Source organism: Arthrobacter sp. NPDC056691 (assembly GCF_042791415.1).
Lineage (GTDB): Bacteria > Actinomycetota > Actinomycetes > Actinomycetales > Micrococcaceae > Arthrobacter.
Genome location: NZ_JBHTXX010000020.1, coordinates 1 through 57,671, shown reverse-complemented (window position 1 = coordinate 57,671; position 57,671 = coordinate 1). Strand labels below are relative to the sequence as shown.

The 57,671-nt window shown below is 66.8% G+C and carries 46 protein-coding genes and 1 pseudogene; 36 read left to right on the top strand and 11 right to left on the bottom strand.

The features are described 5' to 3' along the window. Nucleotides 1-155: 155 nt before the first annotated feature. Nucleotides 156-977 carry a ParA family protein gene (locus tag ACFRAU_RS16010; RefSeq protein WP_377996109.1) on the bottom strand — a complete coding sequence of 274 codons (822 nt, stop codon included), beginning with the start codon at nucleotides 975-977 and terminating at the stop codon, nucleotides 156-158. Between the two features lie 390 nt (nucleotides 978-1,367). Between ACFRAU_RS16010 and ACFRAU_RS16005 the strand changes: the two genes are divergently transcribed. Further along, the gene (locus ACFRAU_RS16005) at nucleotides 1,368-4,763 is read left to right on the top strand and encodes a pyruvate carboxylase (RefSeq protein WP_378000656.1); all 3,396 of its coding nucleotides are present in this window, start codon (nucleotides 1,368-1,370) and stop codon (nucleotides 4,761-4,763) included. Nucleotides 4,764-4,957: 194 nt separating this feature from the next. Then, the gene (locus ACFRAU_RS16000; protein ID WP_378000655.1) at nucleotides 4,958-6,346 is read left to right on the top strand and encodes a hypothetical protein; all 1,389 of its coding nucleotides are present in this window, start codon (nucleotides 4,958-4,960) and stop codon (nucleotides 6,344-6,346) included. 99 nt (nucleotides 6,347-6,445) lie between these two features. Here the strand turns inward: ACFRAU_RS16000 and ACFRAU_RS15995 are convergent, their stop codons facing one another. Continuing rightward, on the bottom strand, nucleotides 6,446-8,266 hold the full coding sequence (locus ACFRAU_RS15995) for an AMP-dependent synthetase/ligase (RefSeq protein ID WP_378000654.1): 1,821 nt from the start codon (nucleotides 8,264-8,266) through the stop codon (nucleotides 6,446-6,448). Between the two features lie 194 nt (nucleotides 8,267-8,460). On the opposite strand from ACFRAU_RS15995, the gene ACFRAU_RS15990 reads away from it, so the two are divergent. Continuing rightward, nucleotides 8,461-9,606 carry an ROK family glucokinase gene (locus ACFRAU_RS15990; RefSeq protein ID WP_378000653.1) on the top strand — a complete coding sequence of 382 codons (1,146 nt, stop codon included), beginning with the start codon at nucleotides 8,461-8,463 and terminating at the stop codon, nucleotides 9,604-9,606. Between the two features lie 42 nt (nucleotides 9,607-9,648). On the opposite strand, the gene ACFRAU_RS15985 is transcribed toward ACFRAU_RS15990, so the two are convergent. The 3 genes from ACFRAU_RS15985 to ACFRAU_RS15975 are packed head-to-tail and all read right to left on the bottom strand — an operon-like array spanning nucleotide 9,649 to nucleotide 11,967. Continuing rightward, nucleotides 9,649-10,377, bottom strand: a complete 729-nt coding sequence (locus ACFRAU_RS15985; protein WP_378000652.1) for a hypothetical protein — start codon at nucleotides 10,375-10,377, stop codon at nucleotides 9,649-9,651. Then, entirely contained in the window at nucleotides 10,370-11,182 is an 813-nt protein-coding gene (locus ACFRAU_RS15980) for an alpha/beta hydrolase (protein ID WP_378000651.1), read from the bottom strand. The genes ACFRAU_RS15985 and ACFRAU_RS15980 overlap by 8 nt, the downstream gene beginning before the upstream one ends. Further along, nucleotides 11,179-11,967, bottom strand: coding sequence for an alpha/beta hydrolase (locus ACFRAU_RS15975; protein WP_378000650.1), 789 nt, complete (start codon nucleotides 11,965-11,967; stop codon nucleotides 11,179-11,181). Before ACFRAU_RS15975 ends, ACFRAU_RS15980 begins: the two co-directional genes overlap by 4 nt. A 111-nt stretch (nucleotides 11,968-12,078) precedes the next feature. Between ACFRAU_RS15975 and ACFRAU_RS15970 the strand changes: the two genes are divergently transcribed. Both ACFRAU_RS15970 and ACFRAU_RS15965 read left to right on the top strand, forming a co-directional pair. Beyond that, nucleotides 12,079-12,804 (top strand): lysophospholipid acyltransferase family protein, encoded by a 726-nt coding sequence (locus tag ACFRAU_RS15970; protein WP_378000649.1) that lies wholly within the window; start codon nucleotides 12,079-12,081, stop codon nucleotides 12,802-12,804. A gap of 92 nt (nucleotides 12,805-12,896) precedes the next feature. Then, the gene (locus ACFRAU_RS15965; protein WP_378000648.1) at nucleotides 12,897-14,288 is read left to right on the top strand and encodes a class II 3-deoxy-7-phosphoheptulonate synthase; all 1,392 of its coding nucleotides are present in this window, start codon (nucleotides 12,897-12,899) and stop codon (nucleotides 14,286-14,288) included. Between the two features lie 83 nt (nucleotides 14,289-14,371). Here ACFRAU_RS15965 and ACFRAU_RS15960 read toward each other — a convergent pair whose 3' ends face one another. Both ACFRAU_RS15960 and ACFRAU_RS15955 read right to left on the bottom strand, forming a co-directional pair. Continuing rightward, on the bottom strand, nucleotides 14,372-16,633 hold the full coding sequence (locus tag ACFRAU_RS15960) for a PASTA domain-containing protein (protein ID WP_378000647.1): 2,262 nt from the start codon (nucleotides 16,631-16,633) through the stop codon (nucleotides 14,372-14,374). A 112-nt stretch (nucleotides 16,634-16,745) separates the two neighbouring features. Beyond that, complete coding sequence (locus ACFRAU_RS15955) at nucleotides 16,746-18,065, bottom strand: LysM peptidoglycan-binding domain-containing protein (protein ID WP_378000646.1); 1,320 nt, start codon at nucleotides 18,063-18,065, stop codon at nucleotides 16,746-16,748. A gap of 250 nt (nucleotides 18,066-18,315) precedes the next feature. Between ACFRAU_RS15955 and ACFRAU_RS15950 the strand changes: the two genes are divergently transcribed. Next, the gene (locus tag ACFRAU_RS15950) at nucleotides 18,316-18,669 is read left to right on the top strand and encodes an Rv2175c family DNA-binding protein (RefSeq protein ID WP_236807971.1); all 354 of its coding nucleotides are present in this window, start codon (nucleotides 18,316-18,318) and stop codon (nucleotides 18,667-18,669) included. 84 nt (nucleotides 18,670-18,753) lie between these two features. Here ACFRAU_RS15950 and ACFRAU_RS15945 read toward each other — a convergent pair whose 3' ends face one another. Continuing rightward, on the bottom strand, nucleotides 18,754-19,848 hold the full coding sequence (locus tag ACFRAU_RS15945; protein ID WP_378000645.1) for a polyprenyl synthetase family protein: 1,095 nt from the start codon (nucleotides 19,846-19,848) through the stop codon (nucleotides 18,754-18,756). Further along, nucleotides 19,845-20,369 carry a hypothetical protein gene (locus tag ACFRAU_RS15940; RefSeq protein WP_378000644.1) on the bottom strand — a complete coding sequence of 175 codons (525 nt, stop codon included), beginning with the start codon at nucleotides 20,367-20,369 and terminating at the stop codon, nucleotides 19,845-19,847. The genes ACFRAU_RS15945 and ACFRAU_RS15940 overlap by 4 nt, the downstream gene beginning before the upstream one ends. A 96-nt stretch (nucleotides 20,370-20,465) precedes the next feature. Here ACFRAU_RS15940 and dinB point away from each other — a divergent pair, with 96 nt between their 5' ends. The 23 genes from dinB to dnaE all read left to right on the top strand — a co-directional run bounded on the left by dinB (nucleotide 20,466) and on the right by dnaE (nucleotide 47,931). After that, nucleotides 20,466-21,707, top strand: a complete 1,242-nt coding sequence (gene dinB / locus ACFRAU_RS15935) for a DNA polymerase IV (protein ID WP_378000643.1) — start codon at nucleotides 20,466-20,468, stop codon at nucleotides 21,705-21,707. Between the two features lie 317 nt (nucleotides 21,708-22,024). Next, complete coding sequence (locus ACFRAU_RS15930) at nucleotides 22,025-22,396, top strand: DUF3040 domain-containing protein (RefSeq protein ID WP_377996124.1); 372 nt, start codon at nucleotides 22,025-22,027, stop codon at nucleotides 22,394-22,396. Between the two features lie 378 nt (nucleotides 22,397-22,774). Then, complete coding sequence (gene mraZ, locus ACFRAU_RS15925) at nucleotides 22,775-23,203, top strand: division/cell wall cluster transcriptional repressor MraZ (RefSeq protein ID WP_377996125.1); 429 nt, start codon at nucleotides 22,775-22,777, stop codon at nucleotides 23,201-23,203. 176 nt (nucleotides 23,204-23,379) lie between these two features. Next, complete coding sequence (gene rsmH, locus ACFRAU_RS15920; protein ID WP_378000642.1) at nucleotides 23,380-24,378, top strand: 16S rRNA (cytosine(1402)-N(4))-methyltransferase RsmH; 999 nt, start codon at nucleotides 23,380-23,382, stop codon at nucleotides 24,376-24,378. Then, nucleotides 24,375-25,040 carry a hypothetical protein gene (locus ACFRAU_RS15915; RefSeq protein WP_378000641.1) on the top strand — a complete coding sequence of 222 codons (666 nt, stop codon included), beginning with the start codon at nucleotides 24,375-24,377 and terminating at the stop codon, nucleotides 25,038-25,040. Before rsmH ends, ACFRAU_RS15915 begins: the two co-directional genes overlap by 4 nt. A gap of 44 nt (nucleotides 25,041-25,084) precedes the next feature. Next, a complete protein-coding gene (locus tag ACFRAU_RS15910) occupies nucleotides 25,085-26,893 on the top strand; it encodes a peptidoglycan D,D-transpeptidase FtsI family protein (protein WP_377996128.1) in 1,809 nt (602 codons plus the stop codon). Nucleotides 26,894-27,028: 135 nt separating this feature from the next. After that, the gene (locus tag ACFRAU_RS15905; RefSeq protein ID WP_378000640.1) at nucleotides 27,029-28,705 is read left to right on the top strand and encodes a UDP-N-acetylmuramoyl-L-alanyl-D-glutamate--2,6-diaminopimelate ligase; all 1,677 of its coding nucleotides are present in this window, start codon (nucleotides 27,029-27,031) and stop codon (nucleotides 28,703-28,705) included. A 6-nt stretch (nucleotides 28,706-28,711) separates the two neighbouring features. Beyond that, nucleotides 28,712-30,184 (top strand): UDP-N-acetylmuramoyl-tripeptide--D-alanyl-D-alanine ligase, encoded by a 1,473-nt coding sequence (gene murF / locus ACFRAU_RS15900; RefSeq protein ID WP_378000639.1) that lies wholly within the window; start codon nucleotides 28,712-28,714, stop codon nucleotides 30,182-30,184. Then, nucleotides 30,181-31,290, top strand: a complete 1,110-nt coding sequence (mraY, locus tag ACFRAU_RS15895) for a phospho-N-acetylmuramoyl-pentapeptide-transferase (RefSeq protein ID WP_377996131.1) — start codon at nucleotides 30,181-30,183, stop codon at nucleotides 31,288-31,290. The genes murF and mraY overlap by 4 nt, the downstream gene beginning before the upstream one ends. After that, complete coding sequence (gene murD / locus ACFRAU_RS15890; RefSeq protein WP_378000638.1) at nucleotides 31,272-32,891, top strand: UDP-N-acetylmuramoyl-L-alanine--D-glutamate ligase; 1,620 nt, start codon at nucleotides 31,272-31,274, stop codon at nucleotides 32,889-32,891. The genes mraY and murD overlap by 19 nt, the downstream gene beginning before the upstream one ends. A 2-nt stretch (nucleotides 32,892-32,893) precedes the next feature. After that, nucleotides 32,894-34,222 (top strand): putative lipid II flippase FtsW, encoded by a 1,329-nt coding sequence (gene ftsW, locus ACFRAU_RS15885; RefSeq protein WP_378000637.1) that lies wholly within the window; start codon nucleotides 32,894-32,896, stop codon nucleotides 34,220-34,222. A 10-nt stretch (nucleotides 34,223-34,232) separates the two neighbouring features. Beyond that, nucleotides 34,233-35,333, top strand: a complete 1,101-nt coding sequence (gene murG / locus ACFRAU_RS15880; RefSeq protein WP_377996134.1) for an undecaprenyldiphospho-muramoylpentapeptide beta-N-acetylglucosaminyltransferase — start codon at nucleotides 34,233-34,235, stop codon at nucleotides 35,331-35,333. Further along, nucleotides 35,330-36,709 (top strand): UDP-N-acetylmuramate--L-alanine ligase, encoded by a 1,380-nt coding sequence (murC, locus tag ACFRAU_RS15875; protein ID WP_378000636.1) that lies wholly within the window; start codon nucleotides 35,330-35,332, stop codon nucleotides 36,707-36,709. The genes murG and murC overlap by 4 nt, the downstream gene beginning before the upstream one ends. Continuing rightward, nucleotides 36,702-37,880 (top strand): cell division protein FtsQ/DivIB, encoded by a 1,179-nt coding sequence (locus ACFRAU_RS15870; RefSeq protein WP_378000635.1) that lies wholly within the window; start codon nucleotides 36,702-36,704, stop codon nucleotides 37,878-37,880. Before murC ends, ACFRAU_RS15870 begins: the two co-directional genes overlap by 8 nt. A 189-nt stretch (nucleotides 37,881-38,069) precedes the next feature. After that, nucleotides 38,070-39,302 carry a cell division protein FtsZ gene (ftsZ, locus tag ACFRAU_RS15865; RefSeq protein ID WP_377996137.1) on the top strand — a complete coding sequence of 411 codons (1,233 nt, stop codon included), beginning with the start codon at nucleotides 38,070-38,072 and terminating at the stop codon, nucleotides 39,300-39,302. A gap of 68 nt (nucleotides 39,303-39,370) precedes the next feature. After that, nucleotides 39,371-40,117 carry a laccase domain-containing protein gene (locus tag ACFRAU_RS15860; RefSeq protein ID WP_378000634.1) on the top strand — a complete coding sequence of 249 codons (747 nt, stop codon included), beginning with the start codon at nucleotides 39,371-39,373 and terminating at the stop codon, nucleotides 40,115-40,117. Beyond that, on the top strand, nucleotides 40,110-40,847 hold the full coding sequence (locus ACFRAU_RS15855) for a YggS family pyridoxal phosphate-dependent enzyme (RefSeq protein ID WP_378000633.1): 738 nt from the start codon (nucleotides 40,110-40,112) through the stop codon (nucleotides 40,845-40,847). The genes ACFRAU_RS15860 and ACFRAU_RS15855 overlap by 8 nt, the downstream gene beginning before the upstream one ends. Before the next feature lie 89 nt (nucleotides 40,848-40,936). After that, nucleotides 40,937-41,467: a cell division protein SepF gene (locus tag ACFRAU_RS15850; RefSeq protein ID WP_306922314.1), complete on the top strand. Its 531-nt coding sequence runs from the start codon at nucleotides 40,937-40,939 to the stop codon at nucleotides 41,465-41,467. A gap of 134 nt (nucleotides 41,468-41,601) precedes the next feature. Continuing rightward, nucleotides 41,602-41,889, top strand: coding sequence for a YggT family protein (locus tag ACFRAU_RS15845; protein ID WP_377996140.1), 288 nt, complete (start codon nucleotides 41,602-41,604; stop codon nucleotides 41,887-41,889). A gap of 166 nt (nucleotides 41,890-42,055) precedes the next feature. After that, entirely contained in the window at nucleotides 42,056-42,748 is a 693-nt protein-coding gene (locus ACFRAU_RS15840; RefSeq protein ID WP_377996141.1) for a DivIVA domain-containing protein, read from the top strand. 81 nt (nucleotides 42,749-42,829) lie between these two features. Next, complete coding sequence (lspA, locus tag ACFRAU_RS15835) at nucleotides 42,830-43,402, top strand: signal peptidase II (RefSeq protein ID WP_377996142.1); 573 nt, start codon at nucleotides 42,830-42,832, stop codon at nucleotides 43,400-43,402. Further along, a complete protein-coding gene (locus tag ACFRAU_RS15830; RefSeq protein WP_378000632.1) occupies nucleotides 43,395-44,321 on the top strand; it encodes an RluA family pseudouridine synthase in 927 nt (308 codons plus the stop codon). Before lspA ends, ACFRAU_RS15830 begins: the two co-directional genes overlap by 8 nt. Nucleotides 44,322-44,373: 52 nt before the next feature. Continuing rightward, the gene (gene dnaE / locus ACFRAU_RS15825; RefSeq protein ID WP_377996144.1) at nucleotides 44,374-47,931 is read left to right on the top strand and encodes a DNA polymerase III subunit alpha; all 3,558 of its coding nucleotides are present in this window, start codon (nucleotides 44,374-44,376) and stop codon (nucleotides 47,929-47,931) included. Between the two features lie 66 nt (nucleotides 47,932-47,997). Here dnaE and ACFRAU_RS15820 read toward each other — a convergent pair whose 3' ends face one another. Continuing rightward, the gene (locus tag ACFRAU_RS15820) at nucleotides 47,998-48,456 is read right to left on the bottom strand and encodes a flavin reductase family protein (RefSeq protein ID WP_306926770.1); all 459 of its coding nucleotides are present in this window, start codon (nucleotides 48,454-48,456) and stop codon (nucleotides 47,998-48,000) included. 192 nt (nucleotides 48,457-48,648) lie between these two features. On the opposite strand from ACFRAU_RS15820, the gene ACFRAU_RS15815 reads away from it, so the two are divergent. From ACFRAU_RS15815 to ACFRAU_RS15785, 7 genes and pseudogenes are all read left to right on the top strand, one after another. Next, nucleotides 48,649-49,242, top strand: a complete 594-nt coding sequence (locus ACFRAU_RS15815) for a hypothetical protein (RefSeq protein WP_378000631.1) — start codon at nucleotides 48,649-48,651, stop codon at nucleotides 49,240-49,242. Between the two features lie 55 nt (nucleotides 49,243-49,297). Next, entirely contained in the window at nucleotides 49,298-50,674 is a 1,377-nt protein-coding gene (gene hisD / locus ACFRAU_RS15810; RefSeq protein WP_378000630.1) for a histidinol dehydrogenase, read from the top strand. Between the two features lie 122 nt (nucleotides 50,675-50,796). Then, nucleotides 50,797-51,273: pseudogene (gene nrdR, locus ACFRAU_RS15805) on the top strand (transcriptional regulator NrdR); the annotation flags it as partial. A gap of 396 nt (nucleotides 51,274-51,669) precedes the next feature. Beyond that, nucleotides 51,670-53,091 (top strand): extracellular solute-binding protein, encoded by a 1,422-nt coding sequence (locus ACFRAU_RS15800; RefSeq protein WP_377996147.1) that lies wholly within the window; start codon nucleotides 51,670-51,672, stop codon nucleotides 53,089-53,091. Continuing rightward, on the top strand, nucleotides 53,088-54,044 hold the full coding sequence (locus tag ACFRAU_RS15795) for a carbohydrate ABC transporter permease (protein WP_377996148.1): 957 nt from the start codon (nucleotides 53,088-53,090) through the stop codon (nucleotides 54,042-54,044). The genes ACFRAU_RS15800 and ACFRAU_RS15795 overlap by 4 nt, the downstream gene beginning before the upstream one ends. A gap of 8 nt (nucleotides 54,045-54,052) precedes the next feature. Beyond that, the gene (locus tag ACFRAU_RS15790) at nucleotides 54,053-54,955 is read left to right on the top strand and encodes a carbohydrate ABC transporter permease (RefSeq protein WP_377996149.1); all 903 of its coding nucleotides are present in this window, start codon (nucleotides 54,053-54,055) and stop codon (nucleotides 54,953-54,955) included. Nucleotides 54,956-54,978: 23 nt separating this feature from the next. After that, a complete protein-coding gene (locus tag ACFRAU_RS15785; protein WP_378000629.1) occupies nucleotides 54,979-56,421 on the top strand; it encodes a glycoside hydrolase family 32 protein in 1,443 nt (480 codons plus the stop codon). Between the two features lie 26 nt (nucleotides 56,422-56,447). Here ACFRAU_RS15785 and ACFRAU_RS15780 read toward each other — a convergent pair whose 3' ends face one another. Beyond that, nucleotides 56,448-57,551, bottom strand: coding sequence for a LacI family DNA-binding transcriptional regulator (locus ACFRAU_RS15780; RefSeq protein ID WP_377996151.1), 1,104 nt, complete (start codon nucleotides 57,549-57,551; stop codon nucleotides 56,448-56,450). Between the last annotated feature and the right edge of the window lie 120 nt (nucleotides 57,552-57,671).

Genomic DNA, 57,671 nt, shown 5'->3' with positions numbered 1-57,671 from the left:
GCCCCCCCAACCCCCCCCGCGCGGCGCCCCCCAAACCCGCGCACACCCCCCCCCCCCCCGTGTGGACCCACCCCCCCCCCCCCCCTCGGGGGCGGCCCCCTTCGCTGTCTCAGTACGCTTCGGTGCGATCCGGAGTGTGGCCCAGCCGGGCGCTGTTAGCGGGCGCTCCGGCTGCGGCTGGTCTTGCTGGTTGCCATGAGATTTCCCAGCAGCGTGTCGTAGAGCCCGGCCGCGGCCTTGGCGGAGTCGCCGGGCCAGTGGTGTACGGAATGCGCAGCGCCCTGGATCTGCTGCCAGTTGGCCTGCTCCGGGATGTGCGGAGACAGCAGGAGGTCGCCGAACATGGACTGCATCTCGGCGAGCCGGAACGCGTGCTCGGAGGACCCGGAGCGCACGCGGTTGGCCACGATGCCGGCGGGGGACAGGTTCGGCGCGAACTCCTGCCGGAACAGCTGGATGGCCCGCATGGTGCGTTCGGTGCCGGCAACGGAGAAGAGCCCGGGCTCGGCCACCAGCGCCACCTTGTTGCTGGCGGACCAGGCCATGCGGGTGAGGCCGTTCAGGGACGGCGGGCAGTCCACCAGGATGAGTTCGTAAGTATTCGCGCCGGCGAGCACCGCGGCGAGCCTGCGCAAATCGCGCTTGCCAAGGTCGGGCCGGTCGTAGATGCCGGTGTACGCGGACCCGACGGCGACATCGAGCACTGCTGGACCGGAGCCGTTGACGGCTACCCGGCTGATCCAGCCGCTGGGCACGACGTTCTCGGCGATCCTGGCCTTGCGCGGATTCTTCAGCATCCTGCCGATGTCAAGCTTGTCGCTGGGCTGCACCCCGAGGGCTGTGCTGGCGTCGGCATGGGGATCGAGGTCAACTACGAGGGTTGGGATGCCCGCGGCCAGTGCCGCAGACGCCAGTCCGGTTGTAACGGATGTCTTGCCGACACCGCCCTTGAGGCTGCTGATGCTGACTACTTGCACTTGATAAACCAATACCTAACGCCGGTTGCCGTGTTGGGGTACGTTCCGTTCCGGTGCTGCCGGAAGGTGCTCCAGGAACAGGGGCAGGCTTCCGCCGCCCCATTCATCATATGTTGACCTCGGCCGGAATCCCTTCTTATCGGGATCCGGGCATGCCTTCCCGGCCGGTTGGTCCGGCGTCGTTGTTCACCGCCGGCAATAGCGGCAGTGCAGCGGAAGCAAACGGTGGGGTAGGGCGGCGTTAAGGAGTTAAATACGGGCCCGGCCGTGAATATGGCCCGGACATGACGGATAATTCTGTGATGGTAGACACAATGATTTGTGTTTCGTCCGGCCCGTCTTACACACTGTGACCACTCACCGATCCACCCGCAATGATGCAGGAGAAGTATGTTTTCCAAGATTCTGGTGGCCAACCGCGGAGAAATCGCAATCCGTGCTTTCCGCGCTGGCTACGAACTGGGCGCCAAAACGGTCGCCGTGTTCCCCAATGAGGACCGTAACTCGATCCACCGCCAGAAGGCCGACGAGGCGTATCTGATTGGCGAAGAGGGACACCCCGTGCGCGCCTACCTGGACGTCGACGAGGTGGTGCGGGTTGCCAAGGAGTCCGGTGCGGACGCCATCTACCCCGGTTACGGCTTCCTCTCCGAGAACCCCGACCTGGCGCGTGCCGCCAAGGCTGCAGGCATCACCTTCGTGGGTCCGCCCGCGGAGGTCCTGGAACTCGCCGGCAATAAGGTGGCCGCACTGGAGGCCGCCCGCAAGGCCGGCGTCCCCGTGCTGAAGTCCAGCGCGCCGTCGAAGGACCTTGACGAGCTTATTGCTGCTGCGGATGAGATCGGTTTCCCCATTTTCGCCAAGGCCGTGGCGGGCGGTGGCGGGCGCGGCATGCGCCGCGTCGACACCCGCGAGGCCCTGCCGGAGGCACTGCAGTCCGCCATGCGCGAAGCCGACGCGGCCTTTGGTGACCCCACCATGTTCCTCGAGCAGGCCGTGCTCCGCCCGCGCCACATCGAGGTCCAGATCCTGGCCGACGCCGAGGGCAACGTCATGCACCTCTTCGAGCGTGACTGTTCCATCCAGCGCCGCCACCAGAAGGTCATCGAGATCGCGCCGGCCCCCAACCTGGACGAAGGAATCCGCCAGGCCCTGTACCGGGACGCCGTGAAGTTCGCCAAGGCCCTGAACTACGTCAACGCAGGAACGGTTGAGTTCCTCGTGGACACCGTGGGCGAACGCGCGGGCCAGCACGTCTTCATCGAAATGAACCCCCGCATCCAGGTGGAGCACACCGTCACGGAAGAGGTCACCGACGTCGACCTCGTCCAGGCGCAGATGCGCATCGCCGCCGGCGAGACCCTCGCCGACCTGGGCCTGTCCCAGGAGACCGTTTTCCTCAAGGGTGCCGCGCTGCAGAGCCGCATCACCACCGAGGACCCGGCCAACGGCTTCCGGCCCGACGTCGGAAAGATCACCGGCTACCGCTCAGCCGGCGGTGCCGGTGTAAGGCTCGACGGCGGCACCGTTTACTCGGGTGCCGAGATCAGCCCGCACTTCGATTCCATGCTGGTAAAGCTCACCTGCCGTGGCCGGGACTACCCCGCCGCAGTTGCCAGGGCGCGCCGGGCGCTGGCGGAGTTCCGTATCCGCGGTGTCTCCACCAACATCTCCTTCCTGCAGGCCGTCCTTGACGACGCCGACTTCGTCGCCGGCAACGTGGCCACATCCTTCATCGACGAACGGCCCGAACTGCTGAAGGCACGCGTCTCGGCCGACCGCGGCACCAAGCTGCTGACGTGGCTGGCCGAGGTCACCGTGAACAAGCCCAACGGTGAACTTCCGGTCCGCACCGATCCCGCGGACAAGCTCCCGGCCGTCGCCGGCGTCGAGGCGCGCCCCGGCTCCCGCCAGCGGCTGCAGGAACTCGGACCGGAAGGCTTCGCCCAGTCGCTGCGCGGGCAGACGGCCGTGGCCGTCACCGACACCACGTTCCGCGATGCCCACCAGTCCCTGCTGGCCACCCGCGTCCGCACCAGGGACCTGCTGGCTGCGGCACCCGCCGTCTCCACCCTTTTGCCGGAACTGCTGTCCGTTGAGGCCTGGGGCGGCGCCACCTACGACGTCGCCCTGCGGTTCCTCGGCGAGGATCCCTGGGACCGGCTCGCCGCGCTGCGCAAGGCCCTGCCGAACGTCTGCCTGCAGATGCTGCTCCGCGGCCGGAACACGGTGGGCTACACCCCGTACCCCGAGGAAGTGACCGAGGCCTTCGTCAACGAGGCAGCGGCCACCGGCATCGACATCTTCCGCATCTTTGACGCCCTGAACGACGTTAGCCAGATGGCGCCCGCCATCCGCGCCGTCCGGGCCACGGGCACCGCCGTCGCCGAAGTGGCACTGTGCTACACGGGCGACATGCTGGACCCGAACGAGACGCTCTACACGCTGGACTACTACCTGGGCCTGGCGGACAAGATCGTCGAAGCGGGCGCCCACATCCTTGCCATCAAGGACATGGCTGGCCTGCTGCGTCCGGCGGCCGCCGCGAAGCTCGTCTCGGCATTGCGGGAACGCTTTGACCTGCCGGTGCACCTGCACACCCACGACACCGCAGGCGGCCAGCTCGCCACGCTGCTCGCGGCAGTCGATGCAGGCGTGGATGCCGTCGACGTCGCCTCGGCGTCCCTGGCCGGCACCACGAGCCAGCCGTCGGCGTCGGCCCTGGTTGCCGCCCTGGCCCATACGGAACGCGACACCGGGCTCAGCCTGGCCGCCGTCAGCTCCCTCGAGCCGTACTGGGAGGCCGTGCGCAGGGTCTACGCTCCGTTCGAGTCGGGCCTGCCGGGCCCGACCGGCCGCGTGTACCAGCACGAAATCCCGGGCGGGCAGCTCTCCAACCTCCGCCAGCAGGCCATCGCGCTTGGCCTGGGCGAGCGCTTCGAAGCGATCGAGGACATGTACACGGCTGCCGACCGGATCCTGGGCCACCTGGTCAAGGTGACCCCGTCGTCGAAGGTAGTGGGCGACCTTGCCCTGCACCTCGTGGGCCTCAACGCGGACCCGGCCGACTTCAACGAGAACCCGCAGAACTACGACATCCCGGACTCCGTCATCGGGTTCCTGTCCGGCGAGCTGGGCGATCCTCCCGGAGGCTGGCCGGAACCGTTCCGCACCAAGGCCCTCCAGGGCCGCAGCATCAAGGTGCGCGACGCCGAACTGAGCGCCGAGGACAGCGAGGCTCTCCGCGGTGACTCGAAGACCCGCCAGCAGACGCTGAACCGGCTGCTCTTCGCCGGTCCGACCAAGGACTACCTCAAGAGCAGGGAGACGTACGGCAACGTGTCGGTCCTGGACACCCGTGACTACCTCTACGGCCTGCAGCGCGGCGAGGAGCACGTGATCCAGCTCGAAAAGGGTGTCCGCCTCATCGCGTCCCTGGAAGCTGTGTCCGAGCCGGACGAGAAGGGCATGCGCACGGTCATGTGCACGCTGAACGGCCAGTCCCGCCCCGTCTCGGTGCGCGACAAGTCCGTGGTCAGCAACGTGAAGACGGCCGAGAAAGCGGACGCGTCCGTCCCGGGGCACGTCGCAGCTCCCTTCGCAGGAGCCGTGACGGTCACCGTCAAGGCGGGCGACGCCGTCAACGCCGGCGACACCGTTGCCACCATCGAGGCGATGAAGATGGAAGCATCCATTACGACGCCGGTGGGCGGCAAGGTGACCCGGCTGGCCATTTCCGCTGTGGAACAGGTCCAGGGCGGTGACCTGCTGATCGTCGTCGAATAGGCGACTGGTGACCAGCTGGCCGGCGACTGGATGACCGCTGGATAGCCTGCAGGGTGGCCAGCGGCCGCCCTGCAGGTAGGGTGGAAAACAGAAAAAGGTTGTGGGGACGGCGCCAAGCCGCCCCCACAGCCATTTCCGAACCCCACGGGCAGCCGGAACCCGACCGGAAGCCAGTAGAAAACAGAGCGGAAGCCATGACGCAGACCAATACGCCCAAACCCGGCCCGCGCCCCGACCGGAACCCCTCTATCGCCAAAGACAGCGCCGCCGAGGTTGCGGGCGAGGCAGGGACCAGTCCCGCCGGCGTGGCGCCGACGGGGGACATCAGTGTGGTGACTGTTTCCGACGCCCAGGACCGCTCTTCCGCCGGTTCGCTCTCGGCAGTGACTGGCGTGGTGCAGCAGGGAACGGCGTCATCGGCCATGCCCGTCGTGACGGCGGGACCCGGCGGCTTCAGCGCGGGCGGCGTCAACACAGGCGAGGTCAGTGCAGGCGATAATCACGAAGCAGGCGCAGCCGCCGCGGATACCGAGGCAGCCGGCACCGGGTCGGCAGGCGTAGCCGACCCGGCTGCCGCCGACTCAGCTGCCGCCGCTGTACCGGCGCCGGCTGACGAAGCCAAGGAGCTCCCCGGGCGCCGTGAACGTCCCGAGGGACCCGAGCCCGCTGCCGCCCTGACCGCCGACCGTCTCCTCACGAGGTCCGCGGCCGCACCGGTTTCGGGCTGGCGCCGGTGGCTCTACCAGGCAACCCTGGGCTACGTGAACCTCGGCGACTCGGACCGGGTCCGCATCCAGCGGGCCATGGAGCACCGCATCGCCATGCGGCTGGGGGAGCGGACCCGGTACGTGCCGGTGCTCTCGCGCAAGGGCGGAGTAGGCAAGACCACCGTCACCACGCTGCTCGGTATGGTGCTGGCGGAGCTGCGTGAGGACCGGGTCATCGCGATGGATGCGAATCCGGACCGCGGCACCCTCTCGGACCGTTCGCCGGGCAGGGCCGATTTCACGGCCCGCCAGCTGGTGAAGGACAGGTTCACGGTCAACTCGTTCGCACAGTTGTCCAACTACACGGCGCGGGACGGTTCACGCCTCGATGTGCTCGCCTCTGACACGGATCCCATGGTGGCGCACGCCTTCGACGACGCCGATTACCGCGCCGTCACCGACATCCTGGGCCGCTACTACTCGATCGTGCTGACCGACTCAGGCACCGGCATGGTGCATTCGGTCATGAAGGGCACGCTGGAAAAGGCCGACGCCGTGGTGCTCGTCTCGGGCGGCAGCGTCGATGAGGCGCGGCTCGCGTCCGAGACGCTGTCCTGGCTTGAAGCCCACGGCCGCCAGGATCTCGTCGCCAAAGCAACAGTGGTCATCAACATGGCCGCCGGCGACCGCACCCTGGTCAACATTGACGAAATCGAGCAGCACTTCCTGTCCAGGGTCCAGAATGTGGTGCGGATTCCGCATGACCGGCACCTGGCGGAAGGCTCGCGGATCCGCCTCGGCCAGCTGAAGCCGGCAACCCGCGCCGCAGCCGTGGAGTTGGCCGCGCTGGTGGTGGACGAGCTGCAGCAGGCCTAAGCCCCCGCCGTCGGGGGAGTTTTTGTCCACTTATCGGCCTCCGGAGGCCCCGGAAGTCGCGACAGGTGGACAAAAACTCGGGTGGGGATCGAGTCCCGGCTAGGCGCGGGTGGGCTTCGGCGACTTGTACATGTCGTCGATGACGCCTTCGAAGTCCTTCATGACCTGGGCGCGCTTGACCTTCATGGACGGGGTCAGGTGGCCGGAGGCTTCGGTGAAGTCGCTCGGCACGATCCGGAAGGACTTGATGGCCTCCGCCTGTGAGACCGACTGGTTGGCCTGGTTGATGAGCTCCTGCACGGCGGCCTTAACCTCGGCGTGCCCGGCGGCGTCGGCCAGGGATGTTTCCGCCGGCAGTCCGTGGCGCTGCAGCCAGCCCGGGAGGGCTTCCTCATCAAGAGTCACGAGGGCGCCGATGAACGGGCGGTTGTCGCCCACGACCAGTACCTGCGACACGAGCGCATCAGCCCGGATCTGGTCTTCGAGCAGTGCGGGAACCACGTTCTTGCCGCCGGCGGTGACGATGATTTCCTTCTTCCGGCCGGTAATCAGCAGGTAACCGTCCTCGTCGAGCTGGCCGATGTCGCCGGTGCGGAACCAGCCATCAGCGAACGACTCCTCGGTCAGGTCCGGGCGCTGGTAGTACCCGCGCATGACGCAGGCTCCCTTGACGAGGATCTCGCCGTCGTCTGCAATCCGGACGCTGTTGCCGGGAATCGGGGCACCGACCGTGCCGATCTTGATCCGCTCCGGCGTGTTGACACTGACGGGTGCGGTGGTTTCGGTGAGGCCGTAGCCCTCCAGGATCTGCAGGCCGATGCCCTGGAAGAAGTGGCCCAGACGCTCGCCCAGCGGGCCTCCGCCGGACACCGCATGGGCCACCTCGCCGCCCATCGCGGCGCGGAGCTTGCCGTAGACGAGCCTGTCGAAGATAGCGTGCCGGAGCTTCAGGCCCAGGCCGGCGCCGCCGGCCTGCCGTGCCCGCGAGTACGCGATCGCGGTCTCGGCGGCCTTGTGGAAAATGGCGCCCTTGCCGCCGTCCTCGGCCTTGGTGAGGGCCGAGTTGTATACCTTTTCGAACACGCGCGGAACGGCAAGGATGAACGTCGGCTTGTAGCTCTGCAGGTCAGGCAGCAGGTTCTTGATGTCAGGGGTGTGTGCCACGGTGACGCCGGCGGCCACGGCCAGGACCGAGATGAAGCGCGCGAAGACGTGCGCCAGCGGCAGGAACATGATGGTCCGGGACTGCTCGTTGACAACACCGCTCAGCGAGGTGGCGAGGGCGTTCTCGGACAGCTCCACGAAGTTTCCATGGGTGAGTTCGCAGCCCTTGGGCCGGCCGGTGGTGCCCGAGGTGTAGATGATGGTGGCGAGGTCGCGGAGTCCGGCCGAGCGGCGGCGGGCGTCGAGCTCCTCATCGCTGACGGCGGCGCCGGCCGCACGCACGGTGTCGAGCCCGTCCCCCTCCAGTTGCCACACGTGGGCCAGCGCCGCGAGGCCTTCTGTGGCGGCTGCCTGCCGGATGATGTTTTCATGATGGTCCGATTCGCCAAATGCGGCGACGGCACCGGAGTCGCCCAGGTTCCAGGCAACCTGGGAGGGTGAGGACGTTTCGTAGATGGGAACGGAAACGCCACCTGCGAACCAGATGGCGAAGTCGATGAGTGCCCACTCGTAGCGGGTCCGGGACATGATGCCCACCCGGTCGCCCGCACCGATGCCGCTGGCGATGAGCCCCTTGGCGAGGGCGGACACGTCGGCCAGAAACTCCCTGGCCCGGATGTCCTGCCATTGGCCGGCGGAATCGAGGCGCGAGAACAGGGCAGGGTTGGACGACTTTGCCGCCTGACGCAGTACAAGGTCCGTGATGTTGCTGTCCAGAGGTACGTTCGCCAAGGGCGGAACGCTGAATTCGCGCACGTTAGCTCCTTTGATATCCGTTGGCCGCAGCGGGTAGTCCTAACCTTAGTACGTCACCGGACGAGGGCCGGCAGATCCAGGTTACCCGTCAGTAACTTTACGGGGGCGGGCTGCAGGCCGCCAGTGTGCCGCACGTGTCGCTGGTGTGTCGCACCTGCGAAGACGCCCTGTGGCGACACCTAGAATGAGGGACTATGCAGCCCTCCCCGCCCAACGAGCAGCCAGCCCCGCCCCTCGATTCCGGCCTGAGCGGCCTGGCGGAGGGATGGGCGTCCCGGGGCGCGGCGTCGGGGCGCTCAAGGTCGCGGCGCCCTGTGCCGGGGTACGGCGGACAGCTGGCGGGCCGCCGCCTGTTGCGGCAGCAGCTGCGGCTGGGCCGCCGGGGACTTGCCATCGGCATCGACATTGGCGGCACCAAGGTTGCCGCCGGCGTGGTGGACGCCGAGGGCCATATCCTGCGCGAGGCCCGGCGCTCCACGCCGGGAAGCGATCCGCGTGCCGTGGAGCGCGTCATCGTGGAACTGGTTGAGGAACTGAGCGCCGGTGCCCGGATCAGATCGGTGGGCATCGGCGCCGCCGGCTGGATGGATCTCGACGGCGGTACGGTGCTGTTCAGCCCGCACCTCGCCTGGCGGAACGAACCGCTCCGCGAAAACCTGCAGCACCTGCTCCGCCGCCCCGTCATGCTGGTCAACGACGCCGACGCCGCGGCCTGGGCCGAGTGGCGCTTTGGTGCCGGACAGGGACAGGACCGGCTGGTCTGCATCACCCTCGGCACCGGCATCGGCGGAGCCATGGTGATGGACGGGCACGTTGAGCGGGGCAGGTTCGGTGTGGCGGGGGAGTTCGGCCACCAGATCATCATGCCGGGCGGACACCGGTGCGAATGCGGCAACCGCGGCTGCTGGGAACAGTACGCCTCGGGCAACGCCCTTGGCCGGGAGGCCCGGGAACTCGCCCTGGCGAACTCGCCGGTGGCCCAGGAACTGCTCAAGGCCGTCGACGGTAGCCCAGAGCGCATCACCGGAGCGACGGTAACCGAACTGGCCATCGCCGGCGACGCCGCCTCCCGTGAACTCCTCGAGGATGTTGGGAACTGGCTCGGGCTGGGGCTGGCCAACCTTGCCGCCGCCCTCGATCCCGGGAAGTTCGTGATCGGCGGCGGTCTGTGCGCCGCCGGCGAACTGCTGGTGGCCCCCGCGCGCAAGGCCTTCGCCCGCAACCTCACCGGCCGGGGATTCCGTCCGGCCGCAGAAATCGACCTGGCCGCCCTGGGGCCCAACGCCGGCCTGATCGGCGCTGCCGACCTGTCCCGGGCAAGCAGCCGCACGCACCGCTGACCCGCACGCACCGCTGACCCGCACGCACCGCTGACCGCGGCATCAGACCCGGGCGCCGTCGTCGTTCTCGTCTTTCTCCTGCGGCAGCCTCATGATCAGATACACCACAGCACCGATGAAGACGGCCACCATGCCGAGGATTGCCAGCAGCGGCGCGGAGCGCCAGAACATGGACGACAGGACCAGCGCCACCGGGGCGCCCACGGCACCCAGCCAGGCGAGCATCGTCAGCGGGTCAGTCGCCGAGAGCTTGGGGGGCTCCTCCGGGACGAACTCGCCGTCGTCCTCCTCCACGCTGTAGTCGCGCGGATCCCCGGCGCCGGCCGGAACGTCAGCCTGCCCGGACCGGGCGGTCTTCCCACGTTCGGCGGCCTTGGCCTGCTCGGCAGCCCGCTGCCGCTCGGCGGCTGACAGTTCGCGGGGCGCCCGCGGCGCCAGGCCCAACGGGTCGAAGTCGGTGAAGCGTTTCGCCGCACTTTCCGCGCCGGAACCGGCGTCCGCCTGTTCTGCCGGTGCAGAGCCTTCTGCGGGCGCAGGGCCTGCTGCCGGTGCAGGGCCGGCACCGTCGGCTGCGTCTCCGCTGGCAGCCGTGCTGTGCCGGGGACCGCCGTGATGGTGCGGGGGTCCCGGGGCGGTGGATTCCGCGGCGCCGGGGAATCCGGCGGCATCCGGAGCGGGGGTATCGTCCGTGAGCCTGGCCACCAGGTCGAGCCAGACGGCGTCGTCCTGGTTGGCACTAGGATCGGATGAATTCGAATCGGGCCTATTCATCGGTGGCGCCCTTCTTGCTGGCTGTCGCGGAGTCGGCGGATCCCTGGCGGATGTCCGCCACTACGGAGCGGATAAAGTCCACTGAGCCGCTGAAGATCTGGTCGGCATCGTGGTCCAGCGTGGCCACGTGATAACTGTTGTCGAGCCGGGTGAGCTGCAGCGGTGCGTGGGTGAGCCCGCGCCGCAGGGCCGTGATGCTGGAATCGGAAACAACGTGGTCCACGGTGGAGCGGAACACGCGCACCGGCGCTGTGATGCGGGGCAGCAGCCGGACCGTGTCCTTGAACATCTTATTCAGTTCGTGGGCCGCTGCCACGGGGGTACGCGAATATGCGCCCTCGTCGACGCCCTGTTTCCGGATGTCGTTTGCAATGGCCGGCGTGCTCTTGAGGACCAGCTTGAGGATGCCGGCCAGCGGCGCGCGGCGGTCATCGATGACCAGCCCGGGGTTGACCACGATGGCTCCGGCCACAGGCCTGGTGGCGGCGAGGCGCAACGCCAGGGCTCCGCCCATGGACAGGCCGGCGGCGAAGACGAGGTCGCACTCGGACGCGAGCTCCAGGTAGGCGGCGTCCATCGCCCCATGCCACTGCTGCCAGCGGCTGCGGGAAAGCTCCTGCCAGGTGGTGCCGTGGCCCGGCAGCAGCGGCATCCTGACGGCTAAGCCGGCATCGGCAAAGGACTGGGCCCACGAACGCAGGCTGTGCGGACTGCCGGTGAACCCGTGGGACAGGGCGATGCCGATGGACGGCCCCTCGCCGGAAAAGGCGCTGCTGAACGGGCTGTGATCGGGAACTGTGGTCATGACTTCTCCGACGGTATGTGGCTTCGGGAATGCAGCTGGAAAAACCGGGCCGAGGACTCGAAGATTTCCTGGGCGTCCGTGTCCAGCGTAGCCACGTGGCCGCTGTTCCGAAGCGGCACCACGTCGAGGGCCGCCGAGGTGAGGCGTTTCCGGATCAGGCTGAGCGAGCTCGGGGGTACTACCGCGTCATTGACCGACTTGAAGACCAGCACCGGGGCCGTGATCCGAGGCAGACCACGGATGGCGGCAGCGAACAGCCGCTTCAACTGGTGAACCGCCGCCAGCGGCGTCACTGAGTAGTCGCCGTCGTCGGTGTGGGGCGCCGTCGGATTTTCCTCCGGTATGGGCACCGTGGTCCTTTGAATGTACTTCAGCAGGCCGATGATCCGGACCCGCCGGTCGTAGAAGCTCAGGCCGGGATTGACGACGGCGACGCCCGCTACGCTGTGGCGGGACGCGGTGAGCAGGGCGATCGCACCGCCCATCGAGAGGCCGGCCACATAGCATTCGTCTGTCCTGGCGGCCAGGTCCAGATATGCCGATTCGAACGCGCCGTGCCACTCGCGCCATCCTGTCCTGGCAAGATCCTGCCAGCTGGTCCCGTGCCCGGGGAGGAGTGGAACAGTGACGGCGAAGCCGCGCGCGGCCAAGTGTTCGGCCCACGGCAGGATGCTGAGGGGGCTACCGGTGAAGCCGTGGGAAATCGCGATTCCGATCCGCGCATTGGGTCCGTGTCCCGCGTAGCTGAAAGCCGCGGGCCTTGTACGGTCGCTGCTTTCTGTCATGGAACCATCGTGTCACTGTTCCGGACAATTCTCACTAGAGTTAGGGTTGCATTGCAGTGCCGCCGGGCCCTCTGAACGCCCCGGCGGTAGCCTTCCGGAGAGGTACGACACGTGTTCTATTGGGTCATGAAGCGGATCTTCCTGGGGCCGGTGGTCCGCACTCTTTTCCGGCCGTGGGTCAAGGGGCTGGACAACATCCCGTCCGAGGGTGCGGCCATTATTGCCTCCAACCACCTCTCATTTTCGGACTCGATCTTCATGCCGCTGATGGTGCCGCGGCCCGTCATTTTCCTGGCCAAATCCGAGTACTTCACGGGCACCGGGCTCAAAGGCCGGCTGACCGCCATGTTCTTCCGGCTGACCAACCAGCTCCCCATGGACCGTTCCGGCGGGGCGGCCTCGGCGGCCTCACTCGAGGCGGGCATGGACGTACTGACGCACGGGGGGCTGCTGGGCATCTACCCCGAGGGCACACGCAGCCCCGACTCACGGCTGTACCGCGGGAAGGTGGGGGTGGCGCGGCTGGCCCTCAAGGCCGGCGTCCCCGTCATCCCGGTGGCGATGATCGGCACGGAAAAGGTCCAGCCCATCGGCAAACGCCTGCCGAACATCCGCCGGATCGGCATGATCTTCGGGAAGCCGCTGGACTTCAGCAGGTATGAAGCCCTGGCGGAGGACCGGCTGATCCAGCGGTCCGTCACGGACGAGATCATGTACGAACTCATGCGGCTCTCCGGACAGGAATACGTGGACGAGTACGCCTCGGTGGTCAAGCTCAGGCTGGCGGGGAAGCCAGGCGAAGAGCCGGGGGACGCCGGTTCGTCCCGGTCCGCCTAGGTGGCGGTGCCGGACCGCATCTGTGACGGCGCGGCCGGGCGCATGACAGTCCGGGTGTCCCGAAGCCCGTCCGGCCATCTACTCTTAGTAATGTGACTGAGCTATCTGCAAAACCTGCCTCTTCCCTGACCAGCACTTCACAGAGCGGTGCTGCCAACTATCCGGGACTCGACAACTGGCGGGACCTTCCCATCTCGCAGCAGCCGAGCTGGCAGGACTCCGAGGTCTTCAACGCATCCGTCAAGGAACTGTCGGCGCTCCCGCCGCTCGTTTTCGCCGGTGAGGTGGACATCCTGCGCGAGCGTCTTGCCGCCGCAGCCCAGGGCAGGGCCTTCCTGCTCCAGGGCGGTGACTGCGCGGAGACCTTTGAGGGTGCCACGGCGGACAAGATCAGCGCCCGCGTGAAAACGATCCTGCAGATGGCGGTGGTCCTCACTTACGGTGCGGCGATGCCCGTCATCAAGATGGGGCGCATGGCCGGCCAGTTTGCCAAGCCGCGTTCGTCCAACGACGAGACCCGCGACGGCGTGACGCTGCCGGCCTACCGCGGCGACATCGTGAACGGCTACGACTTCACCCCCGAGTCGCGGGCCCACGACGCCAGCCGCATGCTGCGCGCCTACCACACCTCCGCTTCCACGCTGAACCTCATCCGGGCCTTCACCCAGGGCGGCTTTGCGGATCTCCGCCTGGTCCACACCTGGAACAAGGGCTTCACCGAGAACCCTGCCCACGCGCGCTACGAGTCGCTCGCACGCGACATAGACCGTGCCATCAAGTTCATGGCATCCTGTGGCGCCGACTTTGAAGCCCTCAAGCGGGTTGAATTCTTTGCCAGCCATGAGGCACTCCTGCTCGACTACGAACGTGCCCTGACCCGCATCGACTCCCGTACCGGCCTGCCCTACGGCACCTCCGGCCACTTCCTGTGGATCGGCGAGCGTACCCGCGAACTGGACCACGCCCACGTGGACTACCTGTCCCGGGTCCGCAACCCGATCGGCGTCAAGCTGGGCCCGTCCACGTCCGGTGACGACGCGCTGCGCCTCATCGACAAGCTGGACCCCAACCGCGAACCCGGCAGGCTCACCTTCATCACCCGCATGGGTGCCGGCAACATCCGCGAAAAGCTCCCCGCGCTCGTGGAGAAGGTCACCGCCTCCGGCGCCCAGGTCCTGTGGGTTACGGACCCGATGCACGGCAACACCGTCACCTCACCCAACGGCTACAAGACCAGGAATTTCGACGACGTCATTGACGAGGTGCGCGGGTTCTTCGAAGTGCACCATGCCCTGGGGACGGTTCCGGGCGGCCTGCACGTCGAGATGACGGGGGATGACGTCGCCGAGTGCCTCGGCGGAGCCGACCCCGTCGACCAGGAAGCGTTCCTCGACCGCTACGAGTCGGTCTGCGACCCCAGGCTGAACCACATGCAGTCGCTGGAGATGGCGTTCCTTGTGGCGGGCGCCCTGACCCGTCGCTAAGCGGCGCTGCGGCACACCTGACTGCACCAAGAAAGACCGGCCCCGGGAATTCCCGGTGCCGGTCTTTTCGTTCGTCGTCCCGGCTACACCACGGTGAGGGTGATGACAGAGCCTTCGGGCACCTCGGTGTCCACAGGATCCTGGTCCCGCACCGTGCCGAAAAATCCGCCGAGGATTTCGTTGACGCGGACTTCGAACCCGCGCTTCTCCAGGGCTTCGCGGGCCACCCGGACCTGCTTGCCGATATAGTTGGGCACCTTCACGAGCTTGGGTCCCTCGGAAATCGTCAGCGTCACCGTTTGGCCTCTGGTCAGGGTCCCTGAAGCAGGGTCCTGGCTGACCACTGCGCCCTTCGGAACGGCCTTGTCGTGTACCGTTTCGTCGGCGAAGACCGCTTTCAGTCCGGCCGCCTCGATGGCACGGAAGGCGGCGTCCTGGTCCTGTCCGCGCACGTCCGGCACCGGTATGGGCTGCGGGCCCTTCGAGACAGTGAGGCTTACCGGCGTCCCGTGCCGCACGGCGGTTCCCGGCGCCGGAGCCTGGCCCAGCACCGTGCCGGCAGGGACCTCCTCGTCGAACTTTTCCGTGATCTTGCCGAGCGCCATCTCGGCACCGCTGAGTGCTTCCTTGGACGCCGCGAGCGTCTTGCCGGCCAGTTGGGGCAGCGGAAACAGCTGCGGCCCCTTGGACACGAACAGCGAAACCTGCTGGAATTTGCGGATTTCCGTGCCGGCGTCCGGTTCCGAACCCACCACGAGTCCGGCCCTGACGTCGTCGTCGAACACGTCCTGGGTGCTGGACTGGAAACCTGCGTCCCGGAGCAGTTGCTGCGCCTCAGCCACGGTCCTGTTCGCCACGGCCGGCACGGTGCCGGGGGAGCCCGGTCCCATGCCGAAGAACCACCCCGCCCCCGTGGCCAGAAGGGCCAGGATCACCAGGACCACAATCCAGAGCGCGCCCCTGCGCCGGGAATTGCCCTCCCGGAGCGTGCGGACGGGAGTGGCCGCGGCGCGCGACCGCTCTTTTTGTTCGTGGCGGTCCAGCTTCCGCTGCTCCCGCTTGTTCAGGGGCAGCGGGGCCGCCTCCCTGTCGTCGTCGTCGAATCCGTACGGCGGCAGGACCGGCCGTCGCGTTGAAGAGGCCGGTGTTGAAGAGCCGGGTGTTGAAGAGGCCGGTGTTGAAGAGCCGGGCGTTGAAGAGACAGGTGCGGACAGCACGGTGGTCGGGTTGCTGGTGCGTGAAATGACCTCGGTCGGGCGGGCCGGGTAGCCATCATCTGCGTGAATCGGCGCCAGCAACTCGGTGTGGTTTGCCTGATCACCCCGTGAAGCCTGTGTTCCCGGGCCTCCCTGGACGCCCTGGGTGGGCGGGCTTTGCGGCACGCGGGACGGCATCCGGGCGGGTGCGGGGGGCGCACCCAAGCCGCGCGGCCCGGCGTCGTGAGCCGCACTTGCCGCCGCGGCCGCCTGAACCGCTGCTGGGGGCTGCAGATCCAGTTCGGAGTCGGTGAGGTTGGTCCGGATATGACGGAGTTCCGCCAGCAGGGCGTTGCCGTCCACCGGCCGTTGCTCAGGGTCGCTGGCGGTGCACCACTGCACGAGTTCGTCCACTTCCCCAGCGAGGCCTGGAGCCAGGGCGGAGGGGGCGTCCACGGCGGAATTCACGTGCTGGTAGGCCACCTGGATGGGGACCTCGCCGTCGAAGGGCTGGCGTCCCGTGAGCATCTCGAACAGCATGATGCCAGTGGAGTAAATGTCACTTCGTGCGTCGGCCGGCTTGCCGAGGACCAGTTCGGGCGAGAGGTACGCGACGGTGCCGATCAGGGCACCTGTGCTGGTTGACGTCGTCACGGCACGCGCGAGGCCGAAGTCGCCGATCTTGATCCTGCCATCGTCGGCGATCAGGACGTTCTCCGGCTTGACGTCGCGGTGGATCAGGCCGGCGGCATGGGCGGCCCCCAGGCCCTCCACCACCGGATCAATGAGTGCCAAGGCCAGCCGGGGGGACAGGGCACCCTTGCTGTTGATGACGTCGCGGAGGGTGTGCCCCTTGATGTACTCCATCACGAGGTAGGCGGTGTCTCCGTCGTGTCCCTGGTCGAGGACGCCCACCACATGCGGGTGTGAAAGCTTCGCGGCTGCCCGTGCTTCGCGGGCAAGGCGGTCGAGGAAATTGCCGTCGTTGACCAGGTGGGGATGCAGGACCTTCAGGGCAACATCACGGTCCAGCCGCTGGTCCGTGGCCACATAAACGGTGGACATCCCGCCCCGCGCCAACCTGGACTTCACCTGGTATCGGTTGTCCACCAGTGACCCGACGAGACTGCCTAAAGCGTTTTCCTGCACTCTTCGATACTAAGTGCTGCACGGAAACGGGTCCGAATCAACATGCGATCCGGACCCGTATCGTTATCCTCCCGGGGCTCGGGCAGCCCGGCCCCGGCGCCAGTTGAGGACCTCAGCTGAAGGTCTTGCGGTGTGCCTTGATGGCTGCGACGTAGTGCTTGGTGTCCGTGTACATGCCGTGCTTGTTGACCGAGTACTGGCCCTGGTAGTAGCCGGCGATGGCGTAGTCCAGGTTCTTGCTGGTGCGGATCAGCTGGCGGATGATTGCGATGCCGGCGGTCGCATTGTCGTACGGGTCAAGAAGGTTCAGCTTCCGGCCCACGAGGTCCGATGCCCATTCGCCGGAGGAGGGGATGACCTGCATGGTGCCGATGGCGTTGGCCGGTGACACTGCACGCTGGTTGAACCCGGATTCCTGGTACGCGAATGCCTGCGCCAGCGCCGGATCCACGCCCATCCGCCGTGCCGTGTCCGCCACGATGGACTGCATCTGGGCCAACGACGGAACCGGCGAGGCGTTGAGCAGGGCCTTGTTCTTGTTGGCCGAACTCACCACGGCTGCCGGGTAGGTGTAGCCGAGGAAGGAACTGGGCACGAGCGGCGTGACGCTGGATGCCGGCTGGACGGAGCCGGCCTTCCCGGGGATGGCGAGCTTCTGGCCGGGGTAGATGATGCTGGAGACCTTCAGCCGGTTCGCCGACAGGATGTCCGCGAGCTTGACGCCGTGCCTGGCTGCGATGCCGGACAGCGTGTCTCCGGACTTGATGACGTAGGAGGCTGACCGGGTGGCGGCCGGTGCCGCAGCCTTGGCCGGCGTGGCCGCAACAGCCGTGCCGGCACCAAGCCGGATCTTCTGGCCCGGGTAGATGATCGATGTCACCTTGAGCCCGTTCCAGCTGAGCACCTGGGAGAGCCTGACGCCGTGCCGCCCGGCGATGCCGCCCAGCGTATCGCCGGACTTGACCGTGTAGGTCCGCGCAGCGCTGCTGGCGGGCGCCGCAGCCGTCCTGGCGGCCGGAGCCGCGGCCACCTTCAGCTTGATCCGCTGCCCGGGGTAGATCACGGAGTTCGACTTCAGGTGGTTGAGCTTCAGCACGGCAGAGGTGCTCAGCCCGTACCGGCCGGCGATGCCGCTGACCGTGTCCCCGCGGACCACAGTGTGGGCCGTCGGTGCGATGCGGGTGGGCTGAAGGCCCGACGGGATCGCGGCCGGTACCGATGCCGCAGGGATGATGCCTGCTTTGACTGCTGCTGCCTGGGCCTCGATGGCGGCGGCGAGTGTCGCGGGTACGGTTTTGGGCCGGGTATCGGCCACGGCGGGCTGGGCGACCGCAAGGGAGGAAAGCATGACGGCAGGGAGCGTGGCCGTCGTGGCCGCGATCAGGGGCAGGCCCGGCCGGGGTGACTGCTTGGTGGAGCGGGTCGTCGTCATGGGAAAGATCCTCTTCTCAGCGGCGAATGCTGTCGGTCAGGCCAGTTGCTCGTGATACCAATGTTACTAAAGTTAATTGTGTTGCGAATGTTATCTATGTGAATCTCTCACGATTTGCCGGTTAGCACAAGAATTGGATTTGAGCCGGAAAATCTGCCCGGCTGGGAGTGTCGCGCTCGAAAATGGCGCGGGCGCAGACGCGCGCTGTTCCGACTAGGCTTGCGGGCGCCCGCCGTGGCAACCTTGACCCGTGAGTACTGTAGAAACCCTTGTAGGCGACTGGCTGCCACTGCCCGACGTTGCCCAGTTGCTGGATGTGTCCATTACCAAAGTCCACGGGCTCCTTGACGAGCGCGCGCTGGCGGCCCTGCGGATCGGCGAACGCCGGATCCGGTCGGTACCCGCGGCTTTCCTCCAGGACGGCCACGTCGTGGACAGTCTCAAGGGCACGATTGTGGTGCTGGCAGACGCAGGCTTCTCGGATGAGGAGCTCATCGGCTGGCTTTTTACCCCTGACGAGTCACTGCGCGGGCGGCCCATTGATGCCCTCCGTGAGGGGCGCAAGACCGAAATCCGCCGTCGGGCCCAGTCCCTGGCCTGGTAGCTACCCGGGTAAGAAAAATCTGGCCTGGCAGCTGACCAGGCCTGTAACGGGAACCCAGCCTGACAAACGGGCCGGGCGCGCCTATTAGGCGGCCCGGCTCACTGTCGCCTCGGCCAACCGCCGCAGCGCGGTCTTGGGGAGGTCGTCCAGGGGCAGCACCTCGAGGGCTGCGTAGGCCGCCGCTCCGAATTCCTCGATCAGCACTTCCGTGGCCTGCAGCGCCCCGCAGTCCGCGATGATCCGGCGGATTTCGGCCACGTCTTCCTCGCTCAGCTCGGGGCTGCCAAGCTTTGAGTCGATGAACGAGGACTCCTCGGGGGTGGCCAGATCCAGGGCGAAGGCCACGAGGACGGTCCGCTTGCCTTCCCGAAGATCGTCTCCTGCGGGCTTGCCGGTTGTGACCGGGTCGCCGAAGACGCCCAGGACGTCGTCGCGAAGCTGGAAGGCCTCGCCCAGGGGGAGCGCGAAGGCGGAGTAGCCCCGGAGCAGTTCGTCCGATGCCCCGCCAAGCGCCCCGCCCAGGGCGAGCGGATGCTCCGTCGAGTACTTGGCCGACTTGAAGCGGATGATCGACTGGGCCCGGCTGACGGCGCCGGCGCGGTCCCGGACCGGACCGGCCACCTCTTCAAGGATGTCCAGGTACTGGCCGGCCATGACCTCCGATCGCATCAGGTTGAAGATCAGCCTTGCCCGGCTTCCTGAGGCCGCCGTTTCGCCGATGTCGGTGAAGGCTTCCTCGCTGAAGGACAGGCAGAGATCGCCGGCCAGGATGGCTGCGGCGTGCCCGAAGCGTTCACTGTCGAGGGCCCAGCCCTGGGACTCGTGGAGCTGGCTGAACCGGCGGTGCACGCTGGGTCCGCCGCGGCGCGTGTCCGACCGGTCGATGATGTCGTCGTGGATCAGGGCCGCGGCCTGGAAAAGCTCCAGCGCGGCGCCCGCTGTGATGATGTCCTCTGCCGAGGACGGGCCACCTGCTCCGCGCCATCCCCAGTAGCACATGAGGGCGCGCAGCCGCTTTCCGCCGGTGACCAGGTTGGAGATGGACCCCATGATGGGGTCGATGTCGGGCGAGATCGCCGTCATGATCGACTGCCGGGTAGTCAGAAAGTCCGTGAGCTTTCCCGCGACGGCGGCCACGAAGTCCGCCTGCTCCACGCGAAGCTGCTCGGCCACCATCACTTGACGGAGTCCGGCGTCACGTTGGCGCCGATGGTGAAGGTGGAAACTCCGCCGGTTGCGGGGACAGCGATGTTGACTGTCTCGCTTCCCGCCCGCACGAAGTCCTTGGACGCCACACTGCCCACCGTGTTGCCGGGCACGGCCTTGAAGCCCTGTGCTTCCAGGGCCTTGGTGTAATAGGCGACGACGGCGGCCGGCTTGGCGGCGGTCGAGCCCACCAGGGCGGCGGTGGCCGGGGATGTTGACTTGTCGAAGCTGCTTGCCACCACTTTCGCCCCTGGCATCACGGGTAGAAGCTTTGACGGGAAGCCGGCGACGAGCGCTCCCACGGTGGCTGACGTGCCCGGCGTTGCGCTCGGGCCGGCGGTTGCGGCCGCGGACGCCGTGGCAGTCGCCATTGCGGACGAGGGGGTGGGTGCCGTTGCTGCGGGCGCTGCGGAGCCGGGTGCCTGTGCCGTGCAAGCTGACGCCGCCGCCACTATGGCCGCGCCAGCGGCGAGCAGCCCAAGGCGGGCAGGCATGAGCGTTCCAATGACCTTCACAGGTGCGGTCCTCCTGGATGTTGGTGCCGGATTCAGCCTCCAGTTTAGTCAGGTGCAGGGCATAGGATTGCAGGTGTGGGGCCGGACGAAGACAAAGAGCAGGCGGAAGCGCGGCTGCGGGAGCTCCGGCGGGCGAGCATCATGCACGTCGACATGGACGCGTTTTTTGTCTCGGTGGAACTTCGCGGCCGCCCGGATCTGCGCGGCCGGCCGGTCATAGTGGGCTTCCCGGCGGAGCGTTCCGTTGTGCTTTCCGCTTCGTATGAGGCCCGCAAGTTCGGCGTGAAATCCGCAATGCCCATGGCCGTGGCCCGCCGGCTGTGTCCGCAGGCCACCATCATCGAGCCCAGGCACAAGCTGTACTACGAAGTGTCCGGCCAGCTAATGGCCATATTCGGGTCCATCACGGAGCTCGTTGAGCCGCTCAGTGTTGACGAGGCATTCCTTGACGTCGGCGGCGCAATACGCAGGCTCGGTCCGCCGCTGGAGATCGGGCAGCTGATCCGGCGACGGGTCGCCAGCGAGCTCGGCATCACTGCGTCGGTGGGGATTGCCGCCAGCAAGTTCGTTGCCAAGATCGCCTCCACCCGGTGCAAGCCGGACGGCCTGCTGCTCATCAGGCCGGAACAGACCGTGCCATACCTGCACAGCCTTCCGGTCAATGCCCTGTGGGGTGTCGGGGGAAAGACGGCGGAGGTGCTGGCCCGAATGGGTATCCGCACCGTGGCGGACGTGGCCGCGACGCCGGTTTCCTCGCTCAAGAAGGTGCTGGGCGCCACCGGCGAGCACGTCCACCGGCTCTCCTGGGGTATCGATGGCCGGGCGGTCACCCCCGTTCGGGTTGAGAAAAGCATCGGAGCAGAGGAGACGTTCGCCGCGGACACGGCGGACGATGCCCTGCTGCACAGGGAGCTTCTGCGCCTGTCCCACCGCACAGCCGAGCGGCTCCGCGCTTCCGGGCTGGTGGCCCGGACGGTGGCGCTCAAGCTGCGGTACGCCGATTTCTCCACCGTGACCCGAAGCCGCACCGTCCACACGCCACTGGACAGCGCACAGCTTATCTATGCCGTGGCCATCCAGCTGCTGGAGTCGCTCGGCAGCCGGCCTTTGACGGTCCGGCTGGTGGGTGTCCGTGCGGAGCAGCTTGAAGCGGCCGCCCAAACGTCACTTCAGCTGAGCCTGGACAGGCGCGACGATAACTGGCGTGCCGCTGAACAGGCACTGGACAAAGTGGCGGAGAAATTCGGCAGCAAGTCCGTGCTTCCGGCCCGGCTGCTCGAGCCGGGGAGCGGCAACTCCCGGCGTGATCCCGCCTGACGTGATTCCGGCGACATCGGCCTGGGCGGGAAAACGTGTTCATGGCCGCAGATCCGTGTCAGTTCAAGGCACCAGGCACTGTTGCCGCCCGTGAACAGCGTCTTTCAGAACAGCGCCCAACAAACTATCCTTATAGATACAAAGATTTCGAACGTCTGGACATGTGTGGATCACCTGACCCGCCGCGTCAGTATGCTTGAATTCCTGGATCTGCCGAGGTTGGCAGGCCGGGAACCTGGATAGCATGCCGGTCGTTGACGAGGCAGGAACAACCGGTTCCGGCCTGTCTGGACGTTGGCCTACTTAAGGAGGTCGTGATGCCGCTCTCGGAGCACGAACAGAAGCTGCTCGAGCAACTCGAGAGGCAACTGCATGAGGACGATCCCAAGTTCGCCAATTCCATGGGCTCGGATCCCGGCCGCAGCTGGTCCACCCGGCACATCGTGATTGGCGTACTGGCCACATTGGCCGGGGTGCTGCTCCTCCTGGTGGGGGTCTCCCTCCAGAACATTTTCGTAGGGGTCCTCGGGTTCGTCGTCATGGGTGCCGGAGTTTACTTTGCCACGATGCGCAGCGTTGCGGCCGGCAAAGCAAAGACCGGCGGCCATGGCCGCAAGTCTAAGAGCAAGAGCTCCTTTATGAACAGCCTCGAAGAGCGATGGGACGAAAGGCGCCGCGGGGAGTCCTGAGCCCGCGCTCCACTTCCCGCCACCTCCGCTTCGTACCACCCTCCACATCGCACCACCGGGCCATCCCCGGTGGGCGCCAATACCCAGGAATGACCCGCTGCGGCGGGTCATTCCGCTTTAAGCCGCAGACCAGGTGCCCGGACCGGTGCTCCGTGGTCCCGTCTCGCACGACCGCCGCCGGGGGTCCGGCGCAATTCCCCTCCACTTTCCACCCCCGGCCAAAATCCCCGCCATTCCGCGGAAGAATGTTTGTCCAAACTGCAGAGAAATGCCCGCGCCGCGTTGACTGTGGGGAGAAGTGGAGTAAAGTGGAGCGCGTAAGAGGGTAGTGGCAGCGCGGGGGTTGTTCGGCTTCTGACGGCAGACGGGCGGTGGGACGTGTTCCTTGGGACACACTCGCCGCGTCTTGACGAAAAGGGCAGGATCATTCTTCCCGCCAAGTTCCGTGAGGAGCTTGCCGGCGGACTTGTTCTCACGCGAGGCCAGGAGCGCTGCATCTACGTCTTCAGCGAGCAGGAATTCGCGAGGGTACACGAGCAGATCCGGGAGGCTCCGATCTCCAACAAGCAGGCTCGTGACTACATCCGGGTTTTTCTCTCTGGAGCCTCGGACGAGGTACCTGACAAGCAGGGGCGCGTGACCATACCTCCCGCGCTCCGGGAGTACGCAGGGCTCGGCAGGGAGTTGGCCGTTATCGGGGCCGGCACCCGCGCGGAGATCTGGGACGCCCAGGCCTGGGACGCGTACTTGGCGGAGAAGGAAACCTCCTTCTCTGAAACCGACAACCCCATCGCCGGCATCCTTTAGGCCGGCCCGAATCCATTGCGTTTCTTGGTCGAGATCTCCAGCCGCCCATCCTTGACGACTACCTGGCTCACTTCCCCGGAGCCAGGCAGTCCAGGGGATAGGCGCGGATGGGGATCTGGCCCAAGAAACCACCCGGTTCAAGAAACCACCCGAGGCGCTGAAGGAAGGACGAAGGCGTGACAGAACCCGACCAGCCGAAGCCTACGTCTGAACGCCATGTGCCGGTCCTGAAGGACCGGTGCATCAATCTTTTGGCGCCCGGATTCGAGGCGGCACGCCAGCGCGGCGAGACCCCGGTAGCCATCGATGCCACGCTCGGCATGGGCGGGCACTCCGAAGCCATGCTTCAGCGCTTTCCTGACCTGCACCTCGTGGGTATCGACCGTGACGAGGAAGCACTGGCACTGGCAGGTGAACGGCTCCAGCACTTCGCTGACCGCACCGACCTCGTCCACGCTGTTTACGACGAAATCGCCGAGGTGCTTGAGGACCTGGGCATTCACGAGGTCCACGGCATCCTGATGGATCTTGGGGTCTCGTCCCTGCAGCTCGACGAGCGCGAACGCGGTTTCGCCTACTCCTTTGACGCCCCCCTGGACATGCGGATGGACACCAGCCGCGGCCAGACGGCGGCGGACGTGGTTAACACCTACAGCGAAGAGGACCTGGTCAGGATCATCCGGAAGTGGGGCGAGGAAAAGTTCGCTGGGCGCATCGCCAACAGGATCGTCAACGCCCGGGCAACAAAGCCCTTCACCACCACGGGGGAACTCGTCGAACAGATCCGCGCGGTGGTTCCCGCCGCCGCTGCCAAGTCCGGCGGTCACCCGGCCAAGCGAACCTTTCAGGCGCTGCGCATCGAGGTCAACGAGGAACTCGAAGTCCTCGAGCGTGCGGTTCCGGCGGCGGTGGACGCCATCGCGCTCGGCGGCCGGATCGTGGTGATGTCCTACCACTCCCTGGAAGACAAGATCGTCAAGGGCGTCTTCCAGACCCGCTCCAAATCGTCAGCTCCGCTGGGATTCCCGGTGGAGCTTGAAGAACACAAGGCCGAACTCAAAACCCTGACCAAAGGCACCGAGGTGCCTACCGCCGTCGAGATCGCAGAGAATTCGCGTGCAGCATCAGCCCGGCTGCGCGCAGTGGAACGCATCAGAGCCAGGAGAGCAACATGAGCGCAGCAGCTGCCAAGACCCTCGCCCTTCCGTCCGGCCCGAGCGTCCAGGACATAGAGGCCGGACTTCCGGGTTCGGCCCGCAAGGCGCGCACCCCGCTGTCCCTGGTCCGGTCCGCACCGAGGAAGCGGCGTGCGCCCTTTGTTGTTCTCTGCTTCGGCATGCTGGCGGCCGCGCTGATCGCCGTGCTGGTGCTCAACATCTCCGTTTCCACGGCCCAGTACCAGCTGGTCAAGCTCCGTGCCGAGCAGACTGCCCTCACCAAGCAGAACCAGGATCTGACACAGCAGGTGCAAAACTTCGAGGCTCCCCAGAATCTGGCCGCCAAGGCCGCAGAATTGGGAATGGTTGCTTCCACCGGCAAGGGACAGATCGACCTTTCCACGCTGACCGTCAGCGGGGATGCCAAGCCGGCGGTTAAGGGCGACTCGGCAGGAGCGGTGATCGCTGCCCCTGCCGTCCCGGGTCAGCTGAATGTGGTCCCGCCCGCCAGCTCGGGCGAACCGCTGGCAAGCCGGGCGCCCGCTGCCGGTGAAGGAGCTGCTGCCCAGCCGGAGACCCCGGCGGCTGCCAAGCCGGCCGAGCCCGCAGCGGCTGCCAAGCCGGCCGCCCTTAACGGGGGCACCGTTCCGGCGCCGCAGCAAAAGACGCCGGGGCAGTAGGGCAGAAACAGGCGGCTGATGGCCCGCATGGCAAGCAGTAGGGGATGAGCGTGGCGCAAGGCAAGAGCAAAGCAAGCAAGAAAAAGGCTGCTAACGCCACCAAGAGGCTCCGCCTCGGACTCAGCATCATGCTCGCACTGCTGGTGGTCGTTGGCGGGAAGCTCTTCCTGGTGCAGGGACTGGACGTCGGCGGCATGGCCGAAGCTGCACTGGACAACCGGCTGCGCCCCACCGTGCTGCCGGCCGAACGCGGCAGCATCCTGGACGCCAACGGAACCGTGCTGGCCAACAGCGTTATCCGCTACAACATCACCGTTGACCAGTCTGTAAACACCAAGACCGAATCGTTCAAGCGGCTTGAAAAGGTGGACGGCAAGGACGAGCTGGTCACTGTGTCCCGCGACCAGGGGATCGCCGAGCTGGCCGCCGTACTGGGCATGGACGTCGAGGACGTGCGCAAATCCGTCACCGGAACCAGGACCTACTACATTGTGGCCAAGGACCTCCGGCCTGACGTCGAAAACCGCGTTTCGGACCTGCAGATACCCGGCATCTTCTCGGAGGGCACCAGCAAGCGTGTCTACCCGAACGGCTCGGTGGCCGGCGGCATCGTGGGCTTCCTGGAGAACGGGACCACCGGCCAGGCCGGCCTCGAACAGACCCAGGACGAGATACTGCGCGGCACCCCGGGCAAGCGCGTGTTTGAAATCGGCGCCGACGGCCTCCGCATTCCCGTGGGCATCGACGAACTGACGCCCGCGCAGGACGGCAAGGACGTCAAGCTCACCCTGAACTCCGATCTCCAGTATTTCGCCCAGCAGGCCATCCAGACCCAGGCAGACAAACTCAGCGCCGAGTGGGGGGTCATCATCGTTTCGGACGTGAAGACCGGGAACATCATCGCCATGGCCGACACCGACACACCCGACCCCAACGATCCCGGCAAGGTTGCGGCGAAGGACCGCGGCGTCCGCTCCGTCACCGCAGCGTACGAGCCCGGATCTGTTGAGAAGCCCCTGACGGCTGCCGCGCTGATCCAGGAGGGCAAGTCCAGCCCGCTGGACAGGTTCACCATTCCGCCGTCCCTGGTGATCGACGGCCAGCAGTTCGATGACTCGTTTTCGCATGGAACGGAGCAACGGACACTGGCGGGCATCATCGGGTACTCCATGAACACCGGGACCGTGATGGCGGGGAGCCGCCTGACCAAGGACCAGAGGCATGACTGGCTGCAGAAGTTCGGCATCGGCGAGGCTCCGGACATCGGACTTCCGGCGGAGGCCAAGGGCATTCTGACTCCGGCAGCCCAGTGGGATGACCGGCAGCAATATACAGTCCTCTTTGGCCAGGGCGTTTCCCAGTCGACGCTGCAGACGGTGCGCGCCTACCAGACAATCGCCAATGGCGGGGTCATGCTGCAGCCCCGCCTGATCGACAGCTACATCAGTCCTGACGGCACCGAGGAGAAGGTGCCGGCCAAACCGTCCCGGCAGGTCATCTCCAAGGACACCTCGAAGCAGGTCAGGGACATGCTCGAAAGCGCCGTCACCGAGGGTGAAATCAAGGAAGCCGCGATCGACGGTTACCGTGTGGGGGCCAAGACCGGAACCTCCGAATCGCCGTGCGATGACGGTACGGCCGGCTTCTGCGGCTACACCGCCTCGATCCTGGGGATGGCGCCGATGGACGATCCGCGGTTTATTGTGGAGGTGGTTCTGCAGCGTCCCAAGGGGTCCATTTATGGCATCACCAACGGGCCCGTGTTCCGCTCGGTCATGGGCCAGGCACTGCGGACGTACAACGTTCCGCCGTCCAAGGGCACGCCTGTCAGGCTGCCGCAGTACGCCAAATAGTCCCAGTACGCCAAATAGCCCCAGTACGCCAAAGAGCCCAGTACGCCAAGTAACGCCCGCCAAGAAAGGCCGCGGTACACCTGAACAAACAGTTCTGTCGTGTCCGTTGGTCCACTAGCACCAACGGAGATTCAGTTGTCACAGCACCATGACCCCGGCACTGCCGACGCCCCGGAGGGGCCGGCATCCAAGAGCGGCTTCCGGCCCACCGCCGTCGCCGCCGTCGAACTGGGTGTCATCGGCCAGTCAGTGGGCGTTGCGGTGCCCGGAGCCTCCGAATCCGTTCAGGTCACCGGCATCTCGCTCGACTCCCGGGCCGTGGAACCCGGGGACCTGTACGTTGCCCTGCCCGGGGCGGCCCGGCACGGTGCGGACTTCACGAGGACGGCAATCGAGTCCGGTGCGGTGGCGGTGGTGACGGACGACGCCGGCGGGAAACTCCTTGCCCTCGGATCCGACATCGCCGTGCCTGTGCTGGTGGTGGCCGAGCCCCGCGGTGTGGTGGGGCGCCTGTCCCGGCTGATCTACCGGAGCCAGGACGCCGACCTCCCCGGCCCCTCGATGTTCGGCGTGACGGGAACCAACGGCAAAACCACCACCACGTACTTCATCAACGCCATGCTGCAGGCGATGGGCAAGAAGACCGGACTCATCGGCACCATCGAGATCCTGGCCGGCGGGGACCCGATCCCCAGCCTCCTGACCACGCCCGAATCCACCGATGTCCACGCCCTGCTGGCCCTCATGCGGGAACGCGGGCTCGACGCCGCATCCATGGAAGTCTCTTCGCACGCGGTGTCCTTCCGCCGCGTGGACGGCGTGGTCTTCGACGTCGTCGGTTTCACCAACCTCACCCAGGACCATCTGGACCTGCACGGCACCATGGAGGAGTACTTCCAGACCAAGGCGGAGCTCTTCACCGCCGATCGTGCCCGTGCCGCCGTCGTGACGGTCGACGACGAATGGGGACGGCGGCTTGCCGCCCAGACAGAGCTTCCGGTCACCACCCTCGCCACCCTCCCGCCCGGCAGCGGGCCCGTGGCCGAATCGCCGGCGACCGAACCGGCAGCCGCGGACTGGACGGTCACGCATACGTCGCCCCGCGGCCTCGGCACGGAATTCACCCTCCGCGGCCGGGACGGTACGGAACTCCGGGTCCACACGGGCTTGCCCGGGGCCTTCAACGTCTCCAATGCGGCGCTGGCCCTGGCCATGGTGCTCGCCGGTGGTGCAGATCCCGCCGAAGTGCAGGCAGCACTCGATGCCAAAGATCCCTTCACCGTGGCGGTGCCCGGCCGCATGCAGCTGGTCTCCGCCCGGCCGGCTGCCGTGGTCGACTTCGCGCACAACACGGATGCGCTGGCACGTGCCCTGGAAGCCCTCCGGTCCCCGGAGCCCGCGTCCAGGGTGATCGTGGTTTTCGGTGCCACCGGCCAGCGCGACCAGGGCAAGCGCCCTGCCATGGGTGCCACCGCCGCGCGGCTTGCCGACGTCGTGATTGTCAGCGATGACGACCCCCACGACGAGGACGCCGCCGCGATCCGCGCCGAGGTGCTGGTAGGCGCCACGGATGCCAAGGAAGCCGAGCAGCTGGACTGCAGGATCATGGAAGTCTTCCCGCGTGATGCTGCCATCCGTGAAGCCGTCAACCTGGCGGCTCCGGAGGACACCATCCTGATTGCGGGACGCGGGCATGAAGTGTGGCAGGAGGTCAAGGGCGTGAACCTTGCCCTCGACGACAGGGTGGAACTACGGAACGCCTTGACGGCACGAGGATTCACCGTTCTCCAAGACGACGGGATAGAGTCCTAGACCGACATGATTGAACTAACTGCGGCGGAAATCGCCGAAATCACCAACGGCCGGCTGCTTGCCGACCCCGACGTCACCCCGGGATCCGTGGTGACCGACTCGCGGGAGGCCGTTGCCGGCTCCCTCTATGTCGCCAAACCGGGCGAGAGCGCAGACGGGCACAGCTTCGTGGCCGCGGCCTTTGACCGCGGCGCGGTGCTGGCCCTCACCGAACGCGAAATCAAGGACGACGCCGGCCGGAACTATCCGTCGGTTGTCGTCGATGATGCGGTGCTGGCCATGGGCGCACTGGCGGCGGAGGCCATCCGGCGGATCCGGCGCCACCGCGAGGCGGCCGGCGAGCAACTGACGGTCATCGGCATCACCGGTTCTGCCGGTAAAACCACCACCAAGGACCTGCTGGCAGGCATCCTGTTGGCGGAAGCGCCGACCGTTGCGCCCCAGGGTTCGTACAACGGCGAGGTCGGCGTGCCCCTCACCGTCTTCCAGGCGGGCTTTGACACCCGGTTCCTGGTCATCGAGATGGGCGCCACCGGCATCGGACACATCCGCTACCTGGCCGACATGGTCCGGCCCGAGATCGGCGTAGTGCTGGGCGTGGGAACAGCCCACGCAGGAGAATTCGGCGGCGTGGACAACATCGCTGCCGCCAAGGGCGAACTCGCCGAGGCGCTGCCCGCGGAGGGCACTGCCGTGCTGAACCTTGACGACTTCCGGGTCGCTCCCATGGCCGCGCGGACCCGGGCGGGTGTTCTGGGCTTCTCCTCCCGCGATGCCGACCCGGACGCTCCTGCCGTCCGGGCCGCAAACCTGGACACCAACGCCGCAGGCAACCCGGAGTTCGACCTCGAAGTGCCGGGGGAGCCCACCGTCAGGGTCACCAGCAAACTCATTGGCGAGCACCACGCGGCGAACCTGCTCGCCGCCGCAGCTGCCGCGCACGCGGCCGGCATTCCGGCCGACCGGATCGGCGCCTCACTGAGCTCCCAGTCCGCGGCCAGCCGCTGGCGCATGGAGCGGACCGAACGGCCCGACGGCGTCACTGTCATCAACGACGCATACAACGCCAACCCTGAATCCATGCGGGCGGCCCTGCGCACTCTGGCCGACCTGGGCCGCGGCCGCCGCACTTGGGCCGTGCTCGGTGCCATGCTGGAACTCGGCGAGGATTCCATCCGCGAGCACACCGCCGTCGGCACCCAGGTGGTGCGGCTGAACATCTCCCGCCTCCTGGTGGTGGGCCGGGAAGCGCGTTCGCTGTATGTTTCCGCAGTGCAGGAAGGGTCCTGGGGGGATGAGTGCCTCTTCGCAGAGACTGTTGACGAAGCCTACGAACTGCTCCAGGAACAGCTCGAACCCGGCGACCTGGTGCTCTTCAAGTCCTCCAACAGCGTGGGACTGCGCCATTTGGGTGATCGGATAGCATTACCCCCACATGCCACCCCCACAACTGCCAATGAAGGGAGCGAGCTGCTGTGATTGCACTTCTGATCGGCGCTGGCCTGGCCCTGCTGCTGGCACTGGTTGGCACGCCGCTGTTCATCCGCCTGCTGGTCCACAAGAGCTACGGCCAGTTCATCCGCGATGACGGACCGACCTCGCACCACACCAAACGCGGCACGCCCACCATGGGCGGCACCGTGGTGGTGGGCGCCGTCCTGCTGAGCTACGGCCTGACCCACCTCATCATGTGGCTCATGAACCCCCGCTCGCCCGGGCCGTCGGCCTCGGCGCTCCTCCTGCTGTTCCTCATGGTGGGAATGGGCCTGGTGGGCTTCCTCGACGACTTCATCAAGATTTCACGGCAGCGCAGCCTCGGCCTGAACGCCAAGGCCAAGCTGATCCTCCAGGCGGCGGTGGGCATCATCTTCGCCGTGATGGCGCTCTACTTCCCGGACGCTGACGGTCTCACGCCGGCGTCCACCAAGATCTCGCTGGTCCGCGACATCCCGTGGCTGGACCTCGCGTTCGGCGGCACCGTGCTCGGTGCGATTCTCTTCGTGGTGTGGTCAAACCTGATCGTGACTGCCGCCACGAATGGCGTCAACCTCACGGACGGCCTGGACGGGCTGGCCGCCGGCGCCGCGATCATGGTCTTCGGCGCCTACACGCTCATGGGCATCTGGCAGAGCAACCAGGCCTGCGGCTCGCCCCGCGAGGCAGGCAGCGGCTGCTATTCCGTCCGGGATCCCCTGGACCTCGCGCTTCTCGCCGCCATCATGAGCGCCGCACTGGTGGGCTTCCTGTGGTGGAACACCTCACCGGCCAAAATCTTCATGGGCGACACCGGCTCCCTGGCGATCGGCGGCGCCATCGCAGGGTTGGCCATCCTCTCCCGCACCGAACTGCTGCTTGCCTTCATCGGCGGCCTGTTCGTCCTCATCACGCTCTCCGTCATCATCCAGGTGGGCTACTTCAAGGTGACCAAGGGCAAGCGCTTCTTCAAGATGGCGCCACTGCAGCACCACTTCGAACTCAAGGGCTGGGCGGAAGTGACCGTGGTGGTCCGGTTCTGGATCCTGGCGGGCCTGTTCGTCGCCGCGGGTCTTGGCATCTTCTACGCAGAATGGGTGGTCCTGCTGTGAACAGTTCCGAACCCCACACCGAGGCAACCGGTCCTGCCGCAACCGGTCCGGTCCGGCTCAAAGACCTGGTCAGCTGGGACTCCGACTGGGCGGGGCTGCGCGTCGTGGTCACCGGGATCGGCGTCTCGGGCTTCGCCGCCGCGGACACGCTGATCGAGCTTGGTGCCCGCGTGGTGGTGGTTGACGGCGCCACCACGGAAACAGCCCAGTCCAAGGCGGACACGCTGCGGATCGTCGGAGCGGCCGACGTGCTCCTCGGGGAGGAAGCCGTCCGCACGCTGCCAAAGATCGATGGCCTGAAACCGGAACTCGTGGTCACCTCGCCCGGCTGGCGCCCGGACCAGGCCCTGCTCGCAGCTGCCGCCCGCGCCCACATCCCGGTCTGGGGCGACGTGGAACTCGCCTGGCGCCTGCGCGTCCGCGAGGGCCGCAAGACGGCCGACTGGCTCACCATCACCGGCACGAATGGCAAAACGACGACGGTCGGCCTGACCGAGTCCATGCTGCGGGCCGCCGGGCTGAAGGCGATCGCGGTGGGCAACGTCGGCACGCCGATCCTCGATGCCCTGCGTGACCCGGTGGAGTACGACGTCTTCGCCGTGGAGCTCTCCAGCTTCCAGCTGCACTGGTCCGACTCCGTGTCGGCGGTGGCCAGCGTGTGCCTTAACGTTGCCGAGGACCACGTTGACTGGCACGGCTCCTACGAGTCCTATCTCGCCGACAAAGCCAAGATCTACGAAAACACCCAGAAGGCCTGCATCTACAACGACGAGCAGATCGAAACCGAACGCATGGTGGAAGACGCGGACGTGGTGGAGGGCTGCCGCGCCGTAGCCTTCACCACCCTCACGCCGGCCATCAGCATGCTCGGCGTCGTGGAGGGCCTGCTCGTGGACCGGGCCTTCATCGCCGAACGGAAGGACAGCGCCGTCGAACTGGCGTCCATGTCCGACCTCGGCCCGGTGGCCCCCCGCCACATGGTGGCCAACGCCCTGGCTGCGGCGGGCCTGGTGCGGGCCTACGGCGTCAGCCCAGAGCACGTGCGCGAAGGACTGCAGGCCTACATCCCCGGAAGCCACCGGATCCAGCCGGTCGCCAAACAACACGGCGTCCTCTGGATCAACGACTCCAAAGCCACGAACCCGCACGCCGCCTCCGCCTCCCTGGCCGCCTTCGAACCGGTGGTGTGGATTGCCGGGGGCCTGTCCAAGGGCGTCAGCTACGACGACCTGGTCCGCGACCATGCGCGCCGCCTGAAGGCCGTGGTGCTGATCGGCAAGGACACGGCATCACTGGAAGAGTCCCTGCAGCGACACGCACCGGATGTCCCCGTCATCCGGCAGGCGGCAGGCCACACTGAAATTGTGCAGTCAGCCGGAACCGGACATGACGCCGCACCGGATTCAGTCGAAACCGGGGAGGCTGTGATGGCACGGGCCGTCGCATCGGCGGCACAGCTGGCCGCCTCTGGTGACACTGTGCTGATGGCCCCGGCTGCTGCATCCATGGATCAGTTCTCTTCCTATGCTCACCGTGGCGACGCCTTCATTGCAGCGGTCCGCGAGCTCGTGGAAGGGGAAGCCCGGACCGGCAAGGAGTAAGAATGGTCAGCACACCCACACGTCCCGCGGCCGCCCGGCAGCGGGCGGGGGCGACCCCCCGTGGGGCTGTACCGACCACCCCCGCGTCCAGGATTCCCACGAGCGGCCGGCTGCGCCGGTGGTACCGGCGCTTCTGGTCCGCCCTCGAGGGAAACGGCAAGTCGCGCAACGGCTCCACCTACTACCTCATCCTCGGTACCACGCTGGCGCTGACCGCCATCGGCATCATGATGGTGCTCTCGGCGTCCAGCGTGGAGGCCATCGCGGCGGGCGAGTCGCCCTACACCGCGGCACTGAAACAGGGACTGTTCGCCGGAATCGGCATCTTCGGCATGTTCATGCTGTCCCGGATCAACGTCGTGTGGCTGAAAAGACTCGCGTGGCCGGGCATTATCATTGCCTATGCCCTGCTGGGGCTCGTGCTGGTCATTGGCACCAGCGTCAACGGCAACAAGAACTGGATCGACATCGGCGGGTTCTTCACCCTCCAGCCGTCCGAGGCGGCCAAGCTGGCGCTGGCCCTGTGGATGGCCACAGTGCTGGCCAAGAAGGCGACACTGCTGCACCAGTGGGGACACGCCGTGGTCCCTGTGGTGCCCATAGCCGGCGGGATCATCGGACTCGTCCTGATCGGAAACGACCTCGGCACCGGCATGCTCATCATGCTCATCACCGCCGCCGCCCTGTTCTTCGCCGGCGTGCGCCTTTACCTGTTTGGGTTCGCGGCCGTGGGCCTCGGAGCCGTCATAGCGGTCATGGCCATGACCAGCTCCAACCGGGTCTGCCGCATCACCTCGTGGTGGACCGGCCAGAGCTGCGGCGACGGCATCGACGCCAACTACCAGTCCACCAACGGCCTCTACGGACTGGCATCGGGCGGCTGGTTCGGCGTCGGCCTCGGGCAGAGCCGGCAGAAATACAGCTGGATTCCCGAAGCCCACAACGACTTCATCTTCGCCATCATCGGTGAGGAACTCGGACTGGTGGGGACCGTCGTCGTACTGGTTCTTTTCGCCATCCTGGGTGCCGCCATCTACCGCGTGGTGGTGGCCCAGGAGGACCTGTTCCACCGGGTCCTTGCCGGCACCATCATGGTGTGGCTGCTCGGCCAGGCGACGGTCAACATGGCCGTGGTCACGGGCCTGATGCCGGTGATCGGCGTTCCCCTGCCGTTCATCTCCTACGGCGGCTCGGCGCTGCTGATGTCGCTCTGCGCGATCGGCGTAGTGTTGTCACTGGCCCGCGAACAGATGGCGCCCAACATCCGGCCCCGTAAACTGCTCGGCCCGTGGCGGCTGCCCGGGCGCAAGAATTCCCGTACGAAAGCGTAACCAGCACCTGATGAAAACCGAGTCATTGTCCGTGGTCCTCGCCGGCGGCGGAACAGCAGGCCATATCAACCCGCTGCTGGCCATCGCCGCCGCCATCCGTGATGCCCGCCCCGACGCCAGGCTGCTCGCCGTGGGAACGGCCGCCGGCATGGAAACCAGGCTGGTCCCGGCCGCCGGGCTGGAACTGGCCACCATCGACCGTGTCCCGTTCCCGCGGAAGCCGTCCGCAGACCTGCTCCGCCTCCCGGGACGCCTCGCCGGCGCGGTGCGGCAGGCCGGGCGCATCCTCGACGACGCCGGTGCGGACGTCCTTGTGGGCGTGGGCGGCTACGTCTGCACCCCCATGTACCTCGCCGCCTGGCGGCGGAAGATCCCCATCGTCATCCACGAAGCCAACACCAGGCCGGGCCTGGCCAACCGGGTCGGGGCGCGGCTGAGCCGGCACGTGGCTGTGGCCTTCGCCGGCACCCCGCTGCGCAACGCCCGCCACGTGGGCATGCCCATGCGCCGCGAAGTCTCGGCCATGGTCAGGGCAACGGCGCGAAACGGCGCCCTGCGCAGCCTGGACCTGCAGCCTGAAAAGCCGGTGCTCATCGTCACCGGAGGCTCGTCCGGGGCGCAGAGCATCAACCGCACCGTGGCGGCATCACTCGAGGCGCTGTCCCGGGCCGGAGTCCAGACCATCCACATCACCGGCCGCGGCAAGTCCGTCGAGGACTCAGCCGGCAACGCGCTGAGCGCCGCCGGCTACCGTCAGCTTGAGTACGTGGACGGCATGGAAACCGTCTACGCCGCGGCCGACCTGCTGCTCGCCCGTTCCGGCGCGGCCACCGTGAGCGAGGTGGCCGCCGTCGGTGTGCCCGCCGTCTTCGTGCCACTGCCGATCGGCAACGGTGAGCAGGCGCTGAACGCCCGCGGACTCGTGGATGCGGGCGGCGCCCTGCTGGTGGCCGACCGGGACTTCACCCCCGAATGGGTCCGCACGAGCCTCATCCCGCTGCTGACCGACCGTTCACGCCTGGACGCCATGGCGGCTAACGCGGAGAACCTTGGCATCCGAAATGCCGATCAGCTCATGGCCGACCTCGTACTGGAAGCGGTATCCAAATGACCACCAACGCAACACCCGGCCAGGACGCCCTGGGCCGCGTGCACTTCATCGGAATCGGGGGCGTGGGCATGTCGGCCGTCGCCAGGATCATGGTGGCGCGCGGAATCCCCGTCAGCGGAACGGATGCGAAGGACCTTCCGGTCATGGCGGAGCTCGCCGCGGCCGGAGCCCGGATCTGCGTCGGCTACGGGGCCGCCAACCTGGGCGACGCCCAGACCGTCGTCGCCGGCTCGGCGATCCGCGCCGACAACCCCGAAATCGAGGCCGCACGCGCCGCCGGCCTGCCGGTGCTGCACCGCTCCGAAGCCCTCGCCGCCACCATGGGCGATGACCTGGTGGTGACAGTAGCCGGCACCCACGGGAAGTCCACCACCACCTCCATGATCACCGTGCTGCTGCAGGGCGCTGGCCTGGACCCGTCGTTCGCGATCGGCGCCAACGTACCGGCGCTCGGCGTCAACGCGGCGAACGGCAGTTCCAAGGTGTTCGTCGCCGAGGCGGATGAATCCGATGGTTCGTTCCTGAACTACCGGCCGCAGATCGCCGTCGTCACCAACGTGGAACCGGACCACCTCGACCACTACGGCACTGCCGAAGCCGTGTACGAATCCTTCGACCGGTTCACGGAACTGCTGCCCGCGGATGGCGTGCTGGTGGCCTGCGCCGACGACGCCGGCGCACACGCGCTGGCGCTGCGCACCCGCGAGCGGGGCAACGCCCGCGTTGTCCTGTACGGCACCTCAGAGGCCGCCGACGTTCGTCTCGACGACGCCGGACCCGGCAGGGTGGCCATCACGACGGCGGGTGGCCGGTTCCCGCTGGCACTGCAGGTCCCCGGACGGCACAACGCCCTGAATGCTGCCGCTGCGATGGCGGTGGCGCTCGAACTCGGCGTGGACGCCCAGGCCGCTGCCTCTGCCCTGGCCGGCTTCTCGGGCGCGTCCAGGCGGTTCGAGTACAAGGGGGAGGGCAGGGGCGTGCGGGTTTACGACGACTACGCCCACCATCCCACGGAGGTGCGGGCCGCACTGGCGGCGGCCCGGTCCGTGGCCGGCGACCACAAGGTGCACGTCCTCTTCCAGCCGCACCTGTTCTCCCGGACCCGGGAGTTTGCCGCAGAGTTCGCCGACGCGCTCAATGCAGCGGACACTGCCCTCGTGCTCGAGATCTACCCGGCCCGCGAGGATCCCATCCCTGGCGTCACCAGCGCGCTCATCACCGAGCACCTCGGTTCCGGCGGCAGGTTGGCCGGATCGGGCGGCGAAGCCGTCGCCGCCCTGGCCGCCGCCGCACAGCCGGGGGACATCATCCTCACCGCAGGCGCGGGGGACGTCACCGCGTACGGGCCGCTCATCGTGGAGTCCCTCGGTGGCTAGCAGCCGCCGCCCCACCTACCGTCCGGCCAAGCCTGCAGGCCGGGACGCGGGTGCGGGCCGGGACACGGACGCTGGCGCGGGCCGGGTCACGGACGCTGGCGCGGGCCGGGTCACGGACGCTGCCGCGGGCCGGGTCACGGACGCTGCCGGCGCTGTCCGGAATGCCGGTGCAAGGGCCGACGGCGGCAAACCGGCCGTGATCACCGCCTCCAAGGGCGTCCCGGAGGTGACGGCGCCCGGCAGCAGCCGGCAGGGCAGCACGCCCAAGGGAGCAGCCCAGGACAAGCCGGCCAAAGCGCCCTGGCCCCGGCTGAGGCGCCAGGAAGCTGCCAAGCCGGGAGCCACTGCCAGGAAGCCCGGCGCCCCGGCGACCGCTGCCGCAGGCCCGGACAAAGCAGGGACGGACAAAAAGGGTCCGGACAAATCAGCGCCGGACAAAACCGGTCCGGACAATGTGCTGGCCTTTCCCGAACCCCGGGGCCGACGCATCAGGCGCAACATCATCGTGGCGGTGTGTGTCACGGCTGCCCTGGTGGCCGGGCTGATCGCCGCGGCCATCTACTCGCCGGTGCTGGCTGTGCACAGCGTGAGCGTCACCGGCACGAAGCTCCTCAAGCCTGCCCAGGTGCAGGCGGCACTTAAACCGCTTCTGGGCACGCCGTTGCCGCAGGTCAGCGACTCCGAGGTCGCCTCGCTGCTCAAACCGCTCGTCCAGATCAAATCGGTCACCACACAGGCGCACCCGCCGTCCGTCCTCGTGGTGCGGGTCCAGGAACGCGTGCCTGTCGCTCTCGTGAAACGCAGCAACGAGTACTTGCTCGTTGACGTCGACGGTGTGCGGCTCGGCACCACCGCAGACCCCACATCCGTGAAGCTGCCGGTGATTGACGGCGGCGCAGGCACCATCGGCAAGGACCTGTTCCAGGCGACGGCCGAGGTCCTCGGCGCGCTTCCGGCGAATGTGCTGGCCAAGCTCTCCAACGCCTCCGCCAAGTCCGTGGACGCGGTGGAACTTAAGCTGCTCGACGGCCAGACCGTCGTCTGGGGCAACGCGGGGGAGAAGGAACTCAAGGCGCGGGTGCTGGAGGCGCTGCTCAAGGTGCCCGCCGATCCGGCGAACCCGGTCAACACCTACGACGTGAGCGTGCCGCGTCATCCGGTGACGCGGTGAGCCGCTCTATTTCACGGGGATTAGGACGACACGCGGTGGCGGTTATTGAATGTAGCCAGCATAGGAAATAGCGTCACAGACGTGAGTTACTTGACATAACTATAACCTTCAACTGGAGGGTTAAGGTTCAGGGCTTCAAGCTCGACTCCATCAGATTTCGCAATAGGACACTAACAAGGGACACGTAACGTGGCAGCTCCGCAGAATTACTTGGCCGTCATCAAGGTCGTCGGCATCGGCGGCGGTGGCGTGAACGCAGTCAACCGCATGATCGAGGTGGGTCTCCGCGGTGTCGAATTCATAGCTATTAATACCGATGCCCAGGCGCTGCTGATGAGTGATGCCGACGTTAAGCTCGACGTCGGACGCGAACTGACGCGCGGGCTGGGTGCCGGTGCCAACCCGGAGGTCGGCAAGCAGGCTGCCGAGGACCACGCTGACGAGATCGAGGAAGTCCTTCGCGGTGCCGACATGGTCTTCGTGACCGCGGGTGAAGGCGGTGGCACCGGAACCGGTGGCGCGCCGGTCGTTGCCCGCATTGCGCGCTCCCTTGGCGCCCTGACCATCGGTGTTGTCACGCGTCCGTTCACCTTCGAAGGACGGCGCCGCGCAGGCTCCGCCGAGGCGGGCATCGACGCCCTCCGCGACGAGGTGGACACCCTGATCGTGATCCCCAACGACCGCCTGCTGTCCATCAGCGACCGCAACGTCTCCGTCCTGGACGCCTTCCGCTCCGCTGACCAGGTCCTGCTGTCCGGTGTCCAGGGCATCACGGACCTCATCACCACGCCGGGCCTGATCAACCTCGACTTTGCCGACGTGAAGTCCGTCATGCAGGGCGCAGGCTCGGCACTGATGGGCATCGGCTCCGCCCGCGGCGAGGACCGCGCGGTCAAGGCAGCCGAGCTCGCCATCGCCTCCCCGCTGCTGGAAGCCAGCATCGACGGCGCCCACGGTGTCCTGCTGTCCATCCAGGGCGGCTCCGATCTTGGCCTGTTCGAGATCAATGAAGCCGCGCGCCTGGTGCAGGAAGTGGCCCACCCCGAGGCCAACATCATCTTCGGTGCGGTCATCGACGACGCCCTGGGCGACGAAGCCCGCGTCACCGTCATCGCGGCCGGCTTCGACGACGTCAAGGCCACCTCGCCCTCCATGGACCAGTCGCAGCCTCAGGCTGCACCGCAGCGCCCCGCCGTGCCGGCGGCCGCCCCGCAGAGCCAGCCGCACGCTGGCAGCCAGCAGGTCCACGTCCAGCCCGTGCACGCCGGCGTCGGCGCCGCAGGCCTCAGCAACTGGGGGCAGCAGCGCCCGACCGCCGTCCCCGCTGACTCGGGTTTCGACGTCGACCTTCCGTCGGTGGTTGAGCCTGACCTCACCGGCAGCCGGTCTGACGATCTGGACGTCCCCGATTTCCTGAAGTAGGTGGCAGCCGGGCGGACAATCCGCCCGGCCGCTGTCCCGTTTCCTGAGCCTGATAGCCGGAGTTCCGATTGTTTTTGTGGCGTGCTGAAGTGCAGCCTGGGGTGTCCGTGGCGTTCACCGACACGAATGCCGGCAACCTCGCCCTGCACGTGGGTGACGATGCGGCCGCTGTAAGGCGCCGCCGGGCCCGGTTGGAGCGCGCCGCCGGCGTCGCGCCGCGCAGATTCCAATACATGAACCAGATCCACGGCAACGATGTGTCCCTCGTTCTTGAATCCGGTGCAATTGTTGATTCCCGTGCAGTCGTTGAATCTGGCGCAGCAGCTGATCCTGCCCCGCCGGCGCCGACGGCGGATGCGCTGGTGTCCCTCGGAAAGCCGCTTGCGGTGATGGTGGCGGACTGCATTCCGCTGGTCCTGGTGGGCGACGGGGCAGCCGGCGCCGTGCTGGCCGCCGTTCATGCCGGCCGCCCAGGCCTGTTCTCCGGGGTCATTCCGGCGGCGGTGGAAGAAATGCGCGCCGCCGGCGCCACGGATATCCGGGCCTGGCTCGGTCCGTCCGTCTGCGGCAACTGCTACGAGGTGCCCGCAGAACTCCGCGACGAGGTCGCCGCCGTCCTGCCTTCCACGCGGTCAACCACAACATGGGGCACGCCGGCGCTCGACCTGCCCGCCGGTGCCGCCAGCCAGCTCGACGCACTCGGCGTTCGCATCGAATACCGGGGACCCTGCACGCTTGAAAACGAGTCCTTGTTTTCCTACCGCCGCGACTCACAATCAGGCAGATTCGCCGGGCTGGTGTGGACCCATGACTGACAGCCCGGCAGCCGGGGATGCCCGGACACTACAGCTGCGGGAGCGCCTGGACGCCGTCCGGCAACGCATAGGCCGTGCCGCCGCGGCGGCCGGCCGCGAAGAGGATCCGCCGCGCCTGATCGTGGTCAGCAAGTTCCACCCCGCCGGCGACGTCCGCCGGCTGGCAGCGCTTGGCGTCAGGGACTTCGGGGAGAACCGGGACCAGGAGGCGTCCGCGAAGGCCGAGGAACTCGAGGCCCTGGACCTGACCTGGCACTTCGTGGGCCAGCTCCAGAGCAAGAAGTCCAAGACGGTGGTCCGGTACGCGTCTGCCGTTCACTCGGTGGACCGATCCCAGCTCGTGACGGCCCTGGAGCGGGCCATGGCCGCCCAGCGGGAGCTGAACGGCCGCGCCGCCCTGGACTGTTTCATCCAGGTGAGCCTGGAGGACGACGCCGGAGCCCACCGCGGCGGGGCGGCACCCGACGAGGTACCGCAGCTGGCGGAACATCTCGAAGCCGCGGACGGCCTTCGCCTGGCGGGTGTCATGGCGGTGGCGCCGCTGGGTGCGGATCCCGACCGGGCCTTTGAAAAACTGCTGGGTATTTCGAGTTCCCTGCGGCGGGATTTCCCCGGCGCCACAGGGATTTCCGCCGGCATGAGCCAGGACCTGGAGTCAGCTGTCAGATTCGGTGCGACACACCTCCGAATTGGCTCAGATATTCTCGGTTCGCGCCCGGCCGTGCGGTAGCGTCTGTCGTATTGGAAGTGAATGGCGGGGATTCCAATGCTGTCTTGACCTTTGGGCGGCCCGCTTCCGGACACGATTAGGAGTCGACCATGGCTGGCGCTCTGCGCAAGACAATGATCTATCTTGGGCTCGCCGACGGCGATGAACACTACGAGTCTGAGCTTTCCACCCAGCAAAAGGACGAGGACAACTCAATGGAGCATGACCGAGAAGAGCGCCGCGCGCCGGCGCCGCTCCGAGAGGTCACCCGTGAAGTGCCACCAGCTGCCGAAGAGGAATACCGCGCACCCGTGACACCCATCAAGCGTGCGGCATCAAGCCGCGAAGAGACCACCGGACTGCGGCAGATCACCACGATCCACCCGCGCTCCTACAACGACGCCAAGCTCATTGGCGAAAGCTTCCGTGACGGAATCCCCGTCATCATGAACGTGACGGACATGGGGGAGGCAGACGCAAAGCGGCTGGTCGACTTTTCCGCCGGCCTGGTCTTCGGTCTGCGCGGAAGCATCGAGCGCGTGACCAACAAGGTTTTCCTGCTGTCGCCGTCGTACGTTGAAGTCATCGGAGATGACAAGAAAGCCAGCGAAGCCACCGCCAGTTTCTTCAACCAAAGCTAAAAAACGGCTCTCCGGATGCCAGGCAGGGACGCACCTGCCTGGCATCCGTGCTGAAATAGGGGAGCAGCACAAACTGGCAGGAATCCCAGGGCACCGAAGTGCCCGCGATGAACATGGAGACAATGGGTTAGCTCATGGGAATACTATTCGGGCTCGTCTATATCGTCCTGCTGTTCATCTTCGTTGCTTTGATTGTCCGCCTTGTCTATGACTGGGTTCAGATGTTCGCGCGGGAATGGCGTCCTCGCGGGGTAGCATTGGTGGCGGCTCATGCGGTCTACTCGGTGACCGATCCGCCGCTGAAGGTCCTGCGGCGCCTCATCCCGCCGCTGCGGCTGGGGGGCGTCTCACTGGACCTCGGGTTTCTGGTCCTGTTCATCGGCCTGACCATTGCCATGGCGGTCACCAAGTCATTTGCATAACTTCATATCAGCTTGCCGCGCCGGGGCCGATCCGCAGGGATTCCCGGCGCAGAAGACCTTTTGTTTGACGCCACGGTGTTGAATTAGAGGAACCAGACCAAATTTAGGTACCGTAGTTTTGACGGCCGGAAGGCCTCCTGACGAACTAGACCAACGAGGTGACCAGATGGCTTTGACGCCAGAAGACGTTGTCAACAAGCGCTTTCAGCCGACCAAGTTCCGCGAAGGCTATGACCAGGACGAAGTTGACGACTTCCTGGACGAGATCGTCGTTGAACTGCGGCGCCTGAACCAGGAGAACGAAGAACTTCGCAAGAAGCTCGCCGAAGGCGGCTCCGGATCGCCGGCCGCCACCTCCGCCGTCGCCCCTGTCGTTGAGAAGGTCCCCGCGCCGTCCAAGTCGGAGAAGGACGAAGCGCGCGCGAAGGCCGAAGCCGAGGCGAAGGCCGCCGAGGCTGCCAAGAAGAAGGAAGCCGAGCAGGCAGCACCCGTTGCAGCCCAGGCACCCGCCACCAGCAGCAACGTCTCCGAGTCCGCCGCCGGCCTGCTGGCCATGGCCCAGCAGATGCACGACCGCCACGTGTCCGAGGGCCAGCAGCAGCGCGACAAGATCATCGCTGAGGCACAGATCGAAGCCAGCAGCCTGGTCAACGACGCGCAGGAGAAGTCCCGCAAGATCCTCGGTGCACTGGAGCAGCAGCGTTCCGTCCTCGAGCGCAAGGTGGAGCAGCTCCGCGGCTTCGAACGCGACTACCGCTCACGCCTGAAGGCCTACATCGAGGGCCAGCTGCGCGACCTGGACGCCCGTGGTTCCGTTGCCGCCCCTGAGGTTGGCGAAAGCAGCAGCGCCGCCGTTTAGCACGTATTCTGAAGGCCGGTGGCTGAGGATTCCTCGGCCACCGGCTTTTGCCATTAACGACGGTTCCCGAATGAAAGCACCATGACTGACGACCTTGCCGCTGACGCAGCGCACCCAGCTTCATCATCACCGCGGCCACGGCGCGCCGTCCTGCTGTCCCTGTTCGCCGGGCTGGCAGTTTTCGCCTACGTCTTCGATCAGCTCACCAAGCTGTGGGTCACCAGCACCATGGTGGAGGGCGAACGGATCCCGGTGCTGCCCCCGCTGCTGCACTGGTACTACATCCGCAACTCCGGTGCCGCCTTCTCCATCGGCGAGAACGTGACCTGGGTATTCACGATCATCATGGTGGTGGTCGCCGCCGCCATCCTGTTCCAGCTCCGCAAGCTGGGATCCGCGTGGTGGGCGCTGGCGCTGGGGCTGCTGTTCGGCGGCGCCCTGGGAAACCTGACGGACCGGCTGTTCCGGGACCCTTCCTTCGGCATGGGGCACGTGGTGGACTTCATCCAGCTGCCCAACTTTGCGATCTTCAACATCGCCGACTCCGCCGTCGTGTCCTCCGTGGTCATCATCTGCCTGCTGACGCTGCGCGGGATCGCCCTTGACGGATCGCACCACAGCGTCGAAAAGCGGAACGGGACCGACAATGTCTGAGCGGGTGGTGGTTCCCGAGGAACTGGACGGGGCCCGTGTGGACGCCGGCCTGGCCAAGCTGATGGGCATGTCCCGTTCGTCCGCCGCAACCCTGATAGCCGAAGGCAACGTCGTCAGCGGCGGAAAACCGGTGGGGAAGTCCGCCAAGCTGGCGTCCGGCACCGTGCTGCACGTGACCGTCCCCGAGCGCCGGGATCCCCTTGAAGTCGTGGAGGAAGTTGTGGAAGGCCTGAAGATCCTGCTGGATGACGACGACTTTGTGGTGGTCGACAAGCCGGTGGGAGTCGCGGCTCATCCCTCGCCCGGCTGGGTGGGGCCCACCGTCGTCGGCGGACTCGCCGGTGCCGGCTACCGCATTTCCACGTCCGGCTCCGCCGAGCGCGCCGGCATCGTCCACCGCCTCGACGTCGGCACCTCCGGAGTCATGGTGGTGGCCAAGACGGAACCCGCCTACACCGCCCTCAAACGGGCGTTCAAGGAACGCACCGTGGACAAGGTCTACCATGCAGTGGTCCAGGGCCTGCCGGATCCCCTGCAGGGCACCATCGACGCCCCGATCGGCCGCCATCCCGGCCACGACTGGCGCTTCGCCGTGATCGAGGATGGCAGGCCATCGGTGACGCACTACGAGGTCCTTGAGGCATTCGGCAAGGCCACGCTGGTTGAGGTGCACCTGGAGACCGGCAGGACCCACCAGATCCGGGTCCACTTCGCCGCGCTCCGCCATCCGTGTGCCGGCGACCTCACCTACGGGGCAGACCCCCGGCTCGCCGCCACCCTCGGGCTGACCCGCCAGTGGCTGCACGCCCGTGAACTCGGTTTTGACCACCCGCGTACCGGCGAACGCGTCACCGTGACCAGCGAGTACCCCGAGGACCTCGCCTACGCCCTGGAGGTCCTGGGCACGGGCAAGGCCTGAGCCTGCGGCACGCCGGCATTAATTGTCAGGGGGTCGGCACTAGAATGGTCCGGTGACTTCCAGCAATGACTCGTTCGTACATCTCCACACCCACACCGAGTACTCGATGCTGGACGGCGCCGCCAGGCTAGGCGAGCTGTTCGACGAAACCGAGCGGCTGGGGATGCCAGCCCTGGCGACCACTGACCACGGTTACCTGTTCGGTGCCTTCGACTTCTGGCGGAAGGCCACCGACAAGGGCATCAAGCCCATCATCGGCGTCGAAGCGTATGTGACTCCCGGGACTGCGCGCGGCGACAAGGGCCGCGTCCGCTGGGGCGAAGAGAGCCAGCGCAAGGACGACGTTTCCGGCGGTGGCTCCTACACCCACATGACCCTGCTGAGCTACAACAACGTGGGCATGCGGAACCTGTTCCGTGCCTCCTCGATCGCGTCCCTGGATTCGGTCTTCGGCAAGTGGCCCCGGCTGGACCGCGAGCTGCTGAACACGTACTCCGAAGGGCTCATCGCCACCACCGGCTGCCCCTCCGGCGAGGTCCAGACCCGGCTGCGGCTCGGCCAGTACCGCGAAGCAGTGGAAGCCGCCGCTGAGTTCCGGGACATCTTCGGCGCGGAGAACTATTTCTGCGAACTCATGGACCACGGGCTGGACATCGAACGCCGTGTCACCGGGGACCTCCTGCGGCTGGCCAAGGAGCTGAACCTCCCGCTCGTTGCCACCAACGACCTGCACTACACCCACGAGCACGACGCCAAGGCGCACGAGGCCCTGCTGGCCATCCAGTCCGGCTCGACGCTCCTTGAACCCACCTACGACAACGGCGGTTCGCGTTTCGCGTTCTCCGGCAGCGGCTACTACCTGAAGTCGCCGCAGGAAATGCGCGAACTGTTCCGCGACCACCCGGAGGCGTGCGACAACACGCTGCTGATTGCCGAGCGCTGCGAGGTGTCCTTCAACACCGGCGCCAACTACATGCCGCGGTTCCCCTGCCCCGAGGGTGAGGACGAAACGTCCTGGCTCGTCAAGGAAGTCGACAAGGGACTCCAGTACCGCTACCCGGCAGGGATCCCGGACGAGGTCCGCAAACAGGCCGACTACGAGCTTGGCGTCATCACCTCGATGGGGTTCCCCGGCTACTTCCTCGTGGTCGCCGACTTCATCAACTGGGCCAAGAACAACGGCATCCGCGTGGGTCCGGGCCGTGGCTCCGGTGCAGGTTCCATGGTGGCCTACGCCATGCGCATCACCGACCTTGACCCGCTGCGGCACGGCCTGATCTTCGAACGGTTCCTGAACCCTGACCGTGTCTCCATGCCTGACTTCGACGTCGACTTCGATGACCGGCGCCGTTCCGAGGTCATCGACTACGTGACCCGCAAGTACGGCGACGAACGCGTGGCGATGATCGTCACCTACGGCACCATCAAGACCAAGCAGGCGCTGAAGGACTCCTCCCGCGTGCTGGGCTACCCCTTCAGCATGGGCGAACAGCTGACCAAGGCCCTGCCGCCTGCCGTGATGGCCAAGGATATTCCGCTTGCCGACATTCAGAACAAGGATGCCAAGCGCTACAGCGAGGCGGGGGATTTCCGGCAGCTGATCAGCACGGACCCCGAGGCCGCCAAGGTCTTCGAGACCGCGCTGGGCATTGAGGGCCTGAAACGCCAATGGGGCGTGCACGCGGCCGGTGTCATCATGTCCTCGGACCCCATCATCGACGTCATTCCGATCATGCGCCGTTTCCAGGACGGCCAGGTCATCACCCAGTTCGACTACCCGACGTCCGAAGGCCTCGGCCTGATCAAGATGGACTTCCTCGGGCTCCGAAACCTGACGATCATTTCCGATGCCCTGGAAAACATCAAAATGAACCGCGGCATCGACCTTGATCTGGAAACGCTGGAGCTGGATGACGCGCCGTCCTATGACCTGCTGGCCCGTGGTGACACGCTGGGCGTTTTCCAGCTCGACGGCGGCCCTATGCGGTCACTGCTCAAGCTCATGAAGCCCGACAACTTCGAAGACATCTCCGCCGTGCTGGCGCTGTACCGACCGGGTCCCATGGGCGCCAACGCGCACACCGACTACGCGCTGCGCAAGAACAAGATCCAGGACGTCATCCCGATCCATCCGGAACTGGCGGAGCCGCTGGAGGACATTCTGGGCGGCACCTTCGGACTGATCGTGTACCAGGAACAGGTTATGGCCGTGGCGCAGAAGCTCGCCGGCTACTCCCTGGGCCAGGCAGACATTCTCCGCCGGGCCATGGGTAAGAAGAAGAAGTCCGAACTGGACAAGCAGTTTGCCGGCTTCTCGCAGGGCATGCAGGACAACGGCTACTCCATGGCGGCCGTGAAGACCCTGTGGGACATCCTGTTGCCCTTCTCCGACTACGCCTTCAACAAGGCGCACTCGGCGGCGTACGGCGTGATCTCGTACTGGACGGCGTACCTGAAGGCGCACTACGCGCCGGAGTACATGGCCGCGCTGCTGACCTCGGTGGGCGACGACAAGGACAAGTCCGCGATCTACCTCAACGAATGCCGCCGCATGGGCATCACGGTGCTGCCGCCGGACGTCAACGAGTCGGCCCTGAACTTCACCCCGGTCGGGGCGGACATCCGCTTCGGCATGGGCGCCATCCGCAACGTCGGCGTCAACGTCGTCGAGGCGATGGTGGCCGCCCGCGAAAAAGAAGGCGCCTACGGTTCCTTCAAGGACTACCTCATGAAGGTGCCTGCCGTGGTGTGCAACAAGCGCACCATCGAGTCCCTGATCAAGGCCGGAGCCTTTGACTCGCTGGGCCACCACCGCCGCGCGCTGGCCATGGTCCACGAAGAAGCCATCGATTCCGTCATTACCCTCAAACGCAACGAGGCCATCGGCCAGTTCGATCTCTTTGCCGGCTTCGACGAGGCCGAGTCCGAGTCATCGCTCAGCATCGAGATCCCGGACCTGCCGGAATGGGAGAAGAAGGACAAGCTTGCGTTCGAGCGCGACATGCTGGGCCTGTACGTCTCAGACCACCCGCTGCAGGGCCTCGAAGGGGTCCTGAGCCAGCACGCCGACCAGTCCATCACCTCGATCATCGCGGAGGACGGGCCGCACGACGGCGCCATCGTCACCATCGCGGGCATGATCACCTCGCTGAGCCGCCGGATCGCGAAGGCCAGCGGCAACGCCTATGCCCGGGCAGAGATCGAGGACCTCGGCGGTTCCATGGAGGTCATGTTCTTCGGCCAGGTCTACGGGCCGATCGCCTCGGTACTCGCCGAGGACCTGATCGTGGTGGTCAAGGGCCGGCTGCAGCGCCGGGACGACGGTGCCGTGACCCTGAACTGCATGGAGCTCTCCGTCCCGGACCTTAGCCAGGGCACCAACGGGCCACTGGTGATCACCATGCCAACGCACAAGGCCACCGAGGCCGTGGTCACGGAACTGGGGGATGTGCTGCGCAACCACCGTGGCAACTCCGAGGTCCGGGTGCACCTGCAGGGCGACAGCCGCATCGAGGTCATGGCGCTTCCGGTGCACCTGAGGGTGAATCCGAACCCGTCGCTGTTCGGGGACCTGAAGGTGCTGCTGGGCCCGGCCTGCCTGGACGCCTAGGCGTCCCTTCGCCGGCGCCCGGTTTCGCCGGCGCCTGGCTTCGCCGTCGTCGGGATTCTGCAGGTCCTAGATTTCGTAGTCCAGCGGGACGGGCTGCCCATAGGTTCCGGAGTGGTACAGCAGCGGCGAGCCGTCCTCGCCAACCTGCCCTTCCACCACTTCGACCACCACGACGGCATTGTTCTCGAAGGACAGGCGCATCTGGATCTTGCCGATCAGCCAGCCGGACACGTCCTTGAGTACCGGCACGTCATAAGGCCCGTGGGCCCAGTGGTCGCCGGCGAAACGTTCCTTGGTGCGGGCGAACCGGTCGGCCAGCTCCTGGTTCTCAAGCCCCAGCATGTGCACGCCGATATACGCGGTGTTGGCCACCGCAGGCCACGAGCTGGAACTGCGCGCCATGTTGAAGGTGAAGCGCGGCGGTTTGGCGGACAGCGAGGCAACAGAGGTTGCCGTGAAACCGTAGGGGACCCCGTCATAGTTCACCGTGATGATCGCCACGCCCGCTGCGTGCCGGCGGAACATCTCTTTGAACGTGCCCTCGAAGGCAACATCATCTGAGGTCACTGGAATCGATCTCCCTACTGAATCCGTTCCGATTGAGTCTCTAGTACAAGACTATGGGGCTTCCGGGCGGATGGGACATTCCTTTGGCAGCAGGCACGTGGCGCGGAATGCCGGCCAACATTTGACGGCCACATTTGTTAACGTTTCTTCATGACCCAGCCTGCGCCCGTCCCTCCAATACGCCCCTCCGACGAGGCCCGGGGCGCCCTGCGCCGGCCCGGCAAGGGTTGGGCCTGGGCGGCGGGAATCATCGGCGCCGGCATCCCGGCCGGGCTACTCTGGTGGCTCCTGGCTCCGGGCGGGCAAAACCTCGTTTCGGGAAACTCCGCCCTGTCGTCCGGAACCCACAGCGAGGGCTGGCTGCCCCGGGATCTGGTGCTGGCGGGACTGTTTGTGTTTGCGGGCTGCCTGGTGGCCGTGCTGTTGGCAGGCCGGCGGGACGGCGGGACGCGTCGGATGCTGCTGCTGTCCGTCGCCGCAAGCGCAGTGGCTGCCGTCCTCGCATGGCAGATCGGCGTGCTGGCCGGCCGCTGGCTGGGTGCTCCGCAGGACACGTCGGCGAACGCCAGCGTCGCCTTCACGCTGCGTTCCCTGACCGTCCTCGTCCTGTGGCCCGCGGCTGTCGCCGCAGGTTTCTTCGTTCTGCGCATCATCGGCCTCCTGCGTGCCTCCGTGGATCAGGAGGCGGACCGGGAACCCGACGGCCACGGCGGCGACGTCCGCGCGTGGCAGCAGCGGCCCTAACCGGGGGCGGTAACAGACGTCGGGGCCGCGGGACCGCGGTGCGTAAAATGTACTGGTGACCACTTCTCCGGACAGCTCCGCACGCCCGAACACCCCCGCCGTCGACTTCCGCACCGTTGACCTGCGCGGCCGCAGCCTCAGTCTGGCCGAACTCCGCGAGGCGGTGCCGCGGGCGCGGCAGCAGACAGTCGCAGACGCCGAGCAGAAGGTCACCGACATCATCGCGGCAGTCCGCACGCGCGGCTTCGCCGCCCTGGCGGACTTCGCCCGCACGTTCGACGGCGTGGAGCAGTCCCATCCGCGCGTTCCGGCCGAGGCGCTGCAGTCAGCCCTGGACGGCCTGGACCACGCTGTCCGCTCGGCGCTTGAAGAGTCCATCAGCCGTGCACGCCGGTTCGCGGACGGGCAGCGCCCCGCCGACGTCGACATCTCCCTGGGCGACGGGGCAGTGGTGAGCCAGAAGTGGGTGCCCGTGGCACGCGTGGGCCTGTACGTGCCCGGCGGCCTGGCGGTCTACCCGTCCTCGGTGATCATGAACGTTGTTCCGGCGCTGGCCGCAGGGGTGGAGTCGATTGCACTCGCCTCGCCGCCGCAGAAGGACTTTGGCGGCCTCCCGCACCCCACGATCCTGGCCGCTGCGGCGCTGCTGGGGATCGACGAGGTGTACGCCATCGGCGGAGCCCAGGCCATCGCCGCCTTCGCCTACGGCGTACCCGGCGAATCAGGGAGTCCCGCACTGGAACCCGTCGACGTCGTGACCGGGCCCGGAAATATCTTCGTGGCCACGGCCAAGCGCCTCGTCAAGGGCGTGGTGGGGATCGACTCCGAGGCCGGCACCACGGAAATTGCCATCCTCGCGGACTCCACGGCCCGCCCTGCCTTCGTAGCCGCCGACCTGATCAGCCAGGCGGAGCACGATCCGAAGGCCGCCTCCGTCCTGATCACGGATTCCCTCCAGCTCGCCGCGGAGGTCCGGGAGGAACTGGAGTTGCAGGCCGCGTCCACCAAGCACAGCCAGCGCGTCCGCGAGGCGCTCTCCGGCCCGCAGTCCGGCGTGGTGCTCGTTGACGACCTCGACCAGGGGATCGCGGCGTGCGACGCCTACGCCGCGGAGCACCTGGAGATCATGACGGCGGACGCCCCTGCTGTGGCGGCGCGGATCCGGAACGCGGGCGCCATTTTCGTCGGCGACTACAGCCCGGTCAGCCTCGGCGACTACTGCGCCGGCTCCAACCACGTACTTCCCACGAGCGGCACGGCGGCTTTCTCATCCGGGCTGAACGTGACCACGTTCCTGCGCGCCATCCAGGTGATCAACTACTCGGAGGCGGCGCTTGGGCAGGTCAGCGGCCACATCGTCAGCCTCTCCGGCGCGGAAGACCTCCCGGCACACGGTGATGCGGTCACCGTCCGGTTCCAGGCAGGCCGATGACCACTACATGTAGTCATCCGCCACTACATGTAGTAATTACAGGCTTGTTATTCGGCTATATGTGGCCGTAGACTGGTGGCGGAAGAAGCTTTGGCGAGGGGTATGGAAGGGCAGGGAAATACGTGTACTGTCCGTTTTGCCGCAACCCCGATTCGCGAGTGGTGGACAGCCGGATGGCCGACGACGGGTCCGCCATCCGTCGCCGCCGGCAGTGCCCCGAGTGCGGCCGCCGCTTCACCACCGTGGAAACCACCAGCCTGTCCGTGATCAAGCGCTCCGGCGTGGGCGAGCCCTTCAGCCGCAGCAAGGTCATCAACGGTGTCCGCAAGGCATGCCAGGGCCGGCCCGTGAGCGAGGACGACCTCGCCATGCTGGCGCAGGAAGTCGAAGAGAACATCCGGGCCTCCGGCGCGGCGGAAATCGACGCCCACGAGGTTGGCCTGATCATTCTCGGGCCGCTGCAGAAGCTGGACAAGGTGGCGTACCTCCGGTTCGCCAGTGTCTACCAGGCCTTTGAATCACTCGAGGACTTCGAATCCGCTATTGCGCTGCTCCGGCACGAGTCCGATGTCGAGGCCAGGGACGCGGCAACCCGCCGGGGCGACGGTAGGGGCGCCGAAGGCAGGAATGCCGAGGACAAGGCCTCACAGGCAAAAGGCCCGGACGCAAAGAACGTGGACTCAAAGAACACGGACGCAAAGAACACGGACGCAAAGAACACCGCGAAAAGCACGCTATGAAGTCTCCGGTGGCGGCATCGGAGGGGAAGCCGCAGCCGCCACCGGCTCCAGCGAAGACGCCGAAAGAGGCAGAGGTCCTGCCGGCTTTCATGCGAAATATAGGCACACCAGAAGCACCGGACAGAATTCTGTCCGGTGCTTCTGTCATGTGGGCTGGCAATCATCCGTACGAATTACTCACTACGCATTGTGACGCTTGACACGTGTTAGGTCGGTCATCTACAGTTCCTAACACGTGTTAGGAAGGAAAATGACATGACCGGAGCCACAAACGGGCACCTGCGGGAAATCACCCGCCGTACCGCCTTGGGTGCCCTCGGCGCGGGAATTATCGGAGCAACGGTTGCATCGTGGCCGCGTCTCTCCGGGACCGACATTCCGGGCCGCGGCGACAACAGCCTCAGCATCGCCATCATGGGCACCGCCGCGGACGCCGCCGCCCGCCAGCGCGCCATCGACGCTTTCACCCGCCTCCACCCGGAGATCAAGGTCAAAGTCCAGGCCATCCAGGCCGTCGACTGGAAAGACTTCTTCACCAAGATCCTCACCATGGTGGCCGCGGGCACGCCGCCGGATGTGGTCTACGTGGCCACCGAAGGCGCCCAGCTGTTCGCCGAAAAACTCGCCCACCCGCTCGACGAATACGTGCGCCGCGACGCCGCGGACATGGCCGAGTTCTTCGATGACGTCCACCCCAGCCTAGTGGAGGCGTTCATGTACAAGGGCAGCCTGTACCAGCTCCCCATGGACTGGAACGCGGCCAACATGTACTACAACACCACCGCATTCGCGCAGGCCGGGCTGGACCGCCCCGCGGATGACTGGACCCACATTGACTTCCGCAACAGCCTTGCCGCCATGCGCAAGGCCCGCACTTCGGACTTCACCCCGTACTACTGGACCAACCGGCTCTTCGGCGGCGTGGTGCCGTGGCTCTACGCGAACGACACCAGTTTCCTGAAGGAAACCAGGTCAACCGGCGGGGAGTGGCTCTGGGACGGCTTCTACGCCAAGGACGCATCCCGCAGCCTCCGTTCCGGCGGATACCAGTGGCTGGAGCCGAACGCCAATGACGACCGTGTGTTCGAGTCCTTTGACTACCTCCGCGGCCTGGTCAAGGACGGGCTGGGTGTCCGTCCGGAGGAGGGCGGCGGCAGCTCCCTCGTTGGTCTGTTCGCCTCCAACCGGATCGGAACCACACCGGCGGGCGGGTACTGGGTGGAGGGACTGCATGAGGCCGGCATGGGCGAAAGCGCCTTCGACGTCCAGTTCTTCCCGCGCTGGAAGACCCAGCGCCACCAGTTCGGCACCGCCGGCTACGCGATCATGAAGACCGCCAAGGACAAGGACGCCGCCTGGGAATGGATCAAGTTCAGCTCCAGCCGCGAGGCGATGGAACTGATCTTCCCCAACCCGATCACCACACCGGCACGGCGCTCCATGGTCAACGAGCGGCTCTACGCCGGCAAGGGACCAGCCCACTGGAAGGTCTTCTACGACACCCTGGACCGGTTCCCCACCACCGGCCCCATCCCGGCGCCGCCGCAGCAGGCCGCGGTCGAAACGGCACTGATGAAGAACGTCTCACTGGCTGTCAGCGGCGACGAACGCCAGCTCAAGCAGGCACTCGCCTCCATGCAGCGCGACCTTGAACTGGCCCTGAGGAGGCAGTCATGAGCACCACCACCCCGCCGCGGGAGCGGCCGAGGCAGGCCGCCGGTCCGGCCGCTCGGGCCAAGGCACCCGCATCCAACGCCCGGCACAGCCAGCGCTGGCTGGCCTGGATCTTCCTGGCCCCCACCGTCCTCGGCATGGGGCTGTTCACCCTGATCCCGATCGTGGCCTCCGTGGTTCTTGCCTTCTTCCGCTGGGACATCATCTCGGCGCCGAGTTTCGTGGGCTTCGACAACTTCTCCGAAGTTGTCCAGGATCCGACGGTGCGGGTTTCGTTCCTGAACACCATCCTGTTCGTGGTGGTGGCGGTGTCACTGCAGCTGGGACTGGCCCTGGCGCTGGCCACCATGGTGCAGGAGAAGATGCCCGCCTGGCTGCGCGTGTTCTTCCGCTCGGCCTTCTTCTTCCCGCTGATCCTCTCCGCTGCCTCGGTGTCGATCTTCATGCGGTACCTCTTCAACGAACAGTTCGGCGTGGTCAACTGGTTCCTGTCCCTCGTGGGCATCCCCGCGGTGCCGTGGCTGACCACGCCGGGCGGGTCGGCCGCCGTCGTGATTCTTGTCTACGTGTGGCAGAATTTCGGGTTCTCCTTCCTGCTGTTCATCGGCGGCCTGGCGTCGATTCCCGTGGAGACCTACGAAGCGGCATCGATCGACGGCGCCACAGGCTGGCGCAAGCACCTGCACGTCACGCTGCCCCTGCTGAGCCCCACCACGCTGGTGGCCTCGGTGATGGCCATCATCAGCGCCCTGCAGGTGTTCGACCAGCCATACGTGCTGACCCGCGGCGGGCCCGGCGACTCCACCCGCACGGCCGTCATGGTCATCTTTGAGTCGGCCTTCCAGCGCCTCGAATTCGGTCAGGCGTCCGCCATCGGCGTGCTGCTCACCCTGATCATCATGGCCATCACGGCCGCGCAATTCCGGCTCAGCAAACGATTCGTCTTCTACCAGTGAGGCCAGCCATGACAACCACAACAGACCACGGCCTGGCTGGGCATTCCCCCCGGCTCTCCGAAGGCCTCCCTGTAACGTCACCCAGGCGGCGCAGGTTCAGCTGGAACTTCGTCCTCCGCATCGCCCTGCTGCTGCTTGCGGCCGCCCTGACGCTGGGCCCGGTGATGTGGACCCTGTCCACCTCGCTGCGGTCGCCGTCGGAATCCTTCAAGCTGCCGCCGTCGTTCATTCCGTGGAACCCGGACTTCACGTCCTATGGCGAGGTCTTCCAGCAGCTGAATATTTTCCTGCTCGTCCTCAACAGCGCCCTGGTGACCGGGCTGATCGCGGTGGGCCAGATGGTCACCGCGGCACTGGCCGGCTATGCGTTCGCGCATCTGAAGTTCCGCGGCCGCGGCGCACTCTTCTCGATCGTGCTGGCCACCATGATGGTGCCGGTGCAGGTCACGATTGTGCCCGTCTTCATGCTGATCCGCGGCATGGGCCTCTCCGACACGCTGCTGGCGCTGATCCTCCCGGCCATCCCGACGGCGTTCGGCACCTTCCTGATGCGCCAGTACTTCATGGGGCTTCCCGCTGAACTGGCCGAGGCTGCCTCGATCGACGGCGCCTCGCCGTGGCGGACCTTCCGATCCGTGTATGCACCGCTGGCGATGCCCGGCCTGGCGATTGTGGGAATCCTCGCGTTCAACTTCCACTGGAACGAGTTTTTCCGCCCGCTCATCCTGACCATTTCCGAGCAAAACTTCACGCTCCCGCTGGGACTCGTCTCACTCCAGGGCAACCTGGGAACCGGCAGCATCTCCGTGGTGCTTGCAGGCGTGGTCCTGTCCATGATTCCGGCGCTGGTGGTCTTCATGTTCGGCCAGCGCGCACTTCAGGACGGCCTCACCGCCGGCACCGGAAAATGACCTCTTCACCGAAAGGCTTCGCCATGCCCTCCCCGGACCTCGCCGCCGTCCACATCAGAACAGTCCACTCCAGCACAGTCCACTTCGACGACGTCGCTGCCGCCCACCCCGACGCCGCCTTCCCGCGGTTCCACCCACGTCCCGCGCAGGGCTGGATCAACGACCCCAACGGCATCAGCCACCTCAACGGCCGGTACCACGTCTTCTTCCAGTACAACCCGGACTCCGCCCGGCACCATGAAATCGCCTGGGGCCACGTGAGCTCCGCGGACCTGGTGCGCTGGGAGGAACACCCGGTGGCGCTGCGACCGCAGTCCGGCGGCCCGGATGAGTATGGATGCTGGACGGGTGTGGTGACGGACGACGGCGGTGTTCCCACCGCGGCGTACTCGGGCGTCCGCGGCGATGGGGGCCACTCACAGGTGGTGATCGCCCGCGGCTCGGAGGACCTGGTCCACTGGGAGCAGACGGGCCACGTGGCGGCCTCGATGCCGGCCGACGGGCAGGTCACGGCGGTGCGCGACCCGTTCATCTTCCGGTTCAACGGCAAGCGGTACGCCATGCAGGGCGCCGGTCTCGCCAACGGTCACGCCGCACTGCTCCTGTACACGGTGGAGGACATGTCGGACTGGAAATACCAGGGCATCTGGCTGACCTCGGAGAACGCGGTGGCCGCCGATTTCACGCCGGCAGAGATCTGGGAATGCCCGCAGCTGGTGCGGGTGCCGGATGCCACCGAATCTGCCGCGGACTCCCGCGACGCCGGAACCTGGCTGATGATGTTCTCGCTCTGGCTCTCAGGTGACGCGCACGAACACGCCAACGGGGTGGGCCACCTGATCGGCTCGCTGACCGAGGATCCTGAAACAGGATTGCCGGTCTTCACCCCCCGCAGTGGCGGGAAGTCCGACCTGGGCCGTGACTTCTATGCACCCCAGGTCGTGGCGCTGGAAGACCGGGCCCTGCTGTGGGGCTGGGCCAATGAGGGCCCCGGCCGCGACGGACGCCGCGGCCGCGGCCAGGACGAAATCGACGCCGCCGGCTGGGCCGGGGTCCTGACTTTCCCGCGTGAACTCTCGGTGCTGGACAACGCCCTTGCCGTCAGCCCCGCCCCCGAAATCGACGCCTACCGTGGCGCCCTGACAGCCAGCCAGGCCGAAGGAACCGCTGTGCTGCCGGCGTTTGCTGAAGCCGTGGTGACTGGTGGCGCCGGCGGCGGGGACACCGCCGTCGAACTCCTGCTCGTGGGGGACGGCACCAGCCAGACAGTGTTCAGCGGAACCATCGAACCGGGGGAGGAACTGCGGGTCTTCGTGGATGCTTCGCTGGTTGAGGTCTACCGGGCCGGTTCTGTGGCCACGACGCTGCGGGCGTACCCCGCTGCGGGCGAGGAATGGCAGCTGCGCCTTCCGGAAGGAGCAACGGCGGACGTCTGGGCATTGGAACAGCCCGCAGCCCAGGGCTGACGCCTGACGCGCCCGCCGGCCGGGATTTATCGCCCGGCGGGGACGGGGCCGGTGGAATCCCGGACCACCAGGCGGCAGGGAACCATCGTCTCGACGGCGGCCACGGGTCCAGCGTCGGCAGCAGCCGCGCTGGAAGCCGCGCCGCCGTCGTCGTGCTTTCCGTTGGGTGTGGACCCCACCTCGGCGAGCAGTGACGTCATGGCGGCGGCGCCCATCTCCCGGAGCGGCAGGGCCATGGTGGTGAGGGCAGGGACCATGGCCTTGGCGACGCGGAATTCATCGTCGTAGCCCATGACGGAGACATCCTGCGGGACGCTCAGCCCCAGCCGGTAGCAGGCCAGCACGACGCCGATGGCCAGTCGGTCGTTGGCGCACAGGATCGCCGTGGGGCGGATGGCCGGGTCCACGCCGTCGAGCATCTTCATGGCGCCGTGGAAACCGGCGTCGATGTCCCAGCCCACCTGGAGGACCCGGTCCTCGTTCACCGGCAGACCTGCGGCCTTGAAGGCCTCGCGGTAGCCCTCGATCCGCCGGGGCGCCGCGGGAGTCAGGGAATCGCCGGCGAGGAAGGCGATGTCCCGGTGGCCGAGGGACATCACGTGCCCGGCGGCTTCACGTCCGCCGCGGACCTCGTCCGGGATCACTGCCGGCAGGCCGGCGTCGGGGCGGTCGTCGAAACAGTTAGCCAGGATCGACGGGACCCGGGCCATGTTCGGCGGCACGTGCAGGGGACGCAGGCCCACGGTCACGTACATCAGCCCGTCCACCTGGCGGTCCAGCAGGGTTTCCACGGCGCTCTCGTCGCGCGACTCGTCCAGCTCCGTGTCCATCACCACGGTGACAAAGCCGTGCGACCGGGCCACGGCGTCCGCACCGGCGATGATGTTGCCGTCGAACGGGCTGGTGACCACCTGGTCCGACACGATCCCGATGACCCGCGACTGCTGGTTGCGCAGGCTCAGCGCAATCTTGTTCGGCGAGTAGTTGAGGGTGGCGGCGGCTTCCCGGATGCGCTGCTGGCTCTCGAGGGCCACGTTGCCGTCGCCCCGCCCGTTGAGCACGAGCGACACAGCGCTGCGCGAGACACCCGCCAGCTTGGCGACGTCCAGTGCGGTGGCCTTGCGGTTCATGGGCTGATCCTTTTATGGGCAGTTTACTGCTTTGCTGCAGTCTACCTAACTCGTGTGAGCTACATCGTGACCGGCGCCGGTCCAAACGCCGAAGGGCGGCAGACACGGGGTCTGCCGCCC

Bases quoted from the DNA above. Each gene is read 5' to 3' on its own strand.
- ACFRAU_RS15980 (WP_378000651.1), bottom strand. From the start codon at position 11,182: ATGACCACAGTTCCCGATCACAGCCCGTTCAGCAGCGCCTTTTCCGGC.
- ACFRAU_RS15820 (WP_306926770.1), bottom strand. From the start codon at position 48,456: ATGTTCCGCCGGCACGCAGCGGGCGTGGCGATCATCACGGTGAACTAT.
- ACFRAU_RS15845 (WP_377996140.1), top strand. From the start codon at position 41,602: ATGGGAATACTATTCGGGCTCGTCTATATCGTCCTGCTGTTCATCTTC.
- ACFRAU_RS15940 (WP_378000644.1), bottom strand. From the start codon at position 20,369: ATGCCTGCCCGCCTTGGGCTGCTCGCCGCTGGCGCGGCCATAGTGGCG.
- ACFRAU_RS15815 (WP_378000631.1), top strand. From the start codon at position 48,649: ATGACCCAGCCTGCGCCCGTCCCTCCAATACGCCCCTCCGACGAGGCC.
- ACFRAU_RS15955 (WP_378000646.1), bottom strand. From the start codon at position 18,065: ATGACGACGACCCGCTCCACCAAGCAGTCACCCCGGCCGGGCCTGCCC.
- ACFRAU_RS15785 (WP_378000629.1), top strand. From the start codon at position 54,979: ATGCCCTCCCCGGACCTCGCCGCCGTCCACATCAGAACAGTCCACTCC.
- ACFRAU_RS16005 (WP_378000656.1), top strand. From the start codon at position 1,368: ATGTTTTCCAAGATTCTGGTGGCCAACCGCGGAGAAATCGCAATCCGT.
- ftsW (WP_378000637.1), top strand. From the start codon at position 32,894: ATGGTCAGCACACCCACACGTCCCGCGGCCGCCCGGCAGCGGGCGGGG.
- ACFRAU_RS16000 (WP_378000655.1), top strand. From the start codon at position 4,958: ATGACGCAGACCAATACGCCCAAACCCGGCCCGCGCCCCGACCGGAAC.
- murG (WP_377996134.1), top strand. From the start codon at position 34,233: ATGAAAACCGAGTCATTGTCCGTGGTCCTCGCCGGCGGCGGAACAGCA.
- ACFRAU_RS15840 (WP_377996141.1), top strand. From the start codon at position 42,056: ATGGCTTTGACGCCAGAAGACGTTGTCAACAAGCGCTTTCAGCCGACC.
- ACFRAU_RS15930 (WP_377996124.1), top strand. From the start codon at position 22,025: ATGCCGCTCTCGGAGCACGAACAGAAGCTGCTCGAGCAACTCGAGAGG.
- ACFRAU_RS15850 (WP_306922314.1), top strand. From the start codon at position 40,937: ATGGCTGGCGCTCTGCGCAAGACAATGATCTATCTTGGGCTCGCCGAC.
- ACFRAU_RS15800 (WP_377996147.1), top strand. From the start codon at position 51,670: ATGACCGGAGCCACAAACGGGCACCTGCGGGAAATCACCCGCCGTACC.
- ACFRAU_RS15910 (WP_377996128.1), top strand. From the start codon at position 25,085: ATGAGCGTGGCGCAAGGCAAGAGCAAAGCAAGCAAGAAAAAGGCTGCT.
- murC (WP_378000636.1), top strand. From the start codon at position 35,330: ATGACCACCAACGCAACACCCGGCCAGGACGCCCTGGGCCGCGTGCAC.
- ACFRAU_RS15855 (WP_378000633.1), top strand. From the start codon at position 40,110: ATGACTGACAGCCCGGCAGCCGGGGATGCCCGGACACTACAGCTGCGG.
- ACFRAU_RS15985 (WP_378000652.1), bottom strand. From the start codon at position 10,377: ATGAATAGGCCCGATTCGAATTCATCCGATCCTAGTGCCAACCAGGAC.
- ACFRAU_RS15795 (WP_377996148.1), top strand. From the start codon at position 53,088: ATGAGCACCACCACCCCGCCGCGGGAGCGGCCGAGGCAGGCCGCCGGT.
- ACFRAU_RS15790 (WP_377996149.1), top strand. From the start codon at position 54,053: ATGACAACCACAACAGACCACGGCCTGGCTGGGCATTCCCCCCGGCTC.
- ACFRAU_RS15780 (WP_377996151.1), bottom strand. From the start codon at position 57,551: ATGAACCGCAAGGCCACCGCACTGGACGTCGCCAAGCTGGCGGGTGTC.
- murD (WP_378000638.1), top strand. From the start codon at position 31,272: ATGGGTGGTCCTGCTGTGAACAGTTCCGAACCCCACACCGAGGCAACC.
- ACFRAU_RS15990 (WP_378000653.1), top strand. From the start codon at position 8,461: ATGCAGCCCTCCCCGCCCAACGAGCAGCCAGCCCCGCCCCTCGATTCC.
- ACFRAU_RS15915 (WP_378000641.1), top strand. From the start codon at position 24,375: ATGAGCGCAGCAGCTGCCAAGACCCTCGCCCTTCCGTCCGGCCCGAGC.
- ACFRAU_RS15975 (WP_378000650.1), bottom strand. From the start codon at position 11,967: ATGACAGAAAGCAGCGACCGTACAAGGCCCGCGGCTTTCAGCTACGCG.
- lspA (WP_377996142.1), top strand. From the start codon at position 42,830: ATGACTGACGACCTTGCCGCTGACGCAGCGCACCCAGCTTCATCATCA.
- murF (WP_378000639.1), top strand. From the start codon at position 28,712: ATGATTGAACTAACTGCGGCGGAAATCGCCGAAATCACCAACGGCCGG.
- ACFRAU_RS15830 (WP_378000632.1), top strand. From the start codon at position 43,395: ATGTCTGAGCGGGTGGTGGTTCCCGAGGAACTGGACGGGGCCCGTGTG.